General features: G+C 46.7%; 27 protein-coding genes. 15 read left to right on the top strand and 12 right to left on the bottom strand.

From position 1 onward, the window contains the following. Positions 1-611 precede the first annotated feature (611 nt). Positions 612-6,563, top strand: coding sequence for an AAA family ATPase (locus QUB64_RS17765; protein WP_333270023.1), 5,952 nt, complete (start codon positions 612-614; stop codon positions 6,561-6,563). A gap of 288 nt (positions 6,564-6,851) precedes the next feature. Here the strand turns inward: QUB64_RS17765 and QUB64_RS17760 are convergent, their stop codons facing one another. The 3 genes from QUB64_RS17760 to QUB64_RS17750 all read right to left on the bottom strand — a co-directional run bounded on the left by QUB64_RS17760 (position 6,852) and on the right by QUB64_RS17750 (position 10,012). Further along, positions 6,852-7,361 carry a peptidoglycan-binding domain-containing protein gene (locus QUB64_RS17760; RefSeq protein WP_333270021.1) on the bottom strand — a complete coding sequence of 170 codons (510 nt, stop codon included), beginning with the start codon at positions 7,359-7,361 and terminating at the stop codon, positions 6,852-6,854. A gap of 234 nt (positions 7,362-7,595) precedes the next feature. Then, a complete protein-coding gene (locus QUB64_RS17755) occupies positions 7,596-8,105 on the bottom strand; it encodes a peptidoglycan-binding domain-containing protein (protein WP_333270019.1) in 510 nt (169 codons plus the stop codon). 260 nt (positions 8,106-8,365) lie between these two features. After that, the gene (locus QUB64_RS17750) at positions 8,366-10,012 is read right to left on the bottom strand and encodes an NAD(P)H-hydrate dehydratase (protein ID WP_333270017.1); all 1,647 of its coding nucleotides are present in this window, start codon (positions 10,010-10,012) and stop codon (positions 8,366-8,368) included. Between the two features lie 242 nt (positions 10,013-10,254). Here QUB64_RS17750 and mnmA point away from each other — a divergent pair, with 242 nt between their 5' ends. After that, entirely contained in the window at positions 10,255-11,346 is a 1,092-nt protein-coding gene (gene mnmA, locus QUB64_RS17745; RefSeq protein ID WP_333270014.1) for a tRNA 2-thiouridine(34) synthase MnmA, read from the top strand. A gap of 328 nt (positions 11,347-11,674) precedes the next feature. On the opposite strand, the gene QUB64_RS17740 is transcribed toward mnmA, so the two are convergent. Then, on the bottom strand, positions 11,675-12,232 hold the full coding sequence (locus QUB64_RS17740) for a hypothetical protein (protein ID WP_333270011.1): 558 nt from the start codon (positions 12,230-12,232) through the stop codon (positions 11,675-11,677). A gap of 778 nt (positions 12,233-13,010) precedes the next feature. Between QUB64_RS17740 and QUB64_RS17735 the strand changes: the two genes are divergently transcribed. The 7 genes from QUB64_RS17735 (at position 13,011) to QUB64_RS17705 (ending at position 19,702) form a co-directional block, all read left to right on the top strand. Next, a complete protein-coding gene (locus QUB64_RS17735; RefSeq protein WP_333270009.1) occupies positions 13,011-13,289 on the top strand; it encodes a hypothetical protein in 279 nt (92 codons plus the stop codon). A 360-nt stretch (positions 13,290-13,649) separates the two neighbouring features. Next, positions 13,650-14,168: a PP2C family protein-serine/threonine phosphatase gene (locus QUB64_RS17730; RefSeq protein WP_333270006.1), complete on the top strand. Its 519-nt coding sequence runs from the start codon at positions 13,650-13,652 to the stop codon at positions 14,166-14,168. 193 nt (positions 14,169-14,361) lie between these two features. Next, positions 14,362-14,940 (top strand): DUF6272 family protein, encoded by a 579-nt coding sequence (locus QUB64_RS17725; RefSeq protein WP_333270004.1) that lies wholly within the window; start codon positions 14,362-14,364, stop codon positions 14,938-14,940. A gap of 46 nt (positions 14,941-14,986) precedes the next feature. Next, positions 14,987-15,331, top strand: a complete 345-nt coding sequence (locus QUB64_RS17720) for a slr1659 superfamily regulator (protein ID WP_333270001.1) — start codon at positions 14,987-14,989, stop codon at positions 15,329-15,331. Between the two features lie 70 nt (positions 15,332-15,401). Further along, on the top strand, positions 15,402-16,874 hold the full coding sequence (locus QUB64_RS17715) for an adenylate/guanylate cyclase domain-containing protein (protein WP_333270000.1): 1,473 nt from the start codon (positions 15,402-15,404) through the stop codon (positions 16,872-16,874). A gap of 352 nt (positions 16,875-17,226) precedes the next feature. Then, the gene (locus tag QUB64_RS17710) at positions 17,227-18,876 is read left to right on the top strand and encodes an ABC transporter substrate-binding protein (RefSeq protein ID WP_333269998.1); all 1,650 of its coding nucleotides are present in this window, start codon (positions 17,227-17,229) and stop codon (positions 18,874-18,876) included. A gap of 163 nt (positions 18,877-19,039) precedes the next feature. Next, complete coding sequence (locus QUB64_RS17705; protein WP_333269997.1) at positions 19,040-19,702, top strand: pentapeptide repeat-containing protein; 663 nt, start codon at positions 19,040-19,042, stop codon at positions 19,700-19,702. A gap of 349 nt (positions 19,703-20,051) precedes the next feature. Here the strand turns inward: QUB64_RS17705 and QUB64_RS17700 are convergent, their stop codons facing one another. From QUB64_RS17700 to acnB, 6 genes are all read right to left on the bottom strand, one after another. Beyond that, entirely contained in the window at positions 20,052-20,432 is a 381-nt protein-coding gene (locus QUB64_RS17700) for a cupin domain-containing protein (protein ID WP_442921422.1), read from the bottom strand. Positions 20,433-20,598: 166 nt separating this feature from the next. Further along, positions 20,599-21,036, bottom strand: a complete 438-nt coding sequence (locus tag QUB64_RS17695) for a type II toxin-antitoxin system VapC family toxin (RefSeq protein ID WP_333269995.1) — start codon at positions 21,034-21,036, stop codon at positions 20,599-20,601. A gap of 13 nt (positions 21,037-21,049) precedes the next feature. Then, a complete protein-coding gene (locus tag QUB64_RS17690; RefSeq protein ID WP_333269993.1) occupies positions 21,050-21,340 on the bottom strand; it encodes a hypothetical protein in 291 nt (96 codons plus the stop codon). Between the two features lie 219 nt (positions 21,341-21,559). After that, positions 21,560-22,015 carry a nucleic acid-binding protein gene (locus QUB64_RS17685; RefSeq protein ID WP_333269990.1) on the bottom strand — a complete coding sequence of 152 codons (456 nt, stop codon included), beginning with the start codon at positions 22,013-22,015 and terminating at the stop codon, positions 21,560-21,562. After that, on the bottom strand, positions 22,012-22,398 hold the full coding sequence (locus tag QUB64_RS17680; RefSeq protein WP_333269987.1) for a hypothetical protein: 387 nt from the start codon (positions 22,396-22,398) through the stop codon (positions 22,012-22,014). Before QUB64_RS17680 ends, QUB64_RS17685 begins: the two co-directional genes overlap by 4 nt. 341 nt (positions 22,399-22,739) lie before the next feature. Further along, positions 22,740-25,355, bottom strand: a complete 2,616-nt coding sequence (acnB, locus tag QUB64_RS17675; protein WP_333269984.1) for a bifunctional aconitate hydratase 2/2-methylisocitrate dehydratase — start codon at positions 25,353-25,355, stop codon at positions 22,740-22,742. Between the two features lie 328 nt (positions 25,356-25,683). Here acnB and QUB64_RS17670 point away from each other — a divergent pair, with 328 nt between their 5' ends. Continuing rightward, positions 25,684-29,580 (top strand): EAL domain-containing protein, encoded by a 3,897-nt coding sequence (locus tag QUB64_RS17670; RefSeq protein ID WP_333269981.1) that lies wholly within the window; start codon positions 25,684-25,686, stop codon positions 29,578-29,580. Between the two features lie 66 nt (positions 29,581-29,646). Here the strand turns inward: QUB64_RS17670 and QUB64_RS17665 are convergent, their stop codons facing one another. Next, on the bottom strand, positions 29,647-30,567 hold the full coding sequence (locus QUB64_RS17665) for an AraC family transcriptional regulator (protein ID WP_333269979.1): 921 nt from the start codon (positions 30,565-30,567) through the stop codon (positions 29,647-29,649). A gap of 156 nt (positions 30,568-30,723) precedes the next feature. Here QUB64_RS17665 and QUB64_RS17660 point away from each other — a divergent pair, with 156 nt between their 5' ends. The 5 genes from QUB64_RS17660 (at position 30,724) to QUB64_RS17640 (ending at position 35,202) form a co-directional block, all read left to right on the top strand. After that, positions 30,724-31,485, top strand: a complete 762-nt coding sequence (locus QUB64_RS17660) for an SDR family oxidoreductase (RefSeq protein WP_333269976.1) — start codon at positions 30,724-30,726, stop codon at positions 31,483-31,485. A 70-nt stretch (positions 31,486-31,555) separates the two neighbouring features. Beyond that, complete coding sequence (locus tag QUB64_RS17655) at positions 31,556-32,293, top strand: SDR family oxidoreductase (RefSeq protein ID WP_333269974.1); 738 nt, start codon at positions 31,556-31,558, stop codon at positions 32,291-32,293. A gap of 64 nt (positions 32,294-32,357) precedes the next feature. Beyond that, positions 32,358-32,867 carry a DUF1993 domain-containing protein gene (locus QUB64_RS17650; protein ID WP_333269971.1) on the top strand — a complete coding sequence of 170 codons (510 nt, stop codon included), beginning with the start codon at positions 32,358-32,360 and terminating at the stop codon, positions 32,865-32,867. Positions 32,868-33,099: 232 nt separating this feature from the next. Further along, complete coding sequence (locus QUB64_RS17645) at positions 33,100-34,152, top strand: aldo/keto reductase (protein ID WP_333269969.1); 1,053 nt, start codon at positions 33,100-33,102, stop codon at positions 34,150-34,152. A 48-nt stretch (positions 34,153-34,200) separates the two neighbouring features. Next, positions 34,201-35,202, top strand: coding sequence for an aldo/keto reductase (locus QUB64_RS17640; protein WP_333269968.1), 1,002 nt, complete (start codon positions 34,201-34,203; stop codon positions 35,200-35,202). Positions 35,203-35,614: 412 nt separating this feature from the next. Here the strand turns inward: QUB64_RS17640 and QUB64_RS17635 are convergent, their stop codons facing one another. Next, positions 35,615-40,174: a PAS domain S-box protein gene (locus tag QUB64_RS17635; RefSeq protein ID WP_333269965.1), complete on the bottom strand. Its 4,560-nt coding sequence runs from the start codon at positions 40,172-40,174 to the stop codon at positions 35,615-35,617. Between the last annotated feature and the right edge of the window lie 1,060 nt (positions 40,175-41,234).

The raw sequence follows: 41,234 nt of genomic DNA, 5'->3' as shown, positions 1-41,234 counted from the left end.
AATCCCAGCATCAAGACTGACAATGTGATAGCGACGCACCTGATACCATTGATAAATTATCAAAAAGCTTGCCACAAGCAAACCGGGAATAACTCGTAGGGTGCGTCGCCACTGAAAATCCCAGCATCAAGACTGACAATGTGATAGCGACGCACCTGATACCATTGATAAATTATCAAAAAGCTTGCCACAACAAAAATGTTGGGGGGACTGAAACGGATGGTTGTTTCCCGTGTACTTGCTCTTTGCAAGTGCATCGCTATGAGATTGTTGCTCTTTCTTGAAGATGCTCGATGTATCCGCACCCTACGGCTACAATCTAACATCTCAAATGGTATGAGCTAGGGTAGTAGTTCGGTAACTACTATTTTTGGTGTCCGTGATTTCTATCAGTTCGCTTCTATTCTACATGGTGCACTATAGAACAATACGGTTTACTTAAGGCTTTTTGACGAATTTCTTAAGTCAACCATATTGCCGTAGGGGCGGGTTTAGCATAAAAATTATGAAATAATCGACTGTATAAAAGCCGGCACGCGCCCTCTCTCTCTTAAGTAAACCGTATTGCACTATAGAATTAGAAACCAATTGACTGACTGGAATCAAAATTTATGCTCCCAGCTTTAAGGATTTCTGGGTATGACTTGCAAGAAATCATCCACCAAGGAACTAACACAGCTATTTATCGGGCGGTATCCCTAACAAACGGACAGCCTGCCATTCTCAAAGTTTTAAATACAGAATATCCTACCCTAGAACAGATAACTCGCTTAAAACACGAATATCAGATCGCCGTATATCTTGATTGCCAGTATACAGTCAAAGTCGATCGCCTAGAAACGCACCCAAACTGCTTAGTATTAGTCTTAGAAGATTTTGGCGGCATCTCCCTCAAACAGTGGATGGCAAAAGCCGGGAATGCTTGCAGGATTTCTGCAATGTGTGATACAAAAACCCTTGCAGGCGGCGGGCAAAGTGCTGGGATTGACACAACTGTTGTGCAAGCAGCAACCGCGAGTTATCAATTGTCGATCGCCCAATTTTTAAACATCGCCATCCAATTAGCAAAAGCTTTAGTATTCCTGCATCAAAATCAAATTATTCATAAAGACATAAAACCAGCTAATGTTATCGTAAATGCCGAAACAAATCGAGTAAAGCTCGCTGATTTCAGCATCGCGTCGCGGTTAAACAAAGAAACGCCGAACTTAAAAAATCCCGATCGCCTAGAAGGAACTCTCGCCTATATGTCCCCGGAACAAACCGGGCGCATGAATCGCGACGTAGACTACCGCAGCGACTTCTACTCTCTCGGTGTCACCTTTTACGAACTGCTGACAGGAAAATTGCCATTTCGCAGCACCGATCCGCTGGAATTAGTACACTGTCACATTGCCAAACAACCAATTGCAATTCCACAACTAAATCCGCAAATTCCCCAAGTGTTGGCGGAAATTGTGGAAAAACTGATGGCAAAAAATGCCGAAGACAGGTATCAAAGTGCAGCCGGATTATTGGCAGATTTAGAACGCTGCCAGAATCAAATCGAAAATTTAGGTACAATTGATAATTTTATCCCCGGACAACTGGAGGCGATGAGTCAGTTGTTAATTCCCCAAAAACTTTACGGGCGGGAAGAGCAAATAAAGCAATTATTGCAAGCCTTCGATCGCGTTAGCAAAGGTAGCGGTGAAATTGTCTCGGTAGGTGGCTATTCTGGAATTGGTAAATCTGCATTAGTTCATGAAATTATCCGCAATTTAACCAGACAGCGCGGCTACTTGGTATCGGGTAAATTTGATCAATTAAAACGCAATGTTCCCTACGCTTGTTTCAATCAAGCTATGCGGAGTTGGGTGCAGCATATTTTGACCGAAAGCCAATCTCAGATTGACTTGTGGCGAGAAAAGCTGCTGGACGTTTTGAATGTTAATGCTAAAGTTGCGATCGAAGCCATCCCCGAATTAGAGTTAATTTTAGGCCCACAACCAGACGTACCAGAACTCGGGCCGATTGAATCTCAGAACCGCTTCAATCGAGTGATGCAGCAGTTCGTCCAAGCAATTGCGAGTGCGGAACATCCCTTAGTAATGTTTCTGGATGACTGTCAGTGGATAGATGCTGCAACAGTCAATATGTACGAACAAAATTGCCTCGGTAAAATGCCTTACTTGCTGGTAATTGTTGCTTATCGGGATAATGAAGTCAGCCCGATGCATCCATTTATGCTGGCGAATGAGGCAATTCGGGGCGCAGGAGTTCCGATGACAGCTATTACTTTAAAACCGCTAGCAATTGACTGCGCGACTCAACTAATTGCTGAAACTTTGAGCTGTCCTGCTGAAACAGCGACACCGCTGGCGAATTTATTACTACAAAAAACTGATGGAAATCCATTTTTTCTGAAACAACTGCTGAAATATTTGCATCAAAAATCCTGGTTGAGATTTGACCCACAGGCTGCTGAGTGGCAGTGGGATATTCAACATATTGAATCCCAGGGAATTTCAGAAAATGTTGTTGATTTGATGGTGAATAAAATTCAAATTTTGTCAACCGCCACCCAGCGAATATTACAATTAGCGGCTTGTATTGACAATCAGTTTAGTTTGGATATACTGTCTGTGGCAAGCGGGAAATCTTGGAGTCAAACAGCGCAGGATTTGTGGGAAGCGCTGCAAGTAGGGTTAATTTTACCTGTAGGCAATACCTATCGGATACCTCAAGTATTTGAGCCGGAAGAGTTGGAAAAGTTGGGAAAAACGGCCCCAGATGTGTGCTACAAATTTATGCACGATCGCGTTCAGCAAGCTGCTTATGCCATGATTCCTGATGCAGACAAAGAATCGGTTCATTTAGCGATCGGGCGTTTGTTATTGCAAGGAAGCAGCGAAGGTGAACGCCAAGAACGAATTTTTGATATTGTCAATCATTTAAATTTTGCTCGCGGGTTGATTTGCGAGTTGAATCAACTTTATGAATTAGCAGAGTTAAACTTGCAGGCGGGCAAAACTGCCGCATCTGCTTCGGCATTTGAAACTGCGCTGACTTTTTTCCAGTCGGGCTGCAATAGTTTGCCGGCACAAAGTTGGGAAGATAATTATGCGTTAACTTGGGCGCTGCATTTGGCATTGGGCGAAGCGGAATATTTGAATGGGAAAAATGACGAAGCTTTGGTAATTTTTGACTTGATTTTGCCGAAAACTAGGACATTATTGGAACGGTGTCAGGTTAATGAGTTGAAAATGACTTGTCTGCGGATGAAAAATGATTTGCCTGCTGCTTATCGCTTAGGTATCGAGACGCTGCAATTGTTGGGAATTGAGTTTGAGGCGTACCCGGATGATGCGTATTTGCTGCGGGAGTTGGCGAAGACGAAGGCGATGATTGGGGAATCCATCGCCGATTTAGCCGATTTACCGACACTCACAGATCCGCTGCAACTCGCCGCCCACCGGATTTTGAAAGAACTTTACCCCATTGCTTACTTTACCAGTCCTAACGCCCCATTTCTCTGCGCGATGAAGTTGGTGCAGGCGACAATTGAACACGGTAATTGCAGAATATCCGCCTTTGGCTACATTGTGTATTCCTTTACTTTAATTGTTAAATATGGCGAAATTGACACTGGTTGCACAGTAGGAGAACTGGGTCTCAATCTTTACGAATGCTGGGATGCTAAAGAGTTAGGTGCTTGTATTTTTGTCACGTGGGGGGCTTTAACTTTGCACCACATTAAATATATTGATGAGTCGAAGCTTTTTCTGATCAAATCTTTTAATAGCGGTTTAGAGACAGGTGCTTATCAGTGGTCGGGATATGCTGCGGCTAATTATTTGGTCATCTGCTTTTTTGGCAATGAAACACTCCAAAAATCCGCTGCAATCATTGATGAATTTCTCCCAGTTTTGGAAAAAATAGACCGAAATATGCTAGCATATTTTTTGCTAAATAAACAGGCAATCTACCAGCTTACTTGTCCTGCGGATACTGCGGTCAATCCTCCAAGTTTCATCGATGAACAGTCGCTTTTAGAATTGGCTGAAGCCTCGGCAGATTTGGGGGCTTCTTTTACGGTTTATCTCTACAGACTAACCGTGGCGAATTGGTTCGGGGAGGTCGATATAGCCTTAGAATATGCTAATATTGGTGCTGAATTTTTGGCATTTGCTACTGGTGGTTTTTCGACTCCGGTTTTTCGTTTCCACCGCGCTATAGCCCTGGCTGCTGCTTATACAAATGCCACTGAGGACGATCGCCAAATCTACCTAGAACAGCTCAATATTGACCTGGAAGAGCTCGGAGAATTTGCGAAAAACTGCCCTGCAAATTACGAACACAAGTATTTAGCCATCCGGGCGGAAGCGGCGCGGTTGTCGGGACAAAAGTATGAGGCGTCAGAATGCTACGATAGTGCGATCGCCCGGGCGATAGAAAATCGCTTCATTCAAGATGCTGCACTCGTTAACGAATTAGCAGCGAGATTTTATTTATCGCAAAATCGGCTGATTTTCGCCAAGAATTATCTCAACGATGCCAGAGTTTGCTATCTCCAGTGGGGCGCCACAGCGAAAGTCCGCCAACTCGAACAATACTATAGTAATTTATTTCCGGAAGCTGTAGAGTCGCGGATTGCTGTAACTTTAACTGCGAGTACATCTAGTCATACTAATATTTTGGATGTAGCAACAGTAATCAAAGCTTATCAAGCAATTTATAGTGAAATTGTTTTAGAAAAGTTGCTCAAAAAACTGCTGCATATTATCTTAGAAAATGCTGGCGCACAGAAAGGCTGTATTATTTTAGAACGCTCCGGGCAATTGTTTGTGGAAGTGTCGGATACTAACGAGAATAACTCCGCAACATTTCAAGAGTCAAGGCTGGTGGAAGATAGCTGCGATCTTCCTATTTCTATCGTCAAGTATGTTGGGATAAGTCAGCAATCTTTGGTGTTAAGCGATGCAAGTATAGAAACAATTTACCAAGCGGATACTTATATTCAAAATTGCCAACCAAAATCGGTTTTATGCGCGCCGATTTTGTATCAAAGTAAGTTAATTGGCATTGTGTATTTAGAGAATAATCTGGCGAGAGGAGCATTTACGCGCGATCGCTTGGAACTGTTGCAACTGTTAACCGCACAAGCGGCGATCGCCATTGAAAACGCCCGCCTCTACGGCCGCGAACAACACAAATCCCGCCAGTTGGCTGAATCTCTCCAAAGCCTGCAACAGTTTCAAGTCGAACTCCTCCAAAAAGAACAGCAGTACCGCAGCATATTTGAGACGGTAGCAGACGGACTTTCGCTGATAGATTTGAATAGCGGTAAAGTCATCGCAGCTAATCCCTCACTATGTCAAATTTTTGGCTATTCTCAAGAGGAGTTTCTGCATTTAAGCCCGCCAGATTATATGGTTCCAGAGTATCTGCATTTATTCGCCGAATTCCAACAAACTGTTAGCAGACACCAAGAATTTACCTGTCAAGCTGTCATACAGAGAAAAGACGGTACGCTGTGCGATCTTGAGGTAAAAGCGAACTTTTTTGAGTACGGCGGCCAACCCCACGCCCTGGTAATTAATCGCGATATTAGCGATCGCAAGCGCGCCGAAACAGCCCTGCAAACATCGGAAGCTCAACTAAGACAAAAAGCTGAAGATTTAGAAGCAATACTCGCTCAACTGCAACACACTCAGGCACAATTAGTTCAAACTGAAAAAATCTCGCAACTCGGACAACTGGTGGCTGGAGTCGCCCACGAAGTCAACAATCCAGTCAGCTTTATTTCTGGTAATCTGCATCATGCTACAGACTATATCAGCGATTTGATAAGTTTAGTTCAGGTTTATCAAGACAACTTTCCCGAGCCTGGACAACAAGTGTTAAATGAAATAGAAGCGATTGAATTAGAATATTTAGTAGAAGATTTGCCAAAGATGATTGAATCGATGAAATTGGGAACCGATCGCATCCGCGACATCATGCAATCTTTGCGAAATTACTCGCGTACCGACGGGATTGAGAAAAAATCAGCAAATATTCACGAAGGAATCGATACCACATTAATGATTTTGTCGCATAGGTTAAAAGCTTCGGCAAATCGCCCGACGATTAAAGTCATCAAAAATTACGGAGAATTACCTAATATAGAATGCTATCCGGGGCAACTGAATCAGGTATTTATGAATTTGCTCGCTAATGCGATCGATGCTCTGGAAGAATCTAATTTTGGTAAAACCTACAAACAGATTGAAAGCAACCCCAATCTGATTACAATTTCTACCTCTGTTGCCCACAGCAGCGAAACAGTTACAAATAGTACAGTAAAAATTCGGATAGTTGACAATGGAATTGGAATGCCAGAACACATCAAAGACCAACTGTTTTTGCCATTCTTTACAACTAAAGCAGAAGGCAAGGGAACCGGATTGGGATTGCCTATTTGCCACGATATAGTCACCAAAAAACACGGGGGAAGTTTAGAATGTTTTTCAGCGCCGGGAAGGGGAACAGAATTTGCGATCGCCATTCCCGTGCGCAGCAGTTCCAACAACAATGATTAGGAAGTTAGGCACATTCAAAAGAGTTTGCGATCGGGACTTGAGTCCTGTGATTTTTATGATATACAAGATTGCAAAAGTCATTTTAATCAAATTTTGGGACGATGCTGGGAGCAACGTCCCACAAGAAAAAAAGATTTTTGTGGGATGGGCTTCGACGCCGTCCTAACTAGGGCTTGCAGGAAGTCTAATGACTTTCCGTCCGAAGCGAAGCTCTATATGTAAGGTTCACGGTGTACCTTACATATAGAGCTTTTGCGTAAATTCTACGAAAGTGAATTCAACCAATGATTAGTGGGGTAACTTACTGAGACCGTACCAAGTTTTAGCACCGACAATTCCATCTTGCGGTACATTCTTGCTGATTTGGAACTGGCGCACTGCGACATCTGTCATCGTCCCAAAATATCCATCAATCGCACCGAAATAGTATCCATTGATTTTCAAGACATTTTGAACAGTTTTCACAGCATTACCAGAACTGCCATTCATCAAGATGGGCATATTCACGGGTGCGCCAGAGTATAGTGCTTGCCAAGTTAGGGAAGCAACAATCCCATCTTCAGTTAAAAAGACGCGGTGTTGATAGCCTTTGACTCCTTTTTGAACTTGGGGGCCGAAGATACCGTCCATCGGGCCAGAATAATATCCCCAGTGATAGAGAAGCTGTTGTAGTTCCTTGACAGCTTGACCTGTGGAACCCATTTGTAAAGTGGGTTTGTTTAGTCCGGTGGTTGAAGCAACTGCAACAGTTGATTGAGCAGCAGTATCAGCGACGATAGCCACAGTTTCATTGTTCATGCTTCTTTCTTCGGTGTACATAATGTGATTCCTCTTCTGGTTTAAGTTGTGGTGTTTGATATTTCAGGTATAACTGGTGGGAAAAGTGACTGCACAGTCGCTTTTTCGAGTGTCACTCATTTGAGTTAGCCGTCATGTATTTGTAGTGAGGAATATAAGTTCTCTGATTTTGATGAGGACTGAAGTCCTCACTACAAACCAACTGATGGGGTGTTTGTGGGAACCCAACGCAACTTAGTGCGGTAACTTGCTGAGAGCGTGCCAAGTTCTGTAGCCGACTATTCCATCTTGTACTAAACCCTTGCTGAGTTGGAAATGGCGGACTGCTACATCAGTCATCGTCCCAAAAAATCCGTCAATAAAACCGACATAGTATCCATTGAATTTCAGGACATTCTGAACAATTTTCACCGCATTACCAGAACTGCCATTCATTAGGGTCGGCATATTCACAGGTGCACCAGAGTACAATGCTTGCCAAGTCAGGGAACCGACAATCCCATCTTCCATTAAGAAGACGCGGTGTTGATAGCCTTTGACTGCTTTTTGAACTTGGACGCCGAAGATACCGTCAATCGGGCCGAAATAGTATCCCCAATGAGCTAGGAGAGTTTCTAGTTCTTTGACGGCTTGACCTGTGGAACCGATTTGTAATGTGGGTTTGTTGAGTGCTGTTGTCAGACCAACTGCAAGATTTGATTGAGCTGTAGTATCGGCGGCGATGGCGATAGTTTCATTGTTCATGCTTTTTTCTTCGGTGTACATAATGTGCTCCTTTCAATATTTAAGTTGTGCTCTTTGATATTTCAGGTATAACTGGTGGGATTTATGAGTTCACAGTCACTTTTTCGAGTGTCACTCATTTGAGTGTCACTCAAACGAGTGATATCTTATGCGATCGATTAACATAACAAAAACGTATCTGTGGGGGCTGAAGTCCGCAGCATGAGAGCGGACTGAAGTCCGCACTACGAACCTTATTTATTGCGGTCAATCGATCGCACTTAAAATTCTCGCAATGTAGGAATTAAATACTGTGTCAGAGTAAAGGCATCTACTCCTAATTCTGTCCGTTCCTTGGCTGCCGCGATTCCGGCTTTTGCGTGCCACCACGCTGCTGTTGCTACCACTTCTTGGAGGGGGGATTTGCGGGCGATCGCACTTGCTAACAGTCCCCCTAACAAGCCTGTGAGAACGTCGCCGCTGCCGCCTCTGGCGAGGGCTGGGGTGCTTTCTGGATTGAGATAGGTCACGGTACGTGAAGCGTAGCTATCCCCCCAGGAATCGCCCTTATCGCTCCAAGAAATGCAAACTCTGGCTCCTTTGAGCAATACCGTTGCACCGCAAAGCTTCGCGGCTGCTTGAGTTGCGGCAATTCGATCGGAGCCAATTGCGTCTGCTAATTCGGGAAACAAACGCTTGAATTCGCCAGGGTGAGGCGTGATAATTGTCAGTGCTGAGCGTTCCGACAAAATCGGGACTGTGCCGAGTTGAGCGAGGATATTTAAACCGTCGGCATCTAGAACCAAAGGTCGATCGCACTCCAGTACAGATTCTACAGCGATCGCCGCTTCCAATGTCAGACCAGGCCCGGCGGCGATCGCATCATAGGCGCCCAAATCTATTGCTACGGGCAATTGGCTAATTGCACCGCTCGGGGTTTCAGGACATCCGATAACTAAAGCCTCTGGTAACTGACTGCTCAACATCGGTTTAATCGACTCAGGGACGGCAATTGACAGCATTCCCACGCCGCTTGCTCTTGCTCCCAATGCCGACAAAATTGCGGCTCCGCTGTAGCGGCCCGAACCTGCAATAATGAGTATGTTACCGTTGGTGTATTTGTGCGAAATTGGCGATCGGGGTAATGGCAAATGCTGAATTGCCGATGCTTTCGTAATGCGTTGTATTGATGGCAAATCGCCCAATACCGCTGCAATATCTGCGAGGGGAATATCAAAATCAATTAATTCCGACCTGCCGATATATTCTAACGCTTTGTCTTGCAGAAATGCCATTTTCCACAACCCCAAACACCATGTATGTTTGGCGCGAATTGCCGTCCCCAAAACAGCTCCTGTATCTGTATGAATTCCCGAGGGAATGTCTATACTAACAATTGGTAAGTTTAAATTATTTATTTCATCAATAGCAGTGGCTGTGGGATTAGTGATTTCTCTTTCTAATCCAAATCCAAATAAACCATCGATCAGCAAATCGCAGTTGTTCAGCGATTCAACTTGGTCAACAAATGGAATATTTAAAGAACGCGCATAATCAGCGTGACTTTTTGTGAGTTCTTTTAGTTGAGAAAACGGGCAGTAAATAACTACTGGAAGTCCTTGAAAGTGCAATTCGCGGGCCACAACCAAAGCATCGCCCCCATTGTGTCCGGGCCCAACCAATACCCCGATAACTGGGAATTGAGAATTAACAATCTTTTTCCCTTCGCCCCTTTTCCTTCTATACGTTAAATCCGTTTCATAATCCGTTGCCGAACTTCCCTCTGACTTTAACAGCGCCTGAATGCGTCTAGCAATTAGTCCGGCGACTTTTTCCATTAAAGCTGGTACTGGCATTCCAGCAGCAAAGATTCTCGTTTCTATTTGCCGCATTTGGTCGGCGGTGACAACAAATTTTTGAATACTCATATAGCCGTTCTCATTGAGGTGAGGTGTGTCAGGTAAAGGGTAATTGGTAATGGGTAATTGGTAATTGGATCGATAAGCAATCGTTCGCGCTTGACCAAATTTAGCTGATCACCGCTATATAAGTGCTAAAATTTCACTTAACAGCAGCAGTAGCAGATTGTAGTATTTTTGTGGTATAATCAATGAGATCGATCGAACTTGCGTAACAGTAAAACAGTAAAATAGCAATTTCTCTCCGAACCATGAACAAGATTGTCGTAGGCCTCTCCGGCGGGGTCGATAGTTCCGCAGCAGCCGCAATTTTACACCATCAGGGCTATGAAGTGGTGGGTTTAACGCTGTGGTTGATGAAAGGCAAAGGTCAGTGCTGCTCTGAAGGAATGGTCGATGCCGCTAAAATTTGCGAAAATTTGGGCGTTCCTCACCACATTGTTGACAGCCGTGAAGTCTTTAAAGCAAGTATTGTCGATTTTTTGGTGGACGGTTACAGTGCTGGAGTGACGCCTCTGCCTTGTTCGCAGTGCAATAAAACTGTAAAGTTCGGGCCGATGCTCAAGTATGCTCGCGAAGAACTCGGAATTGAAAAGATTGCTACGGGGCACTACGCTCGCATTACTTATGATACTGCTGCCGATCGCTATCAGTTGCTGCGGGCGATCGACCCTGCGAAAGATCAATCTTATTTCTTGTACGATTTAACACAGGATTTGCTGGCGGGTACGGAGTTTCCGTTGGGGGAAATTACCAAGACGGAAACTCGCAGAATTGCGGCAGAATTTGGCTTGAGCACTGCCGACAAGCCGGAAAGTCAAGATTTGTGCTTGGTGGAAAGTAACGGTTCGATGCGGGCTTTTCTGGACAAGTACATTGCGCCGCAAAAGGGTGACATTGTGGACAAGACTGGCCGCGTACTCGGACAGCATGACGGCGTGCACCACTACACCATCGGCCAGCGCAAGGGCCTGGGGATTGCTGCACCGGAACCGCTGTATGTGATTGAACTTGATGCTGGTGCTAATCGGGTGATTGTGGGCGATCGCCAGTTGGCGGTAGAATCTGAGTGTAATGTCCAGAAAGTAAATTGGGTTTCTGTGGCGGAACCGACTGCTCCGATTCGGGCGAATGTACAGATTCGTTATCGATCGCAACCCGTCCCCGCTACAATTATTCCTGTCGAACCCTCCCAAGCAGACGAAAAAGCCAGCGGTACAAGAGTCAAGGTGATTTTTGACGAACCGCAGTTGAGCATTACCCCCGGACAAGCCGCTGTTTGGTATGACGGAGAGGTGCTCTTAGGCGGCGGCATCATCGAAAGAAAAAAACTCCCCAATTGATGTCAGGGGCTGGCTCGCGTGCCCACCCCACAAGAAATCTACGGGAGCATCTCATTTTTGAAAAAAACATTTTTTTACAGTGCTGTAGAGAGCTCGCGTGCTGAGCTAGCACGCGAGCTCTCTACAGCACTACAGATGCAAAACTGAGATGCTCCCAAATCTACCACAATAAAATTTACTCTTTCTCTTTGTGGAACAGGCCGGAAAGCCTGTTCCAAGAAGCCCACCGCACAAGAAACCTCCCAGCATAAAATTCACTCTTTGTGGAACAGGCATCTTGCGTGTTCCACAATTAAAATTATTGTTCATTTCACAGAGTCAAATTTCCCTAACTAACTTTCTTTTCCAAGCGCAAGACATTTCCCTTAGCATTAGTGCGGTAAACCCAAGTTTGGCGGCCATCAGAAACCACAACCCGCCAACCTTCAACAATCATTTGACCGCAAATTTCATCAGATTTCGCGAGTCCCAAACAAGTATTCGGCCAACTTTGCCCGCTCGATTCAGTGACTTTCAACTTGTCAGCAGCAATCCCAGTGGAGCGCGACAAATCTTGGCGAACTGCTGCTGCTACAGTTGCGGGCAATTGGTTCGGGGGATTTTGGCCTGTACCCTCGGCCAAATTGCTTGGTTCGGAAGTCAGACTATTTAGTGCCAATTCGGAATAACTAATTTTGTTGGACACCGCCGTTGGCTGCTCTTGGCTTTCCAACTGAGGGAGGGATTGTTTGAGAGCGCCCGCGTTAGCCGCAGCGGTGTGTATTAGCGCCGGATACATTTCCCAGGTCAGAATTCCTGTCAGCACCACAGCCAAAATTAGAGGATTTGGCTGCTTTTCACCTAGATTTTGACTGTTTTGAGAGTTATTTTCGGAGATTGGTTTCATCTTACGCCCTCTTCCTCACTTTACACTCTGGCGCGATCGCTCGCGATCGCTCAAATGCAGATACTTATTTAGACATTGCTGCCGGTGCTGTTTGTTCCTTGGTCCAGAACCGACTTCACTGAGTCGTGCGGCACAAGTATTTTATACTCGCTGCCGGCCAGAAGTGTTTCAGGAAACTTGCACTATCCAGTTATTACTTAATTTTTACTCTTATTGTCGGAGTATTGATAAAAATTTATGCCTACGTAAATCTTCTGAAAAAAATCTGATTCTCCCAGAGCAGCTCAGTATCAATGACTATTAAGTGTTTGAGACTGTGGAATGCGAGCTGAGCCGGTGAAATCGCAGGGATGCTGCACAATCTGTGGCAACAGGACGGAAACGTATTATAAATTAAGTAAGCTATCGCTGATTAATTATAACATTCAGGTTTTCAAGAGCGATCGTCAGTCGATTTGGGATTTGAGATTTGAGATTTGAGATTGACTCCAAAGATGAATCTAGGAGCAGGAACAGGAGTCTAACATTTTGATCTCTCCACAACTTAAGTCGGAGGCTTGTATCCGTTGTTGGGGTCAAAAAAAATTAGTAGCCATCGCTACTTTTTAATGAAAATCTTGTTTAAATGTATTGATTATGAACAGAAAATCCCTAGGAATCCATTTAATGAATCGACTGAGCTATCCTCAAAAATTTACCTCGATCGGTTTTCTATTTGCGATGCCGTTAACCTTGGTTATGTACCGGTTGATTTCCGAAATTAACAGCAGGGTTGATTTTGCCCAAAAAAGAAATCTACGGCAATCACTATCTGCGCCCGCTCCGCCACTTGAGGGAATACATACCGCAACTTCAACTGTTAAATTATCAGGGTTTAAATCCCAAGTTAAGCAATCCAAATACCAGGGTAAACTTAGAAGCTAAAATAGACGCTAACTTTCAATCTATGGCAAATACCTATCGCCAGTTATGGAAAACTTTACTTGCTCGTGAAAAGCTTAACGATCTTTATAAATATTGGCAAAACTTTCAACTTCGTAGCAGTCAGTGCACTTGAGAAATTTACGATGTTATCTATCAATAATTAGCAGCAAATATTAATGGATTGAGCGCTCAACTCGGCGACACTTCCAATCTAATATTAGACCCAGACCTAGCTATTATTTGATAGATGCTACTTTGCTGAAGATTCCCGAAATGCAATAAATCTTATCCGAGATTAGGCTGATTTCTCAAAAAAGTAGCTCGCGTTCCGATGCCACACCGGAGGAAAGAGCGCAACTGATTACTTTTGCCGGAAATTGGAGAGAAGAAAATAAACATTTAGCAATCAATATGGAGGTATAATTTAGCAATAATTCTCACGGGAATCTGCGACATAAAATCAGCCCAAATTTCAAAAAAATTAACAATAATCATGGTTCAAACGGCCGTGGGAACTTTGCTCGCGACGAACCAGATCCCGGTGAGATTTTTAAGCGCTATTAACAGTGCAATTTACGATAACGTGCAGCGGATGAAATGCGATAAAAACGCTAGCCTTGCTTTGCTAGACTATGAGGAGGGTATACTGAAGTTGAGCGGCCAGCACGAAGAAATGATTGTCGTGCGGTGTAACGGTTCTGTCGAGCGGTTTGATACGATCGATTTGGGTTTCCCGATCGGGCTGGATGCAGATATTGCTGAATTTGTTGCTGAAACAATTGTGCAGTTGCATTCAGGAGATGTGGTAGTGCTGTATACTGACGGGATTACGGAAGCTGAAAATAGGGATCGAGTGCTTTACAGTGTAGAGAGGTTAATTGAAGTAATACAGATTAATTGGCAGCGAACGGCCACAGAAATTAGGCTGGCTGTAATTGACGACGTGCGATCGCACATCGGCGAACAAAAAGTTTTTGATGACATCACATTGCTGATTCTTAAACAAAAATAAGTAATGGGCCAAACAGGGAATGGGGAATGGGGAATGGGGCATGGGGCATTGGCCCAACAGGGCATTGGACATTGGGCATTGGTAATGGTAGCAAATAACAAATAACAAATAACAACAGTCAACAAATAATTATTAAAAAATAACAAATAACAAATAACAACAGTCAACCGTCAACCGTCAACAAACAACTAATATGATTCAGACTTTCGGTGATTTCATCGAGCCGACTCCCAGTCACGAATATTTAATAATTGGATTTTCCCCGAGTTCGATACCTCTCCAGCAGCGGTGGCGGAACAACGGTTTGTCGGCGGATTTTTTAGCTGACTACTTGACAACTTTTTTCCCGGGAAAGGAAGACGACCCCTCGACAATTGACAGACAAGCTGAAATTAAAAGTGCTGTTAGCTACATTGCTAATGAGTTATTAGAGAATGCGATGAAGTTTAATGATGAAACATCGGAGCACCCGATCGACATTAAACTGCAATTAAAGAGCGACGGACTGATTTTTTCCGTTGCTAACAGCATCCCGGAGCAAGCTGTGGGGAAGTTTCAGGCTTACATTCAGCAGTTGCTGGCATCCGACCCGAGCGAGCTGTACATTCAGCAGTTGGAAAACAATGCTGCTGACGAAAGCTGTACCGATTCTGGATTGGGCTTGTTGACGATGCTCAGCGATTATAGCGCTAAAATAGGCTGGAAGTTCCAGACGGTGCAAAAAGACCCGGAAGTAATTACGGTGACAACTATGGTGCAATTAAGAGTATAAGTATCGCTGGCGATCGATAATATCTAAGGGACTTTTTGTGGCAGTAATGGAAATTAAGACAGAAAATTACCGGATCTGTTACGATCCATCAACGACAACCGTGAGTTTTGTTGGCTCTCTAAGGCTGAGCGGGCCTGAAGACTACGCACCGATAGTGCAGTTGCTGGGCGAGGTTGCCGATGCCGAACCGGCGAAAATTACTCTAAATTTGCAGGAGTTAGAATTTTTGAACAGTTCTGGCATCAATATGCTGTCGAAGTTTATTATTGAGGTGCGCAAAAAAGCCCGGGTGCAAATGGCGGTACAAGGCTCTCAACGTATAGCTTGGCAAGGTAAATCTTTGAAGAATTTGCAGCGCCTGATGCCTGGTTTGCAGTTGGAATTAGTATAGACACACGATGACTTTTAGGGTACTGGCTGTTGAGCAATTTTCTGTTAGTCGAGGCGCAAATTCTCGGGTTATGCTGGAAGAACAACCATCAAGAGAACAGCTACTTTTAGAGATAGAAAGATTGCGCCAGCAAGTGGAAGACTTGAAGGAGGAAAAAGCGGATCTGGAAATCTTGCTGGAAAATACTGCTGAACATTCTGATACGGTGGAAAGTGAGTTGCGCTATCGGGCATTGGAGGCGGTGCGGGAAGGGGAAGCCAAGCTGGTTAAATTTCTGGAAGCGATTCCGGTAGGCGTGGCCGTGCTCGATTCTCAAGGCAGACCTTATTACGTCAATCACGCCGGACAGCAGTTACTCGGCCAAGGGGTTTTGCCGTTAAATTCTGTTGATGATTTGTCAAAAAGTTATCAATTTTATATCGCGGGAACTAATATTATTTATCCTTCACGAAATTTACCGCTCGTCCGAGCTTTGACGGGAGAAAGTTCGACTGCTGACGATCTGGAAATTCATAAAGCAGACAAGAAAATTCCCCTTGAGACTTGGGGTACGCCAATTTTTGACGGTGATCAAGTTGCTTTTGCGATCGCAGTTTTTCAAAATGTCACGGAACGCAAACAAGCTGAAGCCGACCGCCAAAAATTTATTAAGGAACTATTTGAAGTCAATCAAAGCTTAGAAAAATCCTTAGAGGTTGAATCACAATTGACTGATGCCTACGGGCGATTTGTGCCGCATCAATTTCTCAATTTATTGGGATATGAAAGTATTATCGATGTCAATTTAGGCGACCAAGTGCAGGAGGAAATGTCGGTGCTGTTTGCGGACATCCGCGACTTCACAACGCTTTCGGAAACTATGACGCCGCAAGAAAATTTTAATTTTATCAATGCTTACTTGTCGCGGATGGAGCCTGCTATTACTAGCAATCACGGGTTTATTGACAAATATATCGGCGATGCAATCATGGCTTTGTTTAGCGACTGTGCAGATGATGCAGTGAAAGCGGGTATTGCGATGCTAAATATCCTGGCTGATTACAACGAAGACCGTCTAAATGTCGGCTACATCCCGATTCAAATTGGCATAGGCATCAATTCTGGTTCTTTGATGCTGGGGACAGTTGGTGGCAAAAGCCGAATGGACAGCACTGTGATTAGTGATACTGTTAATTTGGCATCTCGGATTGAAGGATTGACTAAAGAATACGGCGTTCCTCTGTTAATTTCTCAGCAGACTTTAGACAGGTTGCGAAATCCGGGTGATTATGATATTCGGATTGTGGATAAAGTAAAGGTAAAAGGAAAATCTCAATATGTCATAGTCTATGAGATATTTGATGCCGATCCGCCGGAAATTCGATCGGCTAAGCTAGCAAATTTGTCGGTATATACTGAAGCGATGTTACTGTGCGATCGCAAGGAGTTCCGAGAAGCGGGAAAATTGTTTGAAGAGTGTTTGCGGACAAATCCGAGCGATCGGGTAGCTCGCATTTATCTGAAACGCTGTCGGGATTGGCGATCGCTCCTCAAGGGAATTTAGTCAGTTGTCCTGCCGTCATTAGTCATTAGTCAGTAGTCAGTGGTCAGTGGTCAGTAGTCAGTGGTCAGTGGTCAGTAGTCCTGCCGTCAGTGGTCAGCAGTCATTAGTGCGAGCGTCCCCTCGCCCGCGAACCTTGTCATTAGTCAGATCCGCTGACATCTGAATTATATCGATCGCGCGATCGCCTTCCTCGCACTGCACTCGAAAATTATGATTCCGATACAACAGGAACGGATAAGCTGCTGCTTGGGAGGTTTTGCGACAGACTATTTACCAAGAAACCCGGTTTCTCCTTTAAAAGTGCGTAAGTCCTGATAATATAATTACTAATTTGGAGTGTCAATAAAAGACGATGGGAATCAACAAGCGGCAGCCTAAAATATCTATAAAACCTTCAGTGATTAAAGTTATCGCTCTGTTCTGTCTGTGCTGCTTGTTGACTGCAAGCTGCGGACAGCGGGCCAATCGATCGCCAACGGCGATCGCCAACAACGCTAATAACCGTGTGACTATTGGCACAACCTTGAAATTGCGGACGATCGACCCTGCGGACGCTTACGAAGTTATCTCAGGACAACTGCTGCGCAATTTGGGCGATACTCTCTACACTTACAAGTCGGGAACTACTGAGTTAATCCCCGGCTTAGCGACAGCAATGCCAAAAGTTAGCAAAGACGGATTGACATATACAATTCCCTTGCGTCAAGGCGTGATTTTTCACGACGACACACGCTTTAACGCCGCAGCAATGGAATTTTCCTTGCAGCGATTTATCAAAAATGGCGGCCGTCCGGCTTTCTTGTTGGGCGATGCAGTAGAATCGGTGAAAGCGACGGGCGAATACGAATTAACTTTTCAACTCAAAAAGCCTTTTGCTGCTTTTCCTTCCCTGCTGACATTTGCCGGTATTTGTGCAGTTTCTCCGAAAGCTTACGAGATTGGGGACGGTAAATTTAAACCCGATACCTTTGTGGGAACTGGACGCTACAAGTTGGCGAAGTATGGCAGCGATTCTCTCAAGTTTGACGTGTTTGACAAGTATTGGGGGGAAAAACCAGTTAATCAAGGCATTGACATTTTGCTGCTTTCTAGTTCTTCAAATTTGTTCAATACTTTTCGGACTGCTGCGATCGATGTAGCTTATTTATCTCTGGATGCCGATCAATTTCGCAGCTTGGACGATGGATCAAAAAAAGGGAAATGGCAGGAAATCGCGGGGGAAAGCAGTACGGTTAGTTACATGACGCTGAATATGAAGTCTAAACCGCTGGACAAGTTAGAAGTGAGACAGGCGATCGCAGCAGCGATGGATCGGCCCCTGATTAGCGATCGCATACTGGGGGGACAAGGGCAGCCGCTGTACAGTCTGATTCCCACAACCTTCGACCTTCACAAACCGGTTTTTAAAGAACTGTACGGCGACGCCAACATGGCCAAGGCTAAGGAATTGTTAACAAAAGCGGGATATTCGGCCACCAATCCTTTTGTCCTGCAACTTTGGCATCCTACTGGTTCCACAAAACGAGCTTTAGTGGCGAGTATGATCGAGGCGCTAGCCAAACAGAAAATGGACGGGATAATGCAGGTAGAAATTAACAGTGTTGAATCTCCGACTTTATTCCAGAACTTAGAGAAGGGGATTTATCCTGCGGTGTTAGTGGATTGGTCCGCTGACTTTTTCGACGCGGACAATTACATTCAGCCGTTTTTGGATTGTGCGACGGGTTCGGCGGCCCGCGGGTGCGAGAAGGGAGCTAGCCAGGGGCAAGGTTCGTTTTATTATAGCGATCGGGTAAATCAACTGATCGCCAAGCAGCGCCAAGAACCAAACCCCCAAACCCGCAAAGCCTTGTTTGCAGAAATTCAAGACATACTGGGTAAAGATGTACCTTTCATCCCTCTTTGGCAGGATAAGGACTATACTTTTGCTCAGAATAATATCACTGGCGTCCGTCTCGAACCGACGCAATCCTTTCCCTTTTGGTTCCTGAAAAAGCAATAATTGTTTACAAGAAAGTTGGGGATTTGAAACGTCCATAATTCTATCATATTTGGCGCATAACAGGGTGATGATTGTCACAGTTTATCGAAGAGACTGATCACCCCACTCTCTCTAAAAATGTTGGATATTATTAGTAGAGAGAGATATCGCTGAGGGTGAGTATATGAAATTTGGAATTTTAACAACAGGTTTAGGTTTGGTAATGGCGATCGGTTTTGCTTCTGGAGTCAAAGCAGAAAACGTATCACAAGTCAAGCAACTATTAGAAACTAAAAATTGCAGCAAATGTGACTTGACAGGAGCGCAGCTTGGTGGTATAAATCTCAGCGGAGCCGACTTGAGCGGTGCGAATTTGAGCGGTGCAAATTTGAACGGTGCTAACCTCAACGAAGCCAAACTGAACGCAGTAAATCTGACACAAGCTAAATTGCAAGGTGCGAGCTTAATTGGGGCTAAAATGCACGGGGCAAATTTGGAAGGTGCTGATTTGACTCGCGCTAACCTGAGTCTGGCTGGTTTAGTAATTGCCAGTTTGAAAAATACCAACCTCACGAGCGCTAATTTAGTGGGCGCTAACTTAGAAAGTGCTAATTTGGCAGGTGCGAACCTGAGAAATGCTCGCCAGTCTGTATCGAATCTATCTAATGTCAGCCTCCGGGGCGGCAGTTTGTCGGGAATAGATGTGCTGGGGGTTAACTTGCGGGATGCAAATTTGACCGGTGCTAATTTGACTGGTGCTAATTTGAACGGTTCGGACTTGACTGGTGCTAATTTAAAGGATGCTAATATGGCGAATGTAGATTTGAAAAACGCTTCTTTGCCGTAGGACGATCGCCAATTGCTATATCTGACTGTCGTGTTTAACAACCTTAATATAATAATTAAGGGGCAATTTATGAAATTGCCCCTATAATTTTAATTGCCTTCATTCAGTTGACCTGTGACCGCTTGACCTGTGACCGCTTGAGGGCTCGCAAGGGAGAAGGGATGAGGGCGACCTCTACCCTTAAGTCCGAGGATTAGAGTAACGAAGAGTCTGATTTTAATTGATCCCGATCGGGCGGGCGGGCTTTAAACCAATTCTTTCTGGTAATTTTAATTTTCCGTTAAGTCTGAGATGAGAGAGGACTGAAGTCCTCACTACAAACCTAAGAGTTATTTAACTTGATTTGAGATCAATCTTCGTCAGCAGCATCTTGGGGAAAACGGATAATGTCATCATCACCCAGGTATTCGCCATTTTGGATTTCAATCATCACCAAGGGAATAACGCCGGGGTTTTCCACGCGGTGAGCGGTATTCATGGGAACGTAGGTTGACTGTTTCTGCATGAGAATGGTCTCTTTGTCATCGCAGATAACTTTAGCGGTACCGGAGACGACAACCCAGTGCTCGCTGCGGTGATAGTGCATTTGGGTGCGGATGTGGTGTCCCGGTTTGACTTCGATGCGATTGATCTTGTAGCGATCGCCCGCGTCTATGACTGTAACTTTACCCCAAAACCGAGTTTGCGTGCGATCGTCCGTTTTTTCGATTGTGTCCACTGTTTCCACCATACTGTTTATCTCGCTAACGGTATCTGTAAAAATATCTGTAGTTGAAAGTATATCAGGGACTGGGTAAGTCGGGGTAGGTGCGTTGCGTGCGATCGGCTTCTGCAAGTTTCGCTAACGGCTCATTCCTGAGTTTTTATCCCAGAATCCAGCTTTAAGAGATTAATTGTTATTCACGAGCATCCACAAACTGAGACAAATGCCCCACATTTGTGGTAGCAATCACCACTTCATTTGCCTCATTTGCCTCCAATATTGCTTGAGCCGCCAGAATCACATCGCCATCAAGTGAATTGGGTTCTGCTGTCGGCCTTCCTCTCTTTCGTGCATCCGCCCACAACTGAGCCGCTAGAAGCATTACTTCTGTGGAAATAGGAAGGTATTCAATCCCAGTTTTGAGTAAATCAAGTTGTCTGATACCTGCCACCTTACCCGCACGAATTAACTCGCGTCGCACTTCATAGTCAGCCAGTTCAGACAGTATAGCTTTGTAGCCCCGTGACGGTAGAGAGTCAAGCCAAAATCTGCACTCCCGGCAAAGGGGTGTAGCTCTGGGATTTGTTACCATTCCCAGAGGGCCTGAATCCAAAATTACCAATCTGGTCATAATATTGATTCAATTAAATAGAAACACCACCTCGATCTAAAGCCTTACTGAGAATTTCCCAGGTTTCTTTTTGCTCCTCTTCATCTCCCTCTTCGTCCCACGAGCGCAGCATTTCGCTCAAAGCCTTCTGCCTTGCTGCTTCCACAACTGGATCGGGGTTTTTGAGATCGTGCTTAATTTTTTCCCAAGCATCTACAGGTTCGGCTTTAATCATCACGCTTTCGCGAAACAGGCGAATAATCTCAAGTAAATTCGGCCAGTATTCTTGAGGAATTTTATCAATTTCCAAAACGAGCCATTCCATAGACGCTTTGGGCGGTGAAACAGAGCTAGCTTGAGGTGATTTGGCTTCTTTTCCCGCTACAGAAATAGCTGGGGAGGCTTCCGGGGATGAAACAGAGCTAGCTGGCGGGAGTTCGCTTTATTTAACTTGTTCAGGCATAATTATCTCCTTGCTCTCAGTTACTCTTTAGTTTACCAAAATAGTCTATGTATAAATTTGTTACTCGTCACAACTTGAATTTTACTGCTGGATCGATCGCCATTCGCGAGCATCCACAAACTGAGACAAATGCCCCACATTTGTGGTAGCAATTACAACTTCATTTCCTGCATTTGCTTCCCATATTGCTTGAGCCGCCAGAATCACATCCCCGTCAAGTGCATTGGGTTCTGCCGTTGGCCTTCCTCTCTGGCGTGCATCCGCCCACAACTGAGCAGCTAGAAGGATTACCTCCGTAGTCAAAGGACGGTATGTGAGGACATTTTTAAATTTGTCAAGCTTTTTAATACCGTTCTCTTTTCCGGCTCTAATCAACTCGCGCCGCACCTCATAGTCAGCAATTTCAGGCCGGATTACCATTACACCATTTTGTAGTAACGAGTTTAGCCAAAGTTGGCATTCCAAATAAGGAGGTTTGGCTTGAGGATTTGTCACCATCCCTAATGGGCCAGAATCCAAAATAATTATTCTACTCATGGAAACAAGGGTCGATTAGACATCCGATCTTCATTTATCACTTGTTCAAGATATTCCGCAGTTTCTTTTTGTTCTTGTTCATCATCATCTTCTTCTCGCCACGATCGCAATAATTCGATCGCAGGTTGATTTCTTTCGATCCTTTCCTCCTTCGAGAGTTTAGTAAAATCTACGTTTTCAGGTGTCTCGGCGGGTTCCGATAATCCCGGCTTAACTGTGACAGTTTCCAGAAATAGCCTCATCATTTTAAGCAAATTCGGCCAATATTCTCTCGGAGTTTGCTGAATTACACTGAGAAACTCTACCATTTCGTTGCCAATGCGAGTTTCTGGCGCTGAAGTTGCTGTCGCTGGACTTTCACTGATTAAAGCTTGTTCAGACATAATCACTTTTCTCCTTGGTCGGATTTATTTGAAGATCGACTGATGAAAAGAAACCCGGTTGCTGTGATAAATCGAGGGTTAGGCTGCGAGACATCCAGGCAGAAACCGGGTTTCTAGTAAGGCCCGGGGCGGGTTTATCAATATCCTGAATGTGAATTAGAGATTGTTGGTGAACCCGCCCCTACTTATATTGTAAACAAAAGGCGGGGGATGATTCATCCAGATTCTGGGATTTTTTTTTAACCGCAGATATCAGTGGATAAACGCCGAGGAACGCAGATAACATTCATCTGCGTTCCTCGGCGGTTTAAAAATCATCATCTCAGTCAGCTTCGATGATATTACTTGCTCAACACACCATCAGGAATACCCAAGATATCCTCAATCCGAGGCATATCTTCCAAAGCAATCACTCGCCCTTCATCCTCAAAACCAGCAATTTGATCGAAATTCAAATACCGATACAAATCCCCAGCAAAAGGATTGATTTTCTTCGCGACAATTTCGTGGTATTCTTCGACTGTGGGAATGCGGCCCAATAGCGAACAAACTGCTGCTAATTCCGCAGAACCGAGATAAACTTGCGCGTCTTTGCCCATGCGGTTGTTGAAGTTGCGAGTCGAAGTTGAAAACACCGTTGTGGCATCTTTAACTCGCGCTTGATTTCCCATACAAAGACTGCATCCCGGCATTTCTGTGCGCGCTCCAGCGGCTCCAAAAATGCTGTAATAACCTTCTTCTTTCAGTTGCTGTTCGTCCATGCGAGTGGGCGGACAAATCCACAGGCGAGTTTTCACTTCCCCTGCACCTTCCAATACCTTCGCAGTGGCGCGGTAGTGACCGATATTTGTCATGCAGGAACCGACAAATACTTCGTCTACCCGATCGCCCGCAACCTCACTCAACAGCTTGACATTATCCGGGTCATTCGGCGCAGCCACAATGGGTTCAGTAATCTCGTTGAGATCGATTTCGATGATTTCCACGTACTCAGCATCAGCATCCGCCTCAAGCAGCACCGGATTGGCCAGCCATTCCTCCATCTTCGCCACCCGGCGCATCATCGTCCGTGCATCTTCATAGCCCCGCGCCACCATGTTTTTCAGCAGCGCGACGTTAGAACGAATGTACTCAGAAACAGTCTCCACGCTCAATTTAATCGTGCATCCGGCGCAAGAACGCTCGGCCGAGGCATCGGTCAATTCAAAAGCCTGCTCGACCTTCAAATCGGGCAAACCTTCAATCTCCATAATCCGCCCAGAAAAGATGTTTTTCTTATTCTGTTTCGAGACTGTCAGCAAACCTTTTTGAATCGCTACGTAGGGAATTGCATTCACAACATCCCGCAGCGTTACTCCCGGTTGCAATTCACCCTTGAACCGGACTAGAACCGATTCTGGCATATCCAAAGGCATCACGCCCAAAGCAGCAGCAAAAGCTACCAATCCCGAACCCGCCGGAAAGGAAATTCCTAACGGAAAACGAGTGTGAGAATCGCCGCCTGTTCCTACTGTATCCGGCAATAACATCCGGTTCAGCCAAGAGTGAATGATGCCATCTCCGGGACGCAAAGCTATGCCCGCCCGCTGTGACATAAAATCGGGCAATTCGTGGTGAGTTTTGACATCAACTGGTTTGGGATAAGCGGCGGTGTGGCAGAAACTTTGTATTACCAAATCGGCGCTAAATCCCAAACAAGCTAGTTCTTTTAATTCGTCGCGAGTCATGGGGCCTGTGGTATCTTGGGAACCGACTGTGGTCATGACTGGTTCGCAAGATGTACCGGGACGAACGCCTGCTAAACCGCAGGCTTTCCCTACCATTTTTTGAGCTAAGGTGAAGCCTTTTCCGGTATCGGCGGGAATGGTTGGACGGGTAAAAATCGGGCTGATTCCTAGTCCTAAAGCTTCGCGAACTTTGTCGGTTAAGGTGCGTCCGATTAATAGGGGAATTCGACCGCCGGCGCGAACTTCGTCTAGAATTGTGTCGGGTTTGAGGGTGAAGGTGGAGATGATTTCTCCGGCTTCGTTGGTGATTTCGCCTTTGTAGGGATGGATGGTGATTACCATGCCGGTTTCCATTTTGGCGACATCGCATTCGATCGGCAATGCGCCGGAATCTTCAGCGGTATTGAAGAAAATCGGGGCGATCGCACTTCCCAGAATATAACCGCCGTTGCGCTTGTTGGGTACAAACGGAATATCGTTACCAATGTGCCACAACACGGAGTTAATCGCCGATTTCCGCGAGGAACCGGTGCCGACAACATCGCCGACGTAGGCGACGGGATGGCCTTTTTGCTTTAATTGGGCGATCGTTTCCAGAGATCCTGGCATCTTGCTTTCGAGCATCGCCAAAGCGTGCAGCGGAATGTCCGGCCGCGTGGTAGCCTGAGGTGCGGGAGACAAGTCGTCGGTATTGGTTTCTCCGGGCACTTTGAAGACTGTAACGGTAATGGCTTCGGCCAGTTCGGGGCGGCTGGTAAACCACTCGGCATCAGCCCAAGAATCGACTACTTGCTTGGCGTAGGGATTGGTATCCGACAGGGCGAGAATGTCGTGGAAGGCGTCGAATACTAACAGCGTTTTGCTCAAGGCGCGGGCTGCGGTGGCCGGGATGGTGATTTCGGCAGTGGGATTGAGCAAATCGATTAAAGATTGGACGTTGTAACCGCCCATCATTGTCCCCAGCAGGTAAACTGCCCATTTGGGAGCAATTAGGGGGCTGTGGATTTCGCCTTTGGCGATGCCGGTTAAAAAACCTGCTTTGACGTAGGCGGCGCTGTCTACTCCGGGTGGCACGCGATCGCGCAATAATTCGATTAAGGCGGATTCTTCTCCCGGTGGCGGATTTTTCAGCAATTCGCAGAGTTCCGACGTTTGCTGGGCGTCTAGTGGCAGCGGTGGAATTCCCAATGCGGCCCTTTCGGCAGCCTGTTGGCGGTAAGATTCAAGCATTTTCCTCTCTCCTCGGATAGTTTTGGGTAGTTGTTGGCAGATGACATTACTTTTTAGATTAGGGGCTTCGACTGCACATTTGGCAAAGTCCCCAGCTATACATGAAAATTTAACGCAAGTTCAGAAATTGTACATTTTCTTACCAGAGACAGATGCGAGCTCCACCGGCAATCTACCTAAAACTCGATTCGAGCAGTTTTGGGCGGTTGACTTGCATTGTTCTGGTTAAGATTAATGTTGTGGGGTACTGTCGATCGTCCTCTGCATCTGAAATCATCAGTCACCACAAGTGTAAAAAAAGTTACCCGATCAATGGATCAATTCAAAAATGGAAAGTTTTATCCCTGAAAACGGTGAAGACTGTCAGGGCTGTGCCGCAAAGCCAGACTTGTACGAAGAGTTGCAAGGAACCAAAGAATTGCTGCTGACGATCGCCAATTCGATGCCGATGCCCATGATCGTCAGCAGTTTCCCTGACGGCACCATTCTTTATAGCAACGATTTATGCCGTGAGGCTTTCGGCCTGAGAGCATTTCAGTCGATCGACCGCGAACGGGCCTCCATGCTCTACAACCAGCCTGCAGAGCGCCAGGAACTGCTGGAGGAACTCGCCCGCAACGGATACGTCCGCGAGACAGAAGTTCGCCTCAAAAAAGCTGACGGCACCCTGTTTTGGGCAACTGTATCCATGCGGTATTTGACATTGCTGTCGGAAAAAACTGTACTGTCGGTGTTCTGCGACATTACCGAGCGCAAGCTAGCCGCCACCAAGGAGCAGGAATTGCTCGCGTCAATCCACTTGCGGGCCCGCCAGCAAGCGGCTGTCGCTTACTTGGGGCAGCAGGCCCTGGTAGAAACAGATTTGTCCGCACTGATGGACAAAGCTGCAATCTTAATTGCTCAAACGCTGGAAGTTGATTATTGTCAGTTGTTAGAACTGTTGCCATCAGGTCATGCTTTTCTGCTGCGATCGGGGGTGGGCTGGCAGCCCGGACTTGTCGGTAGGGCTACTGTTACGGCTTCGGGCCGATCGCAAGCAGGTTACACCTTGCTAATGGGCGAACCGACGATCGTCGCAGATTTGCGGGTGGAAACGCGCTTTAGCGAGTCGCCGCTGCTGCACAACCACCAGGCTGTCAGCGGCGTCACTGCGATCGTTCCCGGCAATCGGGGACTGGCAAAAAAGAACTGGGGACAAGCAGAACCAGCGAATACTGCTGAGTCGCCCGTCTGGGGAGTCTTGGGGGTGCACACCAAGCAAGAGCGGGTTTTCAGTCAAGATGACGTTTATTTTGTAGAAGCGATCGCCAATCTATTAGCCGCGGCGATCGAGCGAATTCGATCGCAAGAGCGCTTGCAAATGATGGAACGGGCGATCGAGAGTACCAGCAACGGCATTGCGATCGCCGACGCCACAGTTGCAGAGCATCCAATTATTTATGTCAATCCCAGTTTTGAGCGGATCACAGGTTATGGAAAAGACGAATTAATTGGAAAAAATTGCCATTTTTTACAGGGAAAAAACACTAAAACCGCTGCGGAAAAAGAGCTGCGAAATGCTATTGACGAAGGTAAAGAATGCCAAGTTATATTGCGTAACTTTCGGAAAGACGGTACGCCTTTTTGGAACGAACTTTCTCTGGCTCCGGTATACAACTCGCGGCGACAATTGACTCACTTTATTGGAGTTCAAACCGATGTGACAGACCGCCAGCTATCGGAAAAAAAATTATTTTTAAAGTCTCAAGACTTAGCCACATTTAGTGCAAATCTAAAACACTTGCACCGAATTACAACTTATCATTATCAAAATTTTCAAGAACTGGTTGATGATTATCTAACAGCAGGTTGTTTAATTTTTGGTCTCTCTATTGGCATCCTTGCTCAAGTTGAAAATCAATCTTTTATTATTCGCTCCGCGATCAGCGAAGTTAAATATTTTGAAAGTGGTTTAAAATTAAATCTTAGCGATACTTACTGTGCGGCAGTCATTAAATCAAAAAAAACAATGGCGTGTTCTCACCTCAAAGAAATACTGGCAACGGGCGACTATCCAGTCTATCAAAATTTGAAGATAGAATCCTACATAGGAACACCGATATTTGTCAAGGATCAAATTTATGGGACTTTGAGTTTTTGTGCGCAAGTCAGCCATAAAAAAAATGAATCGCAGGCAATAGAAATCATAGAATTGATGGCTCAAAGTATCGGTAAATTTCTGGCAGTTCACAAAATGGAAGTCGAACGCCAGCAAGCCGAAAAAGAGCGCTGCGAGTTGATAGTATCTCTCCAAGAAAGTGAAGAACGCTATCGCCGTTTAGTAGAACTATCTCCCGAAGCGATCGCCGTTCACAGTCAAGGAAAAATTGCCTACATCAATGCCGCCGGCGCTAAACTCCTCGGCGCCAGCTCTCCGGCAGAACTCATCGGCTTTCCGGTATTGAATTTCGTTCATCCAAACTATGTGGAAAGAGCCAGAGAACGCATGAGGCAGGTCGAGGAAGAAAATCAGCCGATCGACCTTGCCGAAGAAAAATTGATGAGGCTCGACGGAGAAATCATAGACGTTGAAGTTGCCGGCATCCCCGCTACTTATCAAGGCTCGGCCGCCGCCCAGATTATTATCAGAGATGTCACCGAGCGCAAGCGAGTAGAACGGCAACTGCTGCACGGCGCTTTTCACGATGCGCTGACGGGTTTACCCAACCGGGTTTTGTTCATCGACAGGCTAGGACAAGCCATCCGCCGCTCCAAAAATTCCCCAGATTACAAATTTGCCGTGCTGTTCCTAGATTTAGACCGCTTCAAAGTAGTTAATGATTCTTTAGGACACGTTCTAGGAGACAAACTGCTAGTCGCCCTGGCGCATCGGCTGCAAACCTGCGTGCGGGCTTCTGATACCGTCGCCCGGCTGGGGGGAGACGAATTCACCATCCTGCTAGACCACATTCAGAGCCTCAGCGACGCCACCCTAGCAGCTAACAGGATACAACAAGAACTGACGATGCCGTTTAAGCTCGAAGGACACGAAGTATTTACCACCGCTAGCATTGGCATTGTTTTCAGTCGAGGTGAGTTAGGAATAGTAGAAAGTGACGAGTTGAACGGCCAGCAGAGTGCTTTCTACAGCCATCCCGAAGAATTCCTGCGCGATGCTGATATTGCTATGTACCGCGCTAAAGCTTTGGGTAAAGCCCGCCACGAGGTATTTAATTTGGCGATGCACGACCAAACTATCTCGCTTTTGCAGTTAGAAACAGACCTGCGGTTAGCTATTTTTGGCAAGGAGGAATTAGGGAAGAGTAAGGATGAATGTTCGCACTTTATTGTGCACTACCAACCGATTTTTTCACTCGCCAGCGGTGCGATCGAGGGTTTTGAGGCTTTGGTGCGCTGGCAGCACCCGGTTCGGGGTCTAGTGCCGCCGTCTACTTTTATTCCTGTAGCTGAAGAAACAGGCTTGATCGTGCCTCTGGGAGCCTGGGTGCTGCGGGAAGCTTGCCGGCAGTTGCGCCTTTGGCAAGAAATGTTGATGGCAGAAGGAAGTTCGGCAACGGATTCTGTAACGGATGTAACGGATACAGGGAAGCAGGAAGTTCGGCAATGCCTGATGCCCGATGCCCGATGCCCGATGCCCAATTATCGATGCCCGATGCCCGATGCCCAATGCCGAATTATCGAGCCTTTGCAATTAACAATGAGTGTCAATATTTCTCCTAAACAGTTAGGAATGGTGAATTTAATCGAACATATAGATGAAATTTTGGCCGAAACTGGCTGCGCTCCGAGCTGTTTGAAATTGGAGATTACTGAAAGTGCGATCGTAGAGAATGTGACTAAAGCCAATATTGTGCTCGCCCAATTAAAAGCTAGAAATATTCGATTGTCGATCGACGATTTTGGTACGGGCTATTCGTCTTTGAGTTACTTGCACCGCTTTCCGCTGGATACGCTGAAGATCGATCGATCTTTTGTGAGTCGGTTGGGCGCTGTCGAAAACGGTGACAGCGGGGGTCAGCATTTGCAGATTGTGCGGGCGATCGTAACTTTGGCTCATAATTTGGGATTAAATGCGATCGCCGAAGGTGTGGAGACAGCCGAACAGTTAGCACAGCTACGGGAACTCGACTGCGAATTAGCTCAGGGATATTTGTTTTCTAAGCCTTTGGACAGTTTAACGATGACACAAATGCTGAGCGAACTTGGCAAGATCGAGTCTAGTTAAATAGTGTTCAATACCACCTTTAAAATAGCAATCGTATCAAAGACTTTCGCTGTACTATCGAGCTTCTTAACTACTTTTGAGCCTCGCAATATCGCGAGACGGAGGTGCGCCGAACAACCGCCTGTATTCGCGATTGAACTGTGACGGGCTTTCATAACCTACATCATAGGCAGCATTGGTCGCATCAGAGTTTTCGGCAAGCATCAGGCGGCGCGCTTCTAATAGTCTTAATTGCTTTTGATATTGAATCGGACTCATTGATGTCACTTGCTTGAAATGGTGATAGAAGGATGAAGGAGACATCTTAACTTTCTCAGCTAAATCCTCAACTCGTATCGGCTGCGTAAAATCTGCTTTGATGAGTTGTATTACCTCGGCAATGCGCTGCATATTACTGCCGGATGTCGCCATCTGACGGACAGCTTCGCCTTGTTCGCCCATTAACAGACGATAATAAATTTCGCGGATCGCGATCGGTGCCAAAATAGGGATATCCTGCGGCGTATCTAACAGCTTTGTCAGTCTGAGCGCGCAATCGAGCAACGGTGCATCGGCGGTGCTGACGAACAACCCTCTAACCGAATCTTCTTTCTTAGGCGCCCTGGGACTGGTTTCGGCAATAATATCGCAGAGTTGGCGCGGATCTAGATTCAGCTTAAATCCTAAATAAGGCTTGTCTGCGGTTGCTTCTACCACAAATCCGCACAGCGGCAAATCAACCGAGAGCACAATATATTGAGACTCGCCATAACAATAGGTTTCCTCACCCAGCAATGCTTTTTTCTTACCCTGAACGACTATGCCAAGAACAGGTTCACCGAGAAGGGGTGGTGTGGCACAGACAGAAGCTCCCCGCATAAATTCCAGCTTGTCTATATCTGTTTTATGAACACCGTCTCCCTTGCTGTCGGTGTGTCGGGTGAGTAACGCCGTGAGTTCTTGACACTGGTTGCCGATCGCATCGTGGTTAAGAATTTCAATCGTCATGCTGGTTTTTGGCTAATTTAATCAGACTCTTCCGAGAATTATAAACCATGCTTTGGAGGATTAGGCAATAAACTGCGAGTTCTGTGTATTTAAACCTCTTGTTTTTGCTCGTACTATTAATTAGTCCGGATCGGCGAATAGCAATAAATCATCATCATGAAAATAACTGGCAATACAATCCTAATCACAGGTGGTGGATCGGGAATTGGTCGCGGTCTTGCAGAATCTTTCCACACTCTTGGCAACAAAGTTATTATAGCTGGTCGTCGCCAGCAACCACTTGACGAAACTGTTGCTGCCAATCCTGGGATGACAGCCATGACGCTCGATATTGAAGATCCTGCTAACATCCGTTCTTTCGCAGTTGAGATGGCAACGCACTATCCAAAGCTAAACGTTCTAATCAACAATGCTGGCATTATGCGGAGTGAAAAACTCCAATCTCAACAGGACGACTTAGCGGATGCGGAATCTACCATTGCCACTAATTTGCTCGGGCCCATTCGTCTTACTGCTGCGCTGCTACCACTGCTGCAAAAACAGCCATATTCTGCAATTATGAATGTCTCATCTGGGCTGGCGTTTGTGCCATTGGCTCCAACTCCTACTTATTGTGCAACTAAAGCTGCCATTCACTCGTATTCGCAATCGCTGCGTTACCAGCTTCGGGAGTCTACGACAGAAGTTCTGGAACTTGTTCCTCCTTATGTTGCCACAGATTTGTTGAACGGAGCCTCCGATCCTCGTGCGATGCCTTTGGAAGAGTTTATTGCAGAGGTGATGGAGATCCTGAAGACTCAATCTACAGTTACCGAGGTTTGCGTTGAGCAAGTAAAGAATCTCCGTTTCGCTGCTGAAAGTGGACATTATGATTCCATTTTTCAAGGTCGTAATAATGCGATGGCAGATAGTTATTAGACAACATCGACATTGGCAGGTGAAGTTGGCAGAATTTACTAGAAACTGATGAGTTGTTGAGGAGTTTTCCATGTCAAATGTAAATGGAAAGGTCGTGATTATTACAGGAGCCAGCAGTGGCATTGGTGAAGCTACAGCTCGGATGTTGGCTCATCGAGGCGCAATAGTGGTTTTGGGCGCACGTCGCACCGATCGCCTAAACGCAATTATTACAGACATTCGTGCTGCGGGTGGAACGGCTCAATACCAGACTCTGGATGTGACACAACAAGGTCAATTGAAAGAAATTGTGCAATTTACCCAAAATAAGTTTGGTCGCGTGGATGTCCTGATTAATAATGCTGGTGTGATGCCACTTTCTACACTCGACCAACTGAAGGTTGAAGAATGGGATCGCACGATCGATGTCAACATCAAAGGCGTGCTCTACGGAATTGCCGCAGTCTTGCCGGTGATGAAGGCGCAAAAATCAGGGCAGATTATCAATATTTCCTCGATCGGCGGACACGCGGTATCTCCTACTGCTGCGGTGTATTGTGCGACTAAATTTGCGGTGGGGGCGATATCAGAAGGGTTGCGACAAGAAGTCGGTGGTGATATTCGGGTGACGGTGATTTCTCCGGGAGTGACGGAATCGGAACTAGCTGATAGCATCAGTGATGAAACTGCCAGAATTGGGATGAAAGAATGGAGAAAAATCTCTATTCCGGCGGATGCGATCGCGCGATCGATTGTATTTGCGATCGAGCAACCCGATGATGTCGATGTCAGCGAGATAATTGTCCGCCCCACGGCTAGCCCCTATTAGGCGTCCAGCCGACCCCCTGCGGGAGATAATATTAGTGATGACACGATCTTAGGAAAAGATATCCATGACTATTTCCATGTATCAAGCCTCAGTACCATCCCTGATTCGATCGCTGAATAATCTGGCAGTCATTCTTGAAAAAGGTGCTGCTCATGCCGAAGCCAAAAAAATCGAACCTAGCGTGCTGATCGCTAGTCGTCTATATCCAGATATGTTCCCGTTGAGCAAGCAAGTTCAAATCGCTTCTGACATTGCACGAAGGGGTGTTGCAAGATTGGCAGGATTAGATGCACCTGCGATGGCAGATAATGAAACTACTTTTGCCGAACTAATCGAGCGGATTCATCAGACGATTGCTTATCTCAATACGCTTACTGCCGCTCAAATTGATGGCTCTGAGGAGAAGGAAATTGTCTTACCCATGGGAAAAGAATCCATGACTTTTAAGGGAATGCCCTATCTGCTTTCTTTCATTCTTCCCAATGTCTATTTTCATGTCACTACTACCTATGACATTCTGCGCCATAACGGTGTAGAGCTGGGTAAAATCGACTTCTTAGGTAAACCCTCTTAGTTCGTTCTAGCATCAGCGATGAAAATGCCAGAAGAGGAATAAAAGGATTTAGAAAAGTTTGTATTTTTGTTGTGGCGATCGCGCGATCGAGCGTATTTGCGATCGCCCAACCCGATGATGTCGATGTCAGCGAAATTATCGTGCGTCCGAGGGCCAGTCCATTCTAGGTAGATCGAAATTAAGCATCAACTAACTGACATTACCCGCTGTTGTGCCAATCAGAGGAAAATCTATGAGTCTCACCGCTTTCCGCACCCTCGGACGATCCGGCTTGATTGTTAGCCCGATCGCCCTCGGCACCATGACTTTCGGCACCCCCAGATGGGGTTCGGCCGATGAAGTCTCCGAGTCCATCTTCCACACCTACGTCGAGTCTGGTGGCAACTTCATCGACACCGCCGACGTGTATGCGAAAGGACGCAGCGAAGAACTAATCGGGGGCTACATAGCCGATCGCAGTCTGCGCGACCAACTGGTACTGGCGACCAAATTCACCTTTCACGCAGGCGAACCGGGAAACCCGAATGCTGGCGGCAACGGGCGCAAGAACATATATCGTGGGCTAGAAGGCTCGCTGCGCCGACTTCGCACCGACTACATAGACCTGTACTGGATGCACGCCTGGGATATGGTGACGCCCGTCGAAGAGGTGCTACAGTCCCTCGGCGATCTGGTACGCAGTGGCAAGATTCGTTACTTTGGCTTTTCGGATATGCCTGCTTGGTACGCTACCAAAGCCGCCACATTAGCTTCGGCGCACAGCATTCCCGGGCCCATTGCCATGCAGCTCGAATACTCCCTCGTCGAGCGCAGCATCGAGCGCGAACATCTGCCTGCCGCTCGCGACGCGGGACTCGGCATCTGTCCGTGGAGCCCGCTCGCTGGCGGCTTTCTCGCGGGCAAGTACCAGCAGGCGGACGAGGGAGCCACCGGACAAGGACGATTGATCGGGAGTAATCCCTTCGGCAATCAGAAGTTTAGCGATCGCAACTGGCGCGTGCTCGATGCCCTGAAAACTGTGGCGGAACTGGTCGATCGCCCGCCAGCGCAAGTCGCCCTCGCTTGGGTGTCGGCACAGTCCGGCATCACCTCGCCCATCTTGGGTGTCAGCAGGCTGGAACAACTGCACGATAACCTGTCCTCGCTAGAGATTCGGCTGACTCCAGAACAGTTGCAGATCCTGAACGAGATCAGTGCGCTCGACCCCGCCTTCCCCTACGGAATCTTCACCAGCGAGGTGAACCGCATGATTTTCGGCGGTGCGACGGTTCAGGGCTGGCGGTAGGCGATTCTACCTCGCGTCCCAACGATAATCACATCCTTCAAAAAAACAATGACAACTAAAAATACCATTCAACCCCGCCAACTCGGCTCCACCGGCCCAACCGTTTTCCCGTTAGCCCTCGGATGTATGGGAATGTCTGGGGCGTATGGTTCATCGGATGATGATGAAAGTATTGCCACGATCCATGCTGCGATCGATCGCGGTATCACCTTATTGGATACAGGCGACTTTTATCAATCTGGACACAACGAGATGCTGATTGGTCGGGCGCTCAAAGACCGTCGCGATCGCGCTATGCTGTCTGTCAAATTCGGTGGTTTGCGATCGCCTGATGGCGGATTCATTGGTATAGATGGGCGACCTGCATCTGTGAAAAACTTTGCCACCTATAGCCTGAATCGCTTGGGAGTCGAGCAGATCGACATCTACCGTCTGGCGCGCCTCGATCCCAATGTGCCGATCGAGGATACCATTGGCGCGATCGCCGATTTAGTGAAAGCTGGCTATGTGCGCCATATCGGGCTGTCAGAGGTGGGTGCAGAGACAATTCGTCGCGCCCATGCGGTACACCCGATCAGTGACCTTCAAATCGAGTATTCCCTGATCGACCGAGGCCCCGAAACTAAAATCTTTCCGGTGCTTGAAGAACTTGGCATCGGGGTGACAGCCTATGGCGTGCTCTCGCGGGGATTGCTGAGCGGTTCCATCCCCACTGCACCCAATGACTACCGTGCCTACCTGCCGCGATTTAGCGGTGAAAACATGGTTCAGAACCAGCGTTTAGTTGAACAACTCAAGCAAATTGCTGCGGAGAAAAAAGTTAGCCCGACCCAAATTGCCATTGCTTGGGTACTTGCCAAAAGCAACAACATTGTACCAGTAATTGGTGCTCGCAAACGCACTCAATTGTCGGAATCTTTGGCAGCCCTTGAGGTAAACTTATCCTCGGAAGACTTGACTGATATTGAAGCGGTGATTTCACCATCTGCGATCGCTGGAACACGCTACGGCGAACCTCAGATGCAGATGTTAGACAGTGAAAGTGCGTAGGCTGCATTCAGTCGCCGCATCACAAATCGCCTGAAGAGCGAGTTCGACGACCGATTATTAGATCGTGTCCAGCTCGATCGACAACCATAAAATTGGTTCGTAGTGAGGACTTCAGTCCTTGCTTTTTGCGGACTGAAGTCCTCACTACGAACCGTTAACAATAAAATTGGTTCGTAGTGAGGACTTCAGTCCTTGCTTTTTGCGGACTGAAGTCCTCACTACGAACCGTTAACAATAAAATTGGTTTGTAGTGAGGACTTCAGTCCTTTCTTAAATGCGGACTGAAGTCCTCACTACGAACCGTTAACAATAAAATTGGTTTGTAGTGAGGACTTCAGTCCTTGCTTGAATGCGGACTGAAGTCCTCACTACGAACTGTTGCAGATTGCGGGTAATTGACCGGACATTCAGATTAGCAATTAGCTTTGAGCGGAATCTCGATCGCAAATTCTGCACCATTTCCCGGCGAAGAAGTGCATTTCAGCGAGCCGCTGTGTCTGTCTGTAACAATTTGATAGCTAATAGATAAGCCCATCCCAGTGCCTTTCCCCACAGGTTTAGTGGTAAAAAATGGGTTAAAAAGTTGATTGCGGACAGTCTCTGTCATGCCCGGGCCGTTGTCAGCAATCCTAATTAATACTCGATCGGGTTTTGGCATTTCAGTGGAAATGCGGATCGAGCTGGGATTTTCCCGCATTTGCTCGACAGAAAGCCGCGAGTCTCTTTCTTCCAAAGCATCTAAAGCATTGCTCAAGATATTCATAAATACTTGATTTAGCTGTCCGGCATAACATTCTATTAACGGCAATTCACCGTATTCTTTAATCACCTCAATTTCTGGGCTATTGTGTTTTGCTTTTAGCCTGTGCTGCAAAATCATCAGAGTGCTATCTATGCCTTCGTGAATGTTGACTGCTTTCATTTCTGCTTCGTCCATGCGCGAGAAAGTGCGCAGAGATGCCACGATGATCTGAATTCTGTCTGCACCCACCTTCATTGAGGAAAGCAGTTTCGGTAAGTCATCCATTAGAAAATCGAGTTCAATCGCTTCTACTTCCTCTTGAATTTCCGGCACTGGATCTGGATAGTGGTTTTGGTAAAGTTCGATCAGGTGCAGCAAGTCTTGAGTATATTCATTAGCGTGGCTGAGATTGCCGTAAATAAAGTTAACTGGGTTGTTAATTTCGTGGGCAACTCCTGCGACGAGTTGACCGAGAGATGACATTTTTTCGCTTTGAATTAACTGCGATTGAGCGCTGGTTAACTGCTCCAGGGTTTGCTCTAATTCGCGAGCTTTATTGCGAGTTTGGGCGTAAAGATCGGCTTGGTTGAGGGCGATCGCCAATTGAACTGTAATCGCTTGCAACAATTCGACCTCGCTATCGCTCCAGGGCCGCACAGAATTGCTGTTGCAGCAGGTAATTGCGCTCATTACCCCGGAAAGTGCCTGCATGGGGATGGCTAATACAGATTGGTAGCCCATCCCTCGAATGGTTTGTTTCCAAGCAGGATCTGCGACTGTTTCGACATCATCCACCCGCACCATTTCCATATGCAAGAGTTGTTCGGCCACAGGGCCTAAGTCGCAAGCCAGATAGCGACCTCTTAAATCGGGAAGTTGGCTACGGCGAGATTCTTTAATAATTTCCCAGAAAGGCTCCTCCCCGTCTTCGCGATACCACGCAAAGTTGCAGCGATCGATCTTCAGGAAAGCGCGAATTTCCTTAACTGCGACTGTAACAATGCTGTCGAAGTCGAGGGAATTGCGGATTTGAGCGGTGAGACTGTTGAGCAATTTTTCTCGATCGGCTTGCTGCTTGAGTTGGGCTGACGATTGTCTCAAGGCAATTTCTGCTAATTTGCGATCGGTAACATCTTCGGTGACAGCTAATAGATATTGCGGTGTGCCATCAGCACGGAGTATCGATGTTTTCTTGGTGTGAAATATCCGCGATTCTCCTTGGCTTGTTTGAACCTCTTCTTCGGCGATTTCTACAATTTGCCCGCTGTTGAGAACTTGCCGATCTTTGGCGGTGAAACCATCAGCTTGTTCTGTGGGGAACAAGTCGTAATCATTTTTGCCCATAACTTCTGCTGCACTGAAACCGAGCAACTCTTCGGCTACTGGGTTCCACAGTACAAACCGCAGTTCTTGGGCTTCCTTGGCAACTACTGCTACGGGTATGGTTTTGAGCACTGATTCCATAAACTTTTGAGCGTGTTGCAGTTCTGCTTCTGCCTGTTTGCGATCGCTAATATCTCGCACGTTGGCAATGATGCTGAGATTGCCGTTAAGATTGATTTTGGAGAGGGCAATTTCTGCATCAAAAGTTGAACCGTCCTTGGGACGCCTAGACTTCCATTCGATACGGGTGCTTTCGCCTGACAAAACTTTTTCCCAAAGTTCTGTCATTAGTTGCAGAGAATTTTCGTTGCTTGAATAGTCATTGGTAATTGATAATTTGATTGCTTGTTCGCGACTAACTCCGTACATTTCTAAGACTCGATTGTTGACATCGAGAATGTTGCCTTCTAAGTCTTGAATGAAGATAGCGTCGTAGACATTGTTAAAGATGGTTCGCAGGTTTTGCTCGCTTCCTTGCAGCGCTGCTTCTGCCAGGAAGCGATCGCCGATTTCTTGTTCTAACTGGGTGACGGCTTGGGAAAGTTCGGCCGTGCGCTCGCTCACTCTGTCTTCTAACTCGGCTGCTGCTTGTCTCAGGGCTGCTTCGGCGGCTTGGCGATCGGTAATATCCATCGCCGTGCCGAACAATTTTACCACCTTGCCCCTGGCATCGGTTTCGGCGCGGCCCAAGGCGTTGAGGTGCCGCAGCGTGCCGTCGGGACGGCAAATGCGGAAGTCAAAATCAAAGGGAGTACCTGTTTCGAGTCCGCGCTGTACTAGGGTTCCCCACAATTCCAAATCTTCAGGATGGATCAGAGCGACTTGTTCGGCAACGGTGGGCGCGATCGAGTCCGGTTCGATCCCGAAGATGCGGAAGAGTTCTTCCGACCAAGTAACGATTTCGGTGGCTGCGTCGAGTTCCCAATTGCCGACGTGGGCAAGTCTCTGGGCTTCTTTGAGCTGCCGCTGGCTGTCGCGGATGGCGGTTTCGGCAACTTTGCGATCGGTGATGTCGAGCAATACACCGGAAAATACGATTTCGCCGGTTTCGCTGCGGGTGGGCATGGAGTCGCCCTGCCACCAGCGAATGGAGCCGTCGGGCTTGATTAACCGCCCTTCGTAGTGCCACAGGCAGATATTTTCGACGGCTTGGTTGACAGAAGCGATGTAGCTTTCCAAGTCTTCGGGGTGGACGCGGGAAAAGAAGCAGTTGATGTCTTGCATCATTTCTGTTGCTGTCAGGCCGCTGATATCTTCAATGCGATCGCTCATGTAGTCAACACTCCACACTTTCTCGCGGCTGCAAAATTGAAACAGAGCTCCGGGGATGGTGGCCGCGATCGTCCGGAACTTGGCTTCGCTAGCGGTGAGGGCGGCAAAAGTCTGGCGCAGTTCGGCGGTGCGTTCTTCTACTCTGGTTTCTAGTTCGGCGTTTGCCTGTTGTAAGGCTGCTTCTGCGCGCTTACGAGCAGTAATGTCGGTGGCTGTACCGGTGGTACCGATCGCGTTTCCGGTTTCATCGTACAGGGCGATCGCGTTGAACATCAAATGTTTGATGCTACCGTCTTTGGCGAATTGGGTGCTTTCGTGCTGAAAAACTGATTCTCCCTCCAGGAGGCGGGCGAAAACTGCTAAATCTTTCTGGCTTTGTTCTGGTGTCACAAAGTCAGAGAAGGGTCTACCGAGCATTTCAGCAGGTTCGTAACCGTAGATGTACTTAACTGCTGGGTTGACGAAGGTGTAGCGTCCCGTTGCATCGACAGACCAAATCATATCTTGGGATGTTTCTACCAGACGGCGATATTTGGCTTCGCTGGCTTTGACGGCTTCTTCTGCTGCTTTGCGTTCCGTCATGTCCCGCGAGACGCCGACAGTCATCGTGATTTCGCCGTTTTGATTGCGGATCGGTGTTTTGACTGTGCTGAACAGTCGTACTTGTCCGTCGTAACACGTCGCAGGTTCTTCGGTAATTTGCAGAGTCTGTCCGGTTTCAAATACTAAGGTGTCATCTTTGATGTACTGGAGAGTGTTGTCGGGCTCGGCGAAAGGTGCGTCTACGATGCCTTGCAGTTCCTCTTGAGTCATGCCGTAATAGTCGCGGAATGCTTGATTTGCCCAGACGATTTTCGATTGGGGGCCTTTGACTAATACCATATCGGCGATCGAGTCAAGAATTTGGTGATATTTTTGCTCGCTATCGCGGAGTTTCTGCTGTGCGGATTCAATTTCTGCTAATTGCCTTTGGGTTTGCAAGTGCAATTCGGCCTGAGAAATTGCGACTGCTAAATGGTCGCCTACTTGTTTGGCAAACTCGATTTCATCTTGCTGCCAATCGCGGGGTTGGCCGCACGAGTGAATGCACAGCAATCCCCACAAATGTTGCCCTTGTAACAGGGGTACGACTAAGTTAGCTCGGATTTGAAATCGCTTGAGGATTCGGAGGTGACAGGGGCTCAACCGCGCTTTGTAGATGTCGCTGACTGCTTGAACGTAACCTTTGGCGTAGTTGGCTGCAAATTGTTCGCCGAAGCAGCGATCGTGAACTTTTGCGCCCAGGGATGGGCTGAATTGGGGCAGTACGTCTTCTGATACTACTTCGCCCTCGTTCCACTCGGATTCGGGGAGGAAGCGGTAGACGGCGACTCGATCGGCATTTAGGAGTTGCCGGACTTCGGTGGCTGTGATTTTGAATATTGTTTCTAAGTCTAGGGATTGGCGAATTTTGCCAATCACTCCCATCAGCGCTTGCAGCTTTTTGAACCAGGTTTGAGACTGCATTTCTCTTTCTAGGTGAGCTAGCTTTTGGCGCAAGTCGGTTACTTCTTGATACAAATATTCATGAAACATATTGTTATTTGTTTACTTATTTTGCGGTTTGGTATCGAGGTACATAGCATCCCAATAGCGCTCTGCAAGTTGAGCCTGGTAAATTCAAAAGGCAAAGGACAAATTCTCCTCCTTCTCCTAGCACTTAGCAGCTAGTCCTGCTACATTTCCGTATTTTTTCTAGATTGGGAGGTCGAACCAGCATCTTAACTCGGTATATTTACCGATCGAACGGGCGATCGGTGATTTGATACTGCATAAATTGTCAATGATTGAGAATTATCGTAACAAAACTTACGTATAAAATCGATTGCTTAACGTGATTAAGTCAGGGAAGCTCCGACAGTGGAAACGAGAAACCCGGTTTCTTTGTGGGAGCGGGTTCCGAGTCCTGACTAATTTTGACATTTTTTCTCGATGCCTGCGGTTGCAATTCTCACCTTTTGATGACGATCGCAAACTCGCTCGATGGTTTCTCTGGCTTTGCGATCGAATATCCTGTTGGAAGCACCTCTATTAAGATTTGTTTTAATTTAGGCGATCGGCTTTTCTCTAGTTTTCGCTAATTCTCCATTTATTAGTCCTAAATTCGATTTTATACAGCCTTTGGGGCCATCGCATATTTGAGATATTTTTCCGGGCATTCTAATTATTTTAGGCGAGCCATGTTATTTGTTAAATATATAGCCTTTCTCAGAAAGATGAGGTACTTGACGGCCAAACCGGGCATAGGGCATAGGGCATAGGGCTATGGGCAAACCGCGCATAGGCCAAACCGGCCAAACCGCGCATACCTCACCACGCTTGAGAACCGCTATATAGCCTTTCGATCTCCCATATGAGGTATGTCTGGTAATTGGAAAAAAGGTAATTGGCCAAAAGGTAATCGATAGTTTATCTAAGCTTTCTGAGGTTTCTGGGAGTAAAAATGCTCTCCCTGTGTGTGTGTTCTCCCTGGTACTTGCAGGAGAATTTGGCATACCTCATATGGGAGTTCGAAGCGCTATAGCGGTTCTCAAGCGTGGTGAGGATAGCCCTATGCCCTATGCCCTATGCCCTATGCCCTATGCCCTATGCCCTA

This window comes from Microcoleus sp. Aus8_D2 (genome assembly GCF_036702665.1).
Classification (GTDB): Bacteria; Cyanobacteriota; Cyanobacteriia; order Cyanobacteriales; family Microcoleaceae; genus Microcoleus.
This window is presented reverse-complemented; position numbering and strand designations above follow the sequence as displayed.

Coding starts and splice junctions, on each gene's coding strand:
- QUB64_RS17765 (WP_333270023.1), top strand. CDS start 612: ATGCTCCCAGCTTTAAGGATTTCTGGGTATGACTTGCAAGAAATCATC.
- QUB64_RS17760 (WP_333270021.1), bottom strand. CDS start 7,361: ATGAACAATGAAACTGTGGCTATCGTCGCTGATACTGCTGCTCAATCA.
- QUB64_RS17755 (WP_333270019.1), bottom strand. CDS start 8,105: ATGAACAATGAAACTATCGCCATCGCCGCCGATACTACAGCTCAATCA.
- QUB64_RS17750 (WP_333270017.1), bottom strand. CDS start 10,012: ATGAGTATTCAAAAATTTGTTGTCACCGCCGACCAAATGCGGCAAATA.
- mnmA (WP_333270014.1), top strand. CDS start 10,255: ATGAACAAGATTGTCGTAGGCCTCTCCGGCGGGGTCGATAGTTCCGCA.
- QUB64_RS17740 (WP_333270011.1), bottom strand. CDS start 12,232: ATGAAACCAATCTCCGAAAATAACTCTCAAAACAGTCAAAATCTAGGT.
- QUB64_RS17730 (WP_333270006.1), top strand. CDS start 13,650: ATGGTTCAAACGGCCGTGGGAACTTTGCTCGCGACGAACCAGATCCCG.
- QUB64_RS17725 (WP_333270004.1), top strand. CDS start 14,362: ATGATTCAGACTTTCGGTGATTTCATCGAGCCGACTCCCAGTCACGAA.
- QUB64_RS17720 (WP_333270001.1), top strand. CDS start 14,987: ATGGAAATTAAGACAGAAAATTACCGGATCTGTTACGATCCATCAACG.
- QUB64_RS17715 (WP_333270000.1), top strand. CDS start 15,402: ATGCTGGAAGAACAACCATCAAGAGAACAGCTACTTTTAGAGATAGAA.
- QUB64_RS17710 (WP_333269998.1), top strand. CDS start 17,227: ATGGGAATCAACAAGCGGCAGCCTAAAATATCTATAAAACCTTCAGTG.
- QUB64_RS17705 (WP_333269997.1), top strand. CDS start 19,040: ATGAAATTTGGAATTTTAACAACAGGTTTAGGTTTGGTAATGGCGATC.
- QUB64_RS17700 (WP_442921422.1), bottom strand. CDS start 20,432: ATGGTGGAAACAGTGGACACAATCGAAAAAACGGACGATCGCACGCAA.
- QUB64_RS17695 (WP_333269995.1), bottom strand. CDS start 21,036: ATGACCAGATTGGTAATTTTGGATTCAGGCCCTCTGGGAATGGTAACA.
- QUB64_RS17690 (WP_333269993.1), bottom strand. CDS start 21,340: ATGGAATGGCTCGTTTTGGAAATTGATAAAATTCCTCAAGAATACTGG.
- QUB64_RS17685 (WP_333269990.1), bottom strand. CDS start 22,015: ATGAGTAGAATAATTATTTTGGATTCTGGCCCATTAGGGATGGTGACA.
- QUB64_RS17680 (WP_333269987.1), bottom strand. CDS start 22,398: ATGTCTGAACAAGCTTTAATCAGTGAAAGTCCAGCGACAGCAACTTCA.
- acnB (WP_333269984.1), bottom strand. CDS start 25,355: ATGCTTGAATCTTACCGCCAACAGGCTGCCGAAAGGGCCGCATTGGGA.
- QUB64_RS17670 (WP_333269981.1), top strand. CDS start 25,684: ATGGAAAGTTTTATCCCTGAAAACGGTGAAGACTGTCAGGGCTGTGCC.
- QUB64_RS17665 (WP_333269979.1), bottom strand. CDS start 30,567: ATGACGATTGAAATTCTTAACCACGATGCGATCGGCAACCAGTGTCAA.
- QUB64_RS17660 (WP_333269976.1), top strand. CDS start 30,724: ATGAAAATAACTGGCAATACAATCCTAATCACAGGTGGTGGATCGGGA.
- QUB64_RS17655 (WP_333269974.1), top strand. CDS start 31,556: ATGTCAAATGTAAATGGAAAGGTCGTGATTATTACAGGAGCCAGCAGT.
- QUB64_RS17650 (WP_333269971.1), top strand. CDS start 32,358: ATGACTATTTCCATGTATCAAGCCTCAGTACCATCCCTGATTCGATCG.
- QUB64_RS17645 (WP_333269969.1), top strand. CDS start 33,100: ATGAGTCTCACCGCTTTCCGCACCCTCGGACGATCCGGCTTGATTGTT.
- QUB64_RS17640 (WP_333269968.1), top strand. CDS start 34,201: ATGACAACTAAAAATACCATTCAACCCCGCCAACTCGGCTCCACCGGC.
- QUB64_RS17635 (WP_333269965.1), bottom strand. CDS start 40,174: ATGTTTCATGAATATTTGTATCAAGAAGTAACCGACTTGCGCCAAAAG.